This is a genomic window from Pseudomonas putida (assembly GCF_028682475.1).
GTDB lineage: Bacteria > Pseudomonadota > Gammaproteobacteria > Pseudomonadales > Pseudomonadaceae > Aquipseudomonas > Aquipseudomonas putida_AG.
In genome coordinates, this window is the sequence record NZ_JANHLE010000023.1 from 1 (window position 1) to 56409 (window position 56409).

General features: G+C 61.1%; 51 protein-coding genes and 2 pseudogenes (1 of these 53 only partly in view). 27 read left to right on the top strand and 26 right to left on the bottom strand.

Annotated elements, in window-relative coordinates:
- Positions 1 to 160: 160 nt before the first annotated feature.
- Positions 161 to 682, top strand: a complete 522-nt coding sequence (locus NPS47_RS18355) for a DUF6586 family protein (protein ID WP_274296224.1) — start codon at positions 161 to 163, stop codon at positions 680 to 682.
- Positions 683 to 732: 50 nt separating this feature from the next.
- Positions 733 to 966, top strand: coding sequence for a hypothetical protein (locus tag NPS47_RS18360; protein WP_045194907.1), 234 nt, complete (start codon positions 733 to 735; stop codon positions 964 to 966).
- Positions 967 to 1031: 65 nt separating this feature from the next.
- On the opposite strand, the gene sulA is transcribed toward NPS47_RS18360, so the two are convergent.
- Together sulA and lexA are read right to left on the bottom strand one after the other, a co-directional pair.
- Positions 1032 to 1526 (bottom strand): SOS-induced cell division inhibitor SulA, encoded by a 495-nt coding sequence (sulA, locus tag NPS47_RS18365; RefSeq protein WP_274296225.1) that lies wholly within the window; start codon positions 1524 to 1526, stop codon positions 1032 to 1034.
- A 10-nt stretch (positions 1527 to 1536) separates the two neighbouring features.
- On the bottom strand, positions 1537 to 2145 hold the full coding sequence (gene lexA, locus NPS47_RS18370; RefSeq protein ID WP_107022852.1) for a transcriptional repressor LexA: 609 nt from the start codon (positions 2143 to 2145) through the stop codon (positions 1537 to 1539).
- 231 nt (positions 2146 to 2376) lie between these two features.
- Here lexA and NPS47_RS18375 point away from each other — a divergent pair, with 231 nt between their 5' ends.
- Genes NPS47_RS18375 through nagZ form a run of 3 tightly spaced genes read left to right on the top strand, consistent with a single transcriptional unit; the run spans position 2377 to position 4681 of the window.
- Positions 2377 to 3090 (top strand): TetR/AcrR family transcriptional regulator, encoded by a 714-nt coding sequence (locus NPS47_RS18375; protein WP_274296226.1) that lies wholly within the window; start codon positions 2377 to 2379, stop codon positions 3088 to 3090.
- Between the two features lie 45 nt (positions 3091 to 3135).
- Complete coding sequence (locus NPS47_RS18380) at positions 3136 to 3660, top strand: L,D-transpeptidase (protein ID WP_274296227.1); 525 nt, start codon at positions 3136 to 3138, stop codon at positions 3658 to 3660.
- A 22-nt stretch (positions 3661 to 3682) separates the two neighbouring features.
- Positions 3683 to 4681 carry a beta-N-acetylhexosaminidase gene (gene nagZ, locus NPS47_RS18385; protein ID WP_274296298.1) on the top strand — a complete coding sequence of 333 codons (999 nt, stop codon included), beginning with the start codon at positions 3683 to 3685 and terminating at the stop codon, positions 4679 to 4681.
- A gap of 83 nt (positions 4682 to 4764) precedes the next feature.
- Here nagZ and NPS47_RS18390 read toward each other — a convergent pair whose 3' ends face one another.
- Genes NPS47_RS18390 through mfd form a run of 3 tightly spaced genes read right to left on the bottom strand, consistent with a single transcriptional unit; the run spans position 4765 to position 12125 of the window.
- Positions 4765 to 8100 (bottom strand): DEAD/DEAH box helicase, encoded by a 3336-nt coding sequence (locus NPS47_RS18390; protein ID WP_274296228.1) that lies wholly within the window; start codon positions 8098 to 8100, stop codon positions 4765 to 4767.
- 4 nt (positions 8101 to 8104) lie between these two features.
- A complete protein-coding gene (locus NPS47_RS18395) occupies positions 8105 to 8665 on the bottom strand; it encodes a CsiV family protein (RefSeq protein ID WP_274296229.1) in 561 nt (186 codons plus the stop codon).
- A 10-nt stretch (positions 8666 to 8675) separates the two neighbouring features.
- Positions 8676 to 12125, bottom strand: a complete 3450-nt coding sequence (gene mfd, locus NPS47_RS18400) for a transcription-repair coupling factor (RefSeq protein ID WP_274296230.1) — start codon at positions 12123 to 12125, stop codon at positions 8676 to 8678.
- 169 nt (positions 12126 to 12294) lie between these two features.
- Here mfd and NPS47_RS18405 point away from each other — a divergent pair, with 169 nt between their 5' ends.
- From NPS47_RS18405 to sthA, 3 genes are all read left to right on the top strand, one after another.
- On the top strand, positions 12295 to 13758 hold the full coding sequence (locus NPS47_RS18405; protein WP_038608904.1) for a glyceraldehyde-3-phosphate dehydrogenase: 1464 nt from the start codon (positions 12295 to 12297) through the stop codon (positions 13756 to 13758).
- A gap of 71 nt (positions 13759 to 13829) precedes the next feature.
- On the top strand, positions 13830 to 14825 hold the full coding sequence (locus NPS47_RS18410) for an FAD:protein FMN transferase (RefSeq protein WP_274296231.1): 996 nt from the start codon (positions 13830 to 13832) through the stop codon (positions 14823 to 14825).
- A gap of 266 nt (positions 14826 to 15091) precedes the next feature.
- Complete coding sequence (gene sthA, locus NPS47_RS18415) at positions 15092 to 16486, top strand: Si-specific NAD(P)(+) transhydrogenase (protein WP_038608908.1); 1395 nt, start codon at positions 15092 to 15094, stop codon at positions 16484 to 16486.
- A 42-nt stretch (positions 16487 to 16528) separates the two neighbouring features.
- Here the strand turns inward: sthA and NPS47_RS18420 are convergent, their stop codons facing one another.
- Together NPS47_RS18420 and NPS47_RS18425 are read right to left on the bottom strand one after the other, a co-directional pair.
- Positions 16529 to 17251, bottom strand: coding sequence for a glycerophosphodiester phosphodiesterase (locus NPS47_RS18420; protein WP_274296232.1), 723 nt, complete (start codon positions 17249 to 17251; stop codon positions 16529 to 16531).
- Positions 17252 to 17278: 27 nt separating this feature from the next.
- Complete coding sequence (locus NPS47_RS18425; RefSeq protein ID WP_274296233.1) at positions 17279 to 17866, bottom strand: PilZ domain-containing protein; 588 nt, start codon at positions 17864 to 17866, stop codon at positions 17279 to 17281.
- A gap of 94 nt (positions 17867 to 17960) precedes the next feature.
- Between NPS47_RS18425 and NPS47_RS18430 the strand changes: the two genes are divergently transcribed.
- The 3 genes from NPS47_RS18430 to NPS47_RS18440 all read left to right on the top strand — a co-directional run bounded on the left by NPS47_RS18430 (position 17961) and on the right by NPS47_RS18440 (position 21219).
- Positions 17961 to 19211 (top strand): lipoprotein-releasing ABC transporter permease subunit, encoded by a 1251-nt coding sequence (locus NPS47_RS18430; protein WP_274296234.1) that lies wholly within the window; start codon positions 17961 to 17963, stop codon positions 19209 to 19211.
- A gap of 7 nt (positions 19212 to 19218) precedes the next feature.
- Entirely contained in the window at positions 19219 to 19902 is a 684-nt protein-coding gene (gene lolD, locus NPS47_RS18435) for a lipoprotein-releasing ABC transporter ATP-binding protein LolD (protein WP_274296235.1), read from the top strand.
- A 72-nt stretch (positions 19903 to 19974) separates the two neighbouring features.
- Positions 19975 to 21219: a lipoprotein-releasing ABC transporter permease subunit gene (locus tag NPS47_RS18440; RefSeq protein WP_274296236.1), complete on the top strand. Its 1245-nt coding sequence runs from the start codon at positions 19975 to 19977 to the stop codon at positions 21217 to 21219.
- A gap of 69 nt (positions 21220 to 21288) precedes the next feature.
- Here the strand turns inward: NPS47_RS18440 and NPS47_RS18445 are convergent, their stop codons facing one another.
- Both NPS47_RS18445 and NPS47_RS18450 read right to left on the bottom strand, forming a co-directional pair.
- On the bottom strand, positions 21289 to 22647 hold the full coding sequence (locus tag NPS47_RS18445) for a heavy metal sensor histidine kinase (RefSeq protein WP_274296299.1): 1359 nt from the start codon (positions 22645 to 22647) through the stop codon (positions 21289 to 21291).
- Entirely contained in the window at positions 22644 to 23324 is a 681-nt protein-coding gene (locus NPS47_RS18450) for a heavy metal response regulator transcription factor (protein ID WP_274296237.1), read from the bottom strand. Before NPS47_RS18450 ends, NPS47_RS18445 begins: the two co-directional genes overlap by 4 nt.
- A gap of 157 nt (positions 23325 to 23481) precedes the next feature.
- On the opposite strand from NPS47_RS18450, the gene NPS47_RS18455 reads away from it, so the two are divergent.
- Entirely contained in the window at positions 23482 to 23976 is a 495-nt protein-coding gene (locus NPS47_RS18455) for a cupredoxin domain-containing protein (RefSeq protein ID WP_274296238.1), read from the top strand.
- Positions 23977 to 24043: 67 nt separating this feature from the next.
- Complete coding sequence (queF, locus tag NPS47_RS18460) at positions 24044 to 24874, top strand: NADPH-dependent 7-cyano-7-deazaguanine reductase QueF (RefSeq protein ID WP_274296239.1); 831 nt, start codon at positions 24044 to 24046, stop codon at positions 24872 to 24874.
- Between the two features lie 48 nt (positions 24875 to 24922).
- Here queF and NPS47_RS18465 read toward each other — a convergent pair whose 3' ends face one another.
- Together NPS47_RS18465 and NPS47_RS18470 are read right to left on the bottom strand one after the other, a co-directional pair.
- The gene (locus NPS47_RS18465) at positions 24923 to 25186 is read right to left on the bottom strand and encodes a DUF4404 family protein (protein WP_274296240.1); all 264 of its coding nucleotides are present in this window, start codon (positions 25184 to 25186) and stop codon (positions 24923 to 24925) included.
- 124 nt (positions 25187 to 25310) lie between these two features.
- Positions 25311 to 25877: a phosphonoacetaldehyde phosphonohydrolase-related protein gene (locus tag NPS47_RS18470; protein WP_274296241.1), complete on the bottom strand. Its 567-nt coding sequence runs from the start codon at positions 25875 to 25877 to the stop codon at positions 25311 to 25313.
- Positions 25878 to 26073: 196 nt separating this feature from the next.
- Between NPS47_RS18470 and NPS47_RS18475 the strand changes: the two genes are divergently transcribed.
- From NPS47_RS18475 to rssC, 3 genes are all read left to right on the top strand, one after another.
- Positions 26074 to 26781, top strand: coding sequence for an MlaA family lipoprotein (locus NPS47_RS18475; RefSeq protein ID WP_274296242.1), 708 nt, complete (start codon positions 26074 to 26076; stop codon positions 26779 to 26781).
- A gap of 340 nt (positions 26782 to 27121) precedes the next feature.
- The gene (gene rssB, locus NPS47_RS18480; RefSeq protein ID WP_274296300.1) at positions 27122 to 28306 is read left to right on the top strand and encodes a two-component system response regulator RssB; all 1185 of its coding nucleotides are present in this window, start codon (positions 27122 to 27124) and stop codon (positions 28304 to 28306) included.
- Positions 28303 to 28785 carry an anti-sigma factor antagonist RssC gene (gene rssC / locus NPS47_RS18485; protein ID WP_013971741.1) on the top strand — a complete coding sequence of 161 codons (483 nt, stop codon included), beginning with the start codon at positions 28303 to 28305 and terminating at the stop codon, positions 28783 to 28785. Before rssB ends, rssC begins: the two co-directional genes overlap by 4 nt.
- 39 nt (positions 28786 to 28824) lie before the next feature.
- Here the strand turns inward: rssC and NPS47_RS18490 are convergent, their stop codons facing one another.
- The 3 genes from NPS47_RS18490 to dusA all read right to left on the bottom strand — a co-directional run bounded on the left by NPS47_RS18490 (position 28825) and on the right by dusA (position 32952).
- Positions 28825 to 30729, bottom strand: a complete 1905-nt coding sequence (locus NPS47_RS18490; RefSeq protein ID WP_274296243.1) for an alkaline phosphatase D family protein — start codon at positions 30727 to 30729, stop codon at positions 28825 to 28827.
- 161 nt (positions 30730 to 30890) lie between these two features.
- Positions 30891 to 31817 carry a transaldolase gene (gene tal, locus NPS47_RS18495; RefSeq protein WP_274296244.1) on the bottom strand — a complete coding sequence of 309 codons (927 nt, stop codon included), beginning with the start codon at positions 31815 to 31817 and terminating at the stop codon, positions 30891 to 30893.
- Between the two features lie 124 nt (positions 31818 to 31941).
- A complete protein-coding gene (gene dusA, locus NPS47_RS18500; RefSeq protein ID WP_274296245.1) occupies positions 31942 to 32952 on the bottom strand; it encodes a tRNA dihydrouridine(20/20a) synthase DusA in 1011 nt (336 codons plus the stop codon).
- Between the two features lie 449 nt (positions 32953 to 33401).
- Between dusA and NPS47_RS18505 the strand changes: the two genes are divergently transcribed.
- Positions 33402 to 34292, top strand: coding sequence for a glycosyltransferase family 2 protein (locus NPS47_RS18505; protein WP_274296246.1), 891 nt, complete (start codon positions 33402 to 33404; stop codon positions 34290 to 34292).
- Here NPS47_RS18505 and NPS47_RS18510 read toward each other — a convergent pair.
- From NPS47_RS18510 to NPS47_RS18525, 4 genes are all read right to left on the bottom strand, one after another.
- A complete protein-coding gene (locus NPS47_RS18510; RefSeq protein ID WP_274296247.1) occupies positions 34282 to 35436 on the bottom strand; it encodes an O-antigen ligase family protein in 1155 nt (384 codons plus the stop codon). The two genes, NPS47_RS18505 and NPS47_RS18510, sit on opposite strands and share 11 nt — an antisense overlap.
- A gap of 290 nt (positions 35437 to 35726) precedes the next feature.
- Positions 35727 to 36512 (bottom strand): sulfite exporter TauE/SafE family protein, encoded by a 786-nt coding sequence (locus NPS47_RS18515; protein WP_274296248.1) that lies wholly within the window; start codon positions 36510 to 36512, stop codon positions 35727 to 35729.
- 167 nt (positions 36513 to 36679) lie between these two features.
- The gene (locus NPS47_RS18520; RefSeq protein WP_274296249.1) at positions 36680 to 37015 is read right to left on the bottom strand and encodes a DUF6124 family protein; all 336 of its coding nucleotides are present in this window, start codon (positions 37013 to 37015) and stop codon (positions 36680 to 36682) included.
- Positions 37016 to 37728: 713 nt separating this feature from the next.
- Positions 37729 to 38349, bottom strand: coding sequence for a helix-turn-helix domain-containing protein (locus NPS47_RS18525; protein WP_274296250.1), 621 nt, complete (start codon positions 38347 to 38349; stop codon positions 37729 to 37731).
- Positions 38350 to 38476: 127 nt separating this feature from the next.
- On the opposite strand from NPS47_RS18525, the gene NPS47_RS18530 reads away from it, so the two are divergent.
- From NPS47_RS18530 to NPS47_RS18540, 3 genes are all read left to right on the top strand, one after another.
- The gene (locus NPS47_RS18530; protein WP_274296251.1) at positions 38477 to 39607 is read left to right on the top strand and encodes an NAD(P)/FAD-dependent oxidoreductase; all 1131 of its coding nucleotides are present in this window, start codon (positions 38477 to 38479) and stop codon (positions 39605 to 39607) included.
- Between the two features lie 19 nt (positions 39608 to 39626).
- Positions 39627 to 40004: a RidA family protein gene (locus NPS47_RS18535; protein ID WP_274296252.1), complete on the top strand. Its 378-nt coding sequence runs from the start codon at positions 39627 to 39629 to the stop codon at positions 40002 to 40004.
- A gap of 76 nt (positions 40005 to 40080) precedes the next feature.
- On the top strand, positions 40081 to 41145 hold the full coding sequence (locus NPS47_RS18540; protein ID WP_274296253.1) for a YkvI family membrane protein: 1065 nt from the start codon (positions 40081 to 40083) through the stop codon (positions 41143 to 41145).
- A 46-nt stretch (positions 41146 to 41191) separates the two neighbouring features.
- Here NPS47_RS18540 and NPS47_RS25800 read toward each other — a convergent pair whose 3' ends face one another.
- The 3 genes and pseudogenes from NPS47_RS25800 to NPS47_RS18550 all read right to left on the bottom strand — a co-directional run bounded on the left by NPS47_RS25800 (position 41192) and on the right by NPS47_RS18550 (position 44127).
- Positions 41192 to 41977, bottom strand: a complete 786-nt coding sequence (locus tag NPS47_RS25800) for a methyl-accepting chemotaxis protein (RefSeq protein WP_425313528.1) — start codon at positions 41975 to 41977, stop codon at positions 41192 to 41194.
- 117 nt (positions 41978 to 42094) lie between these two features.
- Positions 42095 to 43078 (bottom strand): annotated as a pseudogene (locus tag NPS47_RS25805) (cache domain-containing protein); the annotation flags it as partial.
- A 167-nt stretch (positions 43079 to 43245) separates the two neighbouring features.
- The gene (locus tag NPS47_RS18550; RefSeq protein WP_274296255.1) at positions 43246 to 44127 is read right to left on the bottom strand and encodes a LysR family transcriptional regulator; all 882 of its coding nucleotides are present in this window, start codon (positions 44125 to 44127) and stop codon (positions 43246 to 43248) included.
- Positions 44128 to 44251: 124 nt separating this feature from the next.
- Between NPS47_RS18550 and NPS47_RS18555 the strand changes: the two genes are divergently transcribed.
- The gene (locus NPS47_RS18555) at positions 44252 to 44698 is read left to right on the top strand and encodes a PACE efflux transporter (RefSeq protein ID WP_274296256.1); all 447 of its coding nucleotides are present in this window, start codon (positions 44252 to 44254) and stop codon (positions 44696 to 44698) included.
- Positions 44699 to 44704: 6 nt separating this feature from the next.
- Here NPS47_RS18555 and NPS47_RS18560 read toward each other — a convergent pair whose 3' ends face one another.
- The 5 genes from NPS47_RS18560 to NPS47_RS18580 all read right to left on the bottom strand — a co-directional run bounded on the left by NPS47_RS18560 (position 44705) and on the right by NPS47_RS18580 (position 49334).
- Complete coding sequence (locus tag NPS47_RS18560) at positions 44705 to 45751, bottom strand: hypothetical protein (protein ID WP_274296257.1); 1047 nt, start codon at positions 45749 to 45751, stop codon at positions 44705 to 44707.
- Between the two features lie 244 nt (positions 45752 to 45995).
- On the bottom strand, positions 45996 to 46676 hold the full coding sequence (locus NPS47_RS18565) for a GntR family transcriptional regulator (protein ID WP_274296258.1): 681 nt from the start codon (positions 46674 to 46676) through the stop codon (positions 45996 to 45998).
- 16 nt (positions 46677 to 46692) lie between these two features.
- Positions 46693 to 47397, bottom strand: coding sequence for a FadR/GntR family transcriptional regulator (locus NPS47_RS18570; RefSeq protein WP_274296259.1), 705 nt, complete (start codon positions 47395 to 47397; stop codon positions 46693 to 46695).
- A 69-nt stretch (positions 47398 to 47466) separates the two neighbouring features.
- Entirely contained in the window at positions 47467 to 48777 is a 1311-nt protein-coding gene (locus tag NPS47_RS18575) for a C4-dicarboxylate transporter DctA (RefSeq protein WP_274296260.1), read from the bottom strand.
- 242 nt (positions 48778 to 49019) lie between these two features.
- Positions 49020 to 49334, bottom strand: a complete 315-nt coding sequence (locus NPS47_RS18580) for a helix-turn-helix domain-containing protein (protein WP_274296261.1) — start codon at positions 49332 to 49334, stop codon at positions 49020 to 49022.
- Between the two features lie 324 nt (positions 49335 to 49658).
- On the opposite strand from NPS47_RS18580, the pseudogene NPS47_RS25810 reads away from it, so the two are divergent.
- The 6 genes and pseudogenes from NPS47_RS25810 to kdpB all read left to right on the top strand — a co-directional run.
- Positions 49659 to 49820: pseudogene (locus tag NPS47_RS25810) on the top strand (PAS domain-containing protein); the annotation flags it as partial.
- Positions 49821 to 49997: 177 nt separating this feature from the next.
- Positions 49998 to 51107 (top strand): methyl-accepting chemotaxis protein, encoded by a 1110-nt coding sequence (locus tag NPS47_RS18585; protein ID WP_425313529.1) that lies wholly within the window; start codon positions 49998 to 50000, stop codon positions 51105 to 51107.
- Between the two features lie 22 nt (positions 51108 to 51129).
- Positions 51130 to 52827 (top strand): putative bifunctional diguanylate cyclase/phosphodiesterase, encoded by a 1698-nt coding sequence (locus NPS47_RS18590; protein WP_274296263.1) that lies wholly within the window; start codon positions 51130 to 51132, stop codon positions 52825 to 52827.
- Positions 52828 to 52941: 114 nt separating this feature from the next.
- On the top strand, positions 52942 to 53031 hold the full coding sequence (kdpF, locus tag NPS47_RS18595; protein WP_105642480.1) for a K(+)-transporting ATPase subunit F: 90 nt from the start codon (positions 52942 to 52944) through the stop codon (positions 53029 to 53031).
- Between the two features lie 8 nt (positions 53032 to 53039).
- Positions 53040 to 54734: a potassium-transporting ATPase subunit KdpA gene (gene kdpA, locus NPS47_RS18600; RefSeq protein ID WP_274296264.1), complete on the top strand. Its 1695-nt coding sequence runs from the start codon at positions 53040 to 53042 to the stop codon at positions 54732 to 54734.
- Positions 54735 to 54744: 10 nt separating this feature from the next.
- Positions 54745 to 56409 carry the 5' portion of a potassium-transporting ATPase subunit KdpB gene (gene kdpB / locus NPS47_RS18605; RefSeq protein WP_274296265.1) on the top strand. Its footprint extends 390 nt past the window's final position, so the window shows 1665 of its 2055 coding nt (coding positions 1-1665); its start codon is at positions 54745 to 54747; the stop codon falls past the right edge of the window.

The window sequence follows — 56409 nt, forward strand, 5'->3', positions numbered from 1 at the left end:
ATATCGCCCTTAAGAGGTGTCCGGGATCATTAGACCAGTTCAATCCCGCTCCCACAGGATTAAGGAATCCCTGTGGGAGCGGGATTGCCCCGCGATGCTTTTCAGGCCTGCAATGGTGTAAATTCACAGATCGCCTTGCAGCCTTTCGGAGGGCACCCAGATGGCCCAGGAACTCTACACCCGCACCAATCAGAAGATTTACTTCGCCGGCCTCGCTCTCGAAGCCATGGGCAAAGCCCAGGATAGCCGGGCGATGAATGCCCAGGCGTTGACTCAGGCTGAGCGTGAGTCGGCGCTGTTTCACCTGTACGGCGCACTGCTGGGGCTGTGTCACGAGATTGCCGGGTTTTACCGCTTACCACAGGCCGGTGCCCCGCGTGCAGAGCTGCTGCTGACTCGCGAAGTGCTGGAAGCTGTAGCGATTCCCGAGATGGCCGAGCTGGTTGAACTGGCTGAGCAGCGGGAAACCTGGCTGGCGCAACTGTTAGGCGCTTATGCCGATTTGTTCCGACCGCCGGTCGCGAAAAAAGCGCCGAAAACTGATGTCACCCAGCCGTTGATTCAGGCCGTGAGCCTTGATGAGCCCGAGATAGCGCCACTTTCGCGGGAAGAGCTGGAGAGCTGGCGGCAGAACCTGAAGGGGCTGACCGTTCGTTTTCGCGAGGGCTTGAGTGAGTGCTGATTGGGACGCTCGCTGGTACAATACTGGCCTTTCGTGGAGAACTGCCCCTTATGCCAACGTCCTTTCTAGAAATTGTCGAGTTGCCGGATGGCCGGATCGAGCTGCGCCGTGCCGAGGACGAAGGTTCCCTGGTGACCCTGGATTTCTCCGAGGACGCCAAGGCTTTCCTGCAAGGTCAGCACGTGGAAGTGGCCAAGGCCATGCTCAGTGTTGGCGTGCAGATGGCCGGCAAGCTGGTGGAAGGCGAAATCGAGCGAGACGACGGACCGCGCGTTCTGCATTGATCGCCCTGCAGGGCTTCCTCGTCCTGAGGAAGCCTGGCGAAACCCATCAATACTTGACCTGAATATCAGCCAAGGCGGATGTTCAGGCTCTGTGCGTCTCCGGCGCGTGCGGCGGTGCTCAGTTGCTGGCGGGCGCTGCTGCTGACCGTGCTCAGCCAGCTGACCACAGTATGGCTGCGGCCCAGGCGCAGGGCTTCGCAGGCCAGTTGCAGAGCGCTCTGGTTACCGCGTGGTTGCAGCAACAGGATGCGCTCACGGTTCAGGCCCGCTTCGCGCAGCCATGCCTGGGTCAGGCTTGGCGGCGGGGCGATCAGGGTCAGCCAGCGCTCGTCCTGTTCTTCGCTCAATTCGCTCAGATCGCGCAGCATGGGGGCCAGCAGGCTCTGGCAGTTGCCCAGCGCACCACGCAAAGACAGCTCGCTGAAAACCTGAGCTGCGCCAGGGTGCGGCGCAGGCTTGGCGGCTTTCAGTCCGGGCAGCACTGGCTGGGCCAGGAATGCTTCGAACAGGGGCAGTTGTGTTTGCTGCGGTACATTCTGTGATGCTGGGGGGAGCTGCATGACGCCTCCTTTACCGGCGAATGACGCCGACACTCAAGCCCTCGATCACCAGCTCCTGGTCTTTCAGGTTGACTTCGATGGGGGCGAATTCGGGGTTTTCAGCAATCAGCCAGACTTTGCTGCCTTCGCGCTTGAAGCGCTTGACCGTCACCTCGTCACCCAGGCGGGCGACCACGATCTGGCCATTGCGGGCTTCGCGGCAGGTGTGGACGGCGAGCAAGTCGCCATCAACGATGCCGACATCCTTCATGCTCATGCCATGGACGCGCAACAGGTAGTCGGCCCGGGGGTGGAAGAAGGCCGGGTTGATGTTGCAGGATTCCTCGATGTGTTGCTGGGCAAGAATCGGTGCACCGGCGGCGACACGGCCGATGATCGGCAGGCCGCTGTCTTCGGTCTTGGCTTCAAGGCCGGGGATGCGGATGCCGCGCGAGGCGCCCGGGGTCATCTCGATCGCGCCCTTGCGGGCCAGTGCCTTGAGGTGTTCCTCGGCGGCATTCGGTGACTTGAAACCCAGTTCCTGGGCGATTTCCGCGCGGGTGGGCGGGAAGCCGTTGTCTTCCAGGCAGCGCTTGATGAAAGCCAGAATCTCAGCTTGGCGTGGCGTCAGTTTTAGCATGTCGATCGCTCTGTCTTTTTATACAGTGACTGGGATTATATACAGTGGGTGGCAAGCTGCAAGCATCAGGCTGCAAGAAAACCCGGCGCCAGGTGCGAATGTCCTTGCAGCTTGCGGCCTGCAGCTGTGATTTAATACGTGACCGGGTAGGCACAAAACGGCTGTGCGGACTTGACAAAACACCGCTTTGAAACGTATGTTTCAAACAAGTGTTTGTCAGGCGGAGTAGTCATGGCCCAGTCGGAAACCGTTGAACGCATTCTCGATGCTGCCGAGCAGTTGTTCGCGGAAAAAGGTTTTGCCGAAACCTCATTACGGCTGATCACCAGCAAGGCCGGCGTCAATCTGGCGGCGGTGAACTACCATTTCGGTTCCAAGAAGGCCTTGATCCAGGCGGTCTTCTCGCGTTTCCTCGGTCCTTTCTGTGCCAGCCTCGAGCGTGAGCTGGAGCGTCGTCAGGCCCGCCCCGAGCAAAAGCCGAGCCTTGAAGAGCTGCTGGAAATGCTGGTCGAGCAGGCGCTGGTGGTACAGCCGCGCAGTGGCAACGACCTGTCGATCTTCATGCGCTTGCTGGGCCTGGCCTTCAGCCAGAGTCAGGGGCATTTGCGGCGTTACCTGGAGGACATGTACGGCAAGGTGTTCCGTCGTTACATGCTGCTGGTCAACGAGGCCGCGCCGCGTATTCCACCCATCGAACTGTTCTGGCGTGTGCATTTCATGCTCGGTGCCGCAGCGTTCAGCATGTCCGGGATCAAGGCACTGCGTGCTATTTCCGAAACTGATTTCGGCGTCAACACCTCGATCGAACAGGTCATGCGCCTGATGGTGCCGTTCCTCGCCGCCGGCATGCGTGCCGACAGCGGTGTCACTGACGAGGCCATGGCTGCCGCGCAGCTGCGTCCGCGCAGCAAATCCTCAAGCAGCACGGTCGCCGCCAAGGCCTGATGCCATGGCTGGGCGCGGCGAGCCGCATCGGCTAAGCTAGCGCCCATGCCCAGTCTCGATTTACTGCACATTTCCCTTGCCGATCAATGCCTCTACGGGTTCACCCGGGGGCAGTTGTGTCTGCGTCTGCCTGTGTCCACCGCGTTCAATGGAGCCGGTGAGCGCAATGGCTCCGGTTGTACGCCGCGTGGCCTGCATCAGGTCCGGGCGAAGATCGGTGCCGGGCTGCCGCAAGGTGCGGTGCTGCGCGGGCGACGCTGGACCGGCGAGACGTGGTCAGTTGAACTGCATGAACACTTTCCCGGTCGTGACTGGATCCTCAGCCGTATCCTCTGGCTCAGCGGTTGCGAGCCGGGAATCAATCGTCTGGGTTCGGTCGACACCTTCCGTCGCTACATTTATCTGCACGGCACGCCTGATTGCGAACCTATGGGCGTGCCGTTGTCCCATGGCTGTGTGCGCCTGCGCAATGCCGACCTGCTGCACCTGTTTGACCAGGTGCCCGTGCATTGCCCGGTGCGCATCGAAGAAGCCGCGTGCCCCGAATGGGCCTGCGCGCCCCTGAACTGAAGGATCAATTATGAGTGCCAGCCTGCAAGGCTCCTTGATGGTGGACATCGCCGGTACCTGGCTGACCGCCGAAGATCGCCAGCTGTTGCGCCAGCCCGAAGTGGCCGGCCTGATCATCTTTGCCCGTAACATCGAAAGTCCGCGTCAGGTACGTGAACTGACCGCTTCGATCCGTGCCATCCGCCCGGACCTGATTCTGGCAGTCGACCAGGAAGGTGGCCGGGTGCAGCGCCTGCGTCAGGGCTTTGTCCGCTTGCCGGCGATGCGTGCGATTGCCGATAACGACAACGCCGAATACCTGGCGGAGCAGTGCGGCTGGCTGATGGCTACCGAAGTGCTGGCGGTTGGTCTGGACCTGAGTTTCGCCCCGGTGCTGGACCTTGATCACCAGCGTAGCGCCGTGGTCGGCAGCCGCGCGTTCGAAGGGGATCCGCAGCGTGCCAGTGTCTTGGCTGGTGCTTTTATTCGCGGTATGAACGCCGCTGGCATGGCGGCATGCGGCAAGCACTTCCCAGGGCATGGCTGGGCTGAGGCCGACTCCCATGTCGCCATCCCGACTGACGAGCGCAGCCTTGAGCAGATTCGTGCAGTAGATCTGGTGCCGTTCGCACGGCTCAGCGGTCAGCTGGCGGCGGTGATGCCGGCGCATGTCATCTACCCGCAGGTCGATAACCAGCCGGCAGGCTTCTCGCGCCGCTGGTTGCAGGACATTCTGCGCGGCGAGCTGGGCTTTGACGGGGTGATCTTCAGTGATGACCTGTCGATGGCGGGTGCTCATGTGGTGGGTGATGCGGCCAGTCGTATCGAGGCGGCATTGAGTGCTGGGTGTGATATGGGCCTGGTGTGTAATGACCGGGCCGCTGCCGAGCTGGCATTGACGGCGGCGCAACGCCTGAAGGTCAAGCCGTCGCCACGCATTGCACAAATGCGCGGGCAGGGCTTTGCACGTACCGACTATCGCCAGCAGCCGCGTTGGCTGGAGGCGTTAGGGGCGCTCAAAGAGGCTCAACTGGTCGATTGATACCAGTAGCCAATCGCCGGCAAGGCCGGCTCCCACATGGCAATACCAGCACCCTGTGGGAGTTGGCATTGCCAGCGATGAATTCAACCCGCCTTCGACGTCTTGCGCTTGCCAGGCAGCGGCGCAAACAACGCATCGATATCCTCCGCCGCCAAGCGCCAGTCCCCCGCCTGACGCCCATCCAGCACGCCGGCCGCCAGCGCCGACTTCTCCTGCTGCAGCTGCTGGATTTTCTCCTCCACCGTGCCTCGGGTAATCAGCTTGTAGACGAACACCGGTTTTTCCTGGCCAATGCGATAGGCGCGGTCGGTAGCCTGGTTTTCCGCCGCCGGGTTCCACCAGGGATCGTAATGGATCACAGTGTCGGCAGCAGTCAGGTTCAGGCCAACACCGCCGGCCTTGAGGCTGATGAGAAATATCTGCAGGCGCCCGCTCTGGAAGTCCTGTACCGGTGCCCGGCGATCGCGGGTTTCACCCGTCAGCAGGGCGTAGGCGATGGACCGCTGCTGCAGTTCGGCCTCGATCAGCCGCAACATGCTGGTGAACTGTGAGAACAACAGCACGCGTCGCCCTTCGGCAAGCAGCTCCTCAAGCATTTCCATCAGGCTCGCCAGCTTGCCCGAGTGGGCGCCACGGGCGGTCGAGGCCTGGCTGTTGACCAGCCGCAGGTCGCAGCAGACCTGACGCAGTTTGAGCAAGGCTTCGAGGATGATGATCTGGCTGCGCGCCACACCCTTGCGTGTGATCTCCGCGCGCACCTTCTGGTCCATGGCCAGGCGCATGGCCTCGTAAACATCGCGCTGCGCATCGCTGAGCTCGACCCAATGGACCATGTCGGTCTTGGCTGGCAGCTCGGTGGCCACCTGTTCCTTGGTGCGCCGCAGCAGGAATGGCTTGATCCGTGCGTTGAGATGCTGCAGGCGCTCATCGTTGCCCTGGCGCTCGATCGGTACCCGGTAATCACGGTTGAATGCCTTGGCATCACCCAGCCAGCCGGGCAGCAGGAAGTGAAACAGCGACCACAGTTCACCCAGGTGGTTTTCCAGCGGCGTACCGCTCAGGCACAGGCGCTGGCGTGCTTCCAGCTGGCGCGCAGCCTGAGCGGCTTTGCTGCTCGGGCTTTTGATGTACTGCGCCTCGTCGAGGATCAGTACATGCAGCATCAGCTCCTTGAAGTGCTCCAGGTCCTTGGGCAGCAGAGCATAGGTGGTCAGCAGCAGGTCGTAGTCCTGCAGCTTGTCAAAGTGCTTGCGTCGGCCGATACCTTGCAGGGCCAGGACCCTAAGACCGGGGGCAAAGCGCGCCGCCTCATCCTGCCAGTTGGGAATCAGGCTGGTGGGCATGACTACCATGGCTGGGCGAGTCAGGCGTCCAGCATTCTTTTCGGTGAGCAGGTGGGCCAGGGTTTGTAAGGTTTTACCCAGGCCCATGTCATCGGCGAGGATACCGCCGACTTCCAGCTCGCGCAGGGCCTGCATCCAGCTCAGGCCTTCAAGCTGATAGGTGCGCAGCGTAGCGTTGAGGCCTTCCGGTGCCTGAACCGGTTGCCGACGGATATCACGCAGGCGTTCGCCCAGGTTGCGGACCCGATCGCCACCTTGCCAGTTCAGCGGAATGTCTTCCAGTGCGTTGAGGCGGGTGGCATCGAGCGTGGGCAGGCGCAGGCTGGCGTCGCCCGACTCACGCAGGTAGAAATCGCCCAGCGTTGCCAGTACGGGCTTCAGTCGTCCGTATGGAAGTGCTACTTGCAAGCTGCGACGTACTTCGCCCTGGTTGGCGGGAATCTGCACCAGCAGGCTTTCGTCGTCGCGGCGCTTGTTCAGCTGGGCAGGATTTAGCAGTTCCGGGTGAGTGCGTAATACAGTGAGCAGTATGGGCAGCAGGCTCAAACGTTGGCCATTGACCTCAATGCCCACTTCCAGGTCGAACCAGTCGCGCCCGCTGGCTTCGTCAATATGGGCGTACCAGTTATCGACCTCGGCAAGATTGAAGGCGAAATCGTCGGTGTATTCGATCTCCCAGCCTTGCTCGCGCAGGGGCGGTAGATCGTTGAGCATGAATCGTAACCAGGCGCCTTCGGTTGCCAACTCGAAAAGCTCGCCTGCGCTTTCTGGCAGTGCTTTGCTTTGTCGGGTGGCCACTTTGAAGCCCAGATCCAACAGTTTCTGACGTATCAGTTTCTCGGCATCGGTCTGGCGCTGGATGCGCTGGTTGGTGGTGCCGTCGAGGCGTGTGATTTCCGTGCCTTGCCTGCCGCTGGCGCGGATGCCGTCATATGCAAAGGAAAGTGCGGCGCGGTGCTGGTGCTGGCGTTGCATCCTGCCCGATTGCGGGACATAAGCGCTGAACTCATGGCTGCCCAGAATCAGGTGGGGCGTGGGGGCAATACCGTTGATGATCGTCTCGCTCAATGTTCTGGGGGTGGGGATCTGCCGGTTGAGGGTCTGGATCCTGTGGCTGAAATTCACCACCTGGCTTTCAGGCACCAGCGGTGCCAAGGCGAGGGAAGCAGCAGTCACTTCATCATAGTTGTGGTTGAGCAGGCCAATCTGATCCAGTTCGGCATCAACGTAGTACAGCGGTTTCAAGGCCAGTACCAGCTTGAGTAGCTTGCCCTGGTAGTACCAGCCGCCTCTGTAGTTTTCGCTGTTGAATTTTTCCCAGCGAAACTCACCTGTCCGGGCTGGGCCTGGTTTGAGTGGCTGTTCACCGGCCGTCAAAAACAGACGCTCGGTGGCAAGTGCATGTTCAAGCAGCTCGGTGCCCTCACTGTCTTCGAGGTTGACACCGCTCGAAAAAGCGCCGGTAGATGTACCGGCAACTACCATGCGTAAAAATTTCGCATCGTTTTCAGTCAGGTAGCCAGGGTTTTGTCGCAGTATTTCGTGCGGGTAATGGATCACCTTGAGGTCTGTGAGGCGGCCATCCTTGAGGCGCTTGCATTTGTACGGTGTGATAGTGGCTGTGCCGTTTGCCTCGAACTGAAGCTCGTACATCAGGGTGCGCGTGCTGTGCTCGGCACGTTTATCGGCGTCTGGGCCTGATTTTTCCAGGCGCCCCAGCCAGTGCTCCAGTGCAGGGCTTAACTGCTCGCCGTTATCCTTCTGCTTGTCCGTCTGTGGCACGGGAAGCGACATCAGGTGGTACAGGGCTGCTGCGCAGTGCTTGCAGTCGAAGCCGACCGGACAGGTGCAGTCGGCGTTCAACGAAGAGGAGTGCTTGCCTGGCCTTACGCTGATGGACTGGGTGTAGACGTTGGCACCTGAGCCGCGACAGACCGAGGTAAGGTTGTAATCCTTCAGGGATATCACCTTTACCCGGTTTTGTTCGGCATAGCGGAACCCCTTGTCCAGCGCATTGGGTGGGAAGGACATGGCCCAGTCGTTATCTTCGAGCACTTGTCGCAGCGTTTTCGGCATCCGATTACTGCTCCATCATCTCCGGCGCAGGCGCGGGGGGACTGGCTGGCCGGTTGGCCGTCACTTTGAGCAGCAGGGCCAGGTGGCCGCCGTCAAGGAAGGTCAGTTCTCCATTTTTTACCGTGCTGTTGCTCTGCTTGAGCTGTTCGCTCTGGATCACCGCGCCATTGCCATCGAACTGGTTGACCCAGAGGCTGGCCTCGACGCTGATAAAGCGCTCTTCCTTGAGGTTCAGGTTGCCCTCGATCGGGAAGTGCCCGAACTGTTCCTTGCCGTCACTGATGGCGACGGTGCCGGCGCCCTGTTTCCAGGCTTTGTGTAGCAGCACGGTGTACTGGCTGTCGGCGCTCAGCTTGGCCGCTTCGTCGGTCATGGCCGGTTGGCGCAGGTCGCCTTCGGCAATGGCCTGGGCGCCAGCGCTCCAGTCTTCCGGGGCGGACTGGCTGGTAATCGCCGGTACGGCGTTCTGCCGTACCAGGATCATTTCGACCTGATAAACGCCTTCAGCAAAAGCCGCTGGAGCGAACAATGCCAGCAGCAGGGTCAGGCAGCGAATGGCACGCATGGATCTTCCTTCACGCAGATTGTGGGGTCAGGCGCTCGAACAGCGCCTCGAGGTTGTTGAAACGTTCTTCCGGGCGTTCCATCGGCACCATGAACTTGAATTGGGTGGCGCCTTCGAATTTGTAGCGCTTGGGCTGGCCCTGGATCAGCTTGATCAATACCAGCGGATCGACCGGGGTCTCGGCTTCGAACTCGATCTTGCCGCCGTTGGGGCCGGCATCGACTTTTTTGATGCCGAGCTTCTCCGCCTGCAGTTTGAGCAAGGTCAGGCGCACCAGGTTCTTGGTCGGCTCGGGCAGCAGGCCGAAGCGGTCGATCATCTCGACTTGCAGGTCCTTGAGGCCGTCTTCGTCCAGCGCCGAGGCGATGCGTTTGTACAGGATAAGCCGTGCGTGCACATCCGGCAGGTAGTCTTCGGGAATCAGCGCTGGCAGACGCAGGTTGATTTCCGGGCCACCGCCCAGCGGCTGGTCGAGGTTCGGCTGGGTGCCCTTGCGGATGGCCTTGACCGCACGCTCGAGCATCTCCATGTACAGGGTGAAGCCGACCGCCTGGATCTGCCCGCTCTGGCCTTCGCCGAGCAGTTCGCCGGCGCCGCGGATCTCCAGGTCGTTGGTGGCCAGGACAAAACCGGCACCCAGGTCCTGGGTGTTGGCGATGGCCTCCAGACGCTTCTCGGCATCCGGGGTGATCTGCTGGCGCGGCGGCGTGAGCAGGTAGGCGTAGGCTTGGTGGTGGCTACGACCGACCCGGCCGCGCAACTGGTGCAGCTGGGCCAGGCCGAACTTGTCGGCGCGTTCGATGATGATGGTGTTGGCGCTGGGCACGTCGATGCCGGTTTCGATGATGGTCGAGGCGATCAGCACGTTGAAGCGCTTGTGGTAGAAGTCGCTCATTACTTGTTCGAGTTCACGCTCGCGCATCTGCCCGTGGCCGATGCCGATACGCGCTTCGGGGACCAGTTCGGCGAGATCGGCGGCGCATTTCTCGATGCTCTTCACATCGTTGTGCAGGTAATACACCTGGCCGCCACGCAGCAGCTCCCGCAGCAAGGCTTCCTTGACCGTGCTCTTGTTCTGCTCCATGACGAAGGTGCGCACCGACAACCGGCGTGCCGGTGGGGTGGCGATGATCGACAGGTCGCGCATGCCGGCCACCGCCATGTTCAGGGTGCGCGGGATCGGCGTGGCGGTCAGGGTGAGGATGTCCACCTCGCTGCGCAGGGCCTTGAGCTGTTCTTTCTGACGCACGCCAAAGCGGTGCTCTTCGTCGATGATCACCAGGCCCAGGTCTTTGATCTTGACGTCGTCCTGCAGCAGCTTGTGGGTGCCGATGACGATGTCGATCTTGCCTTCGGCCAGGTCCGCCACGGCGGCGGCGACTTCCTTGGGCGACTTGAAGCGGCTCATCACTTCCACGGTCACCGGCCAGTCGGCAAAGCGGTCGCGGAAGCTGTTGTAGTGCTGCTGGGCGAGCAGGGTAGTCGGCACCAGAATTGCCACCTGGCGGCCACCGTGCACGGCGATGAAGGCTGCACGCATGGCCACTTCGGTCTTGCCGAAGCCGACGTCGCCGCAGACCAGGCGGTCCATCGGCTTGGCCGCGAGCATGTCTTCGCGCACCGCTTCGATGGCGCTCTGTTGGTCCGGGGTTTCTTCGAACGGGAAGCCGGCACTGAAGGTGGCGTAATCCACCGACGGGTCGGCGAAGGCATAACCTTTTCGCGCCGCACGCCGGGCATAGATGTCGAGCAGTTCGGCGGCGACGTCGCGCACCTGTTCGGCAGCCTTGCGCTTGGCTTTCTGCCAGGCTTCGGAACCCAGCCGGTGCAGCGGCGCCAGGGCGTCGTCGCTGCCGGTGTAACGGGCGATCAGGTGCAAGTTGGCCACCGGGACGTAGAGCTTGGCGCCCTCGGCGTATTCGAGGGTGAGGAACTCGGCGGCCTGGTTGTCGATTTCCAGGGTCGCCAGGCCCAGGTAGCGGCCCACGCCGTGGTCGATATGCACTACCGGCGCGCCTTCGCGCAGCTCGGTAAGGTTCTTGATCACCGCGTCGTTGTTGGCGTCGCTGCGTTTGTCGCGGCGCCGGCGCTGCATCACCCGCTGACCGAACAGCGGGCTCTCGGCGACCAGGGCGATGGCCGGGTCGTCGAGCAGCAGGCCTTCGTCCAGCGGCGCGATGGTGATTGCCAGGCGCTCTTTGCCCGCGACGAAGGCGTTCCAGCTGTCGACGGTTTGCGGGCGCAGCTTCAGGCGTTCAAGCAGCTCCAGCAGCACTTCGCGACGGCCCGCCGACTCGGCGGTGAACAGCACGCGGCCAGGGAACTGGTCGAGAAAGCCCGACAGCGCCGCCAGTGGCTGGTTGGCCTTGGCTTCGATGGCCAGGTTCGGCAGGGGCTGGGCCGGGAAGCGCTCACGGCCGGCGCCGCTGTCGATCTCATCCTGGCTGACCACCACGCGCGGCCAGCTTTTCAGCCGGGCAAAGCAGTCTTCCACTGGCAGGAACAGCTCGGCCGGCGGCAACAAGGGGCGCGACGGGTCGATGCGGCGCTCTTCGTAGCGGTTGCGTACATCGCTCCAGAAGTGCTCGGCGGCCTGCTCGGCACCTGGCAGGGAGAACACCTGGGTGTCCTGCGGCAGGTAATCGAACAGGGTCGAGGTGTCTTCGAAGAACAACGGCAGGTAGTACTCGATACCGGCCGGGGTGATCCCGCTGGACAGGTCCTGGAAGATCGGGCAGCGGCGGAAATCGACGTCGAAGCGCTCGCGAAAGCGTGCCTTGAAGCGGGTCACCGCCTCTTTTTGCAGCGGGAACTCGCGGGCCGGCAACAGCCGTACCGACTCGACCTTATCGATCGAGCGCTGGGTTTCCGGGTCGAAAGTGCGCAGGGTCTCGATTTCGTCATCAAACAGATCGATGCGGTAGGGCAGTTTGCTGCCCATCGGGAACAGGTCGATCAGCGCGCCGCGCACGGCGAACTCGCCATGCTCGTACACCGTATCGACACAGCGGTAGCCGCTGGCTTCAAGGCGCGTGCGCATCTGTTCGACATCCAGCTTCTGGCCGATGTCCAGCACCAGGCTGCTACCGAGCAGGAAGCTGGTCGGCGCCAGGCGGTGCAGGGCAGTGGTGATCGGCACCACGAGAATGCCGTGATCAAGTTCCGGCAACCGGTACAGGCTGGCAATCCGCTGCGAGATGATGTCCTGGTGCGGCGAGAACAGGTCGTAGGGCAGGGTTTCCCAGTCGGGAAACGGCAGCACCGGCAGCTCGGGCGCGAAAAAGCGCAGCTCCTGTTCGAGCCGGTCAGCGCTCTGGCTGTCCGCGGTCAATAACAGGGTGAAGCGCTTGGCGGCGCTGGCAGCCTCGGCAATCGCCAGGCTCAGGGCGGCACCCGGCAGGTTGCCCCAGGTTTGTTTGCCGGCAGTGGCCGGCAGGTGCGGTAGACGCAGAACAGGCACGGGAGGTCGAGCTCCAAGCGTTGCGACAAAGACGCCAATTGTACCGGTCACAGGCCCGTGCTGTCAGGTTTGCGCAGGCTAAATACATGGAGTGACAGAGTGGCGACAGGCGCTCATTGCTCGATGGGCTGCGGGGCGTCATAATGTAGCCCCTTTTTTCTGTCCCTACATGTGGAAGGTTCCCGTGACTCAGAAGCCCGACCAGTGTCTTGGTGAGTGGATTGATCGTGAAGCACTTGCAGAAGCGATGATCCCGCTTATCGGTCAGCTCTACCGCAATAACAATGTGGTGAGCTCGATCTATGGCCGCAGCCTGATCAACCGTTCGGTGATCTCGATCCTCAAAGCGCACCGCTTTGCCCGTCATCGCCAAACCGACGAAACCGAACTCTCTGTCCACGAGACATTCCCGCTGCTCAAAGCCATGAGCGAGCTGAAACTGGGCGCCGCTTCGGTCGACCTGGGCAAGCTGGCCAATAAATTCAAGCAGGAAGGCAACGGCCGTAGCGCCGAGCAGTTCGTGCGTGAAGAAATGGCTGACGTGGTTGGTCAGCAGAACGCTTCGGCGCGCAAAGGCACCGACGTTGTGCTGTACGGCTTCGGTCGTATCGGCCGCCTGCTGGCGCGCATCCTGATCGAAAAAACCGGTGGTGGCGACGGCCTGCGTCTGCGTGCCATCGTCGTGCGCAAAGGCGCCGAGAACGATCTGGTCAAGCGTGCCAGCCTGCTGCGTCGTGACTCGGTTCACGGCCCGTTCGATGGCACCATCACCATCGACGAAGCCAACAACACCATCACCGCCAACGGCAACCTGATCCAGGTTATCTACGCCAAGAGCCCGAGCGAAGTCGACTACACCCAGTACGGCATCGAAAACGCGCTGATCGTCGATAACACCGGTGTATGGCGTGACGCCGACGGCCTGGGCCAGCACCTGGCCTGCCCGGGCGCCGCCCGCGTGATCCTCACCGCACCCGGCAAAGGCGCGCTGAAGAACATCGTCCACGGTATCAACCATGGCGATATCACTGCTGACGACAAGATCATCTCGGCCGCTTCGTGCACCACCAACGCCATCGTGCCGGTGCTCAAGGCTGTCAATGACAAGTACGGCATCGTCAACGGCCACGTCGAAACCGTTCACTCGTTCACCAACGACCAGAACCTGATCGACAACTTCCACAAGGGCAGCCGTCGTGGCCGTGCCGCGCCGCTGAACATGGTTATCACCGAGACCGGTGCCGCCACCGCAGCCGCCAAGGCGCTGCCAGTGCTCAAGGGCAAGCTGACCGGTAACGCGATTCGTGTTCCTACGCCGAACGTGTCGATGGCCATCCTCAACCTGAACCTGGAAAAGGCCACCAGCCGCGAAGAAATCAACGAGTACCTGCGCCAGATGGCCATGCACTCGGATCTGCACAAGCAGATCGATTACGTCAGCTCCCAGGAAGTGGTCTCCACTGACTTCGTCGGCTCGCGCCACGCTGGTGTGGTCGACGCTGAAGCCACCATCTGCAACGATAACCGTGTTGTCCTGTACGTCTGGTACGACAACGAATTCGGTTACAGCTGCCAGGTTGTGCGCGTGATGGAAGACATGGCCGGTGTAAACCCGCCAGCTTTCCCACGCTAAGCTTGGCTTGGTTGTGAAAGACGGGAACCTCAGGGTTCCCGTTTTTTTTGCCTGAATTTCCAGGAGGACGGATGCGCAACGCGTTGCTGGTGAGTGTGCTGGTGAGTCTGATGGGCTGTGGCCAGGGCGACACGCTTGAGCGTGTCAGCGGGCCGACCATGGGCAGTCGTTACACCGTGCAGTATGTACGCACGCCGCAGGGGCCGACGCCTGAGCAGATCAAGCGTGAGGTGGAAACGATCCTTGACGGCGTCGACAAGCGCTTCTCCACCTATCGCAGCGATTCGCTGACCGAAACCTTCAACCGCTTGCCCGCCAACAGCTGTCAGCCCATGCCGGCAGATGTGCTGGAACTGGTGCGCGTTGGTGAGCAGCTGTCGCAACAGAGCGGCGGCGCGTTTGACCTGACAGTGGAACCGTTGCTCGACCTGTGGGGCTTCGGGCCGCAGTCGCGGATGGAAAAAGTACCTGACGCCCAGGCGCTGGCGGCTGCTCGCGAGCGTGTCGGGCATGGGCATTTGCGCATAGTGGGCGAGCAGCTTTGCAAGGATGCGCCGGTGGAGGTGGACTTCAACAGCATCGCTGCGGGGCATGCGGTCGATCTGGTGGTTGCACGGCTCAATGCCTTGGATGTCGCGGATTTACTGGTCGAGATCACCGGTGAACTCAAAGCAGTGGGGCGAAAACCGGATGGCAGCAGCTGGAAAGTGGCTGTCGAATTGCCCCGCGAGGATCGCCAGATTGCCCAGCAAGTGTTGGCGGTGGATGGTTTTGGCGTATCGACCTCCGGTGACTATCGCAATTATTTCGAGGAGAATGGCCAGCGCTATTCGCACACCTTCGATGCGCGCCTGGGGCGGCCGGTGAAACATGAGCTGGCAGCGGTGACGGTGTTCGACCGTTCGGCGCTGATGGCGGACGGGTATTCCACCTTGTTGCTGATCCTCGGGCCGCAGCAAGGCTGGGACTTTGCCCTCAGCCATGAGATCGCTGCGGTGTTCGTGACCCGGGTTGGCGACGGTTTCGTCTCCCGTAGCACGCCGGCGTTCGAACAACTGGCGCTGTAGGAGCGGATTTATCCGCGATTGGGCACAACGTCGCCCCGGTTCCCTATTCCCGATCCGGGGCCGCTTCGCGGATAAATCCGCTCCTACAAGGTTTGTGTAAATGACATGTAGTGCAGAGAAAAATAGCCTACGACGCGACCAAGGGTTAATGTGCGCGGCGTTCAAGCTTGATTAGACTGCACCCGAATTTTTTCATGGCGCCGCTGGCGACATGATCTAGCCCCGCTCGCCAATGTGGCAAGCGGGCCTGTTCTGAAGGAGTACGCATGGCTGTCTACAACTACGACGTAGTGGTGCTGGGTTCCGGCCCCGCAGGAGAAGGGGCGGCAATGAATGCTGCCAAAGCAGGACGCAAGGTGGCGATGGTCGATAGCCGTCGCCAGGTCGGCGGTAACTGCACCCACCTGGGCACCATCCCGTCCAAGGCCCTGCGTCACTCGGTGCGCCAGATCATGCAGTTCAACACCAACCCGATGTTCCGGGCCATTGGTGAACCGCGCTGGTTCTCGTTCCCGGACGTGCTGAAAAGCGCCGAGAAAGTGATCGCCAAGCAGGTCGCTTCGCGTACCGGCTACTACGCCCGCAACCGTGTCGATGTGTTCTTCGGCACCGGCAGCTTCGCCGACGAGCAGACCATTGAAGTGGTCTGCGCCAACGGCGTGGTCGAGAAACTGGTGGCCAAGCACATCATCATCGCCACTGGCTCGCGTCCGTACCGTCCGGCCGACATCGATTTCCATCACCCACGGATCTACGATAGCGACACCATCCTCAGCCTCGGTCATACCCCGCGCAAACTGATCGTTTACGGCGCCGGGGTCATCGGTTGCGAATACGCTTCGATCTTCAGTGGTCTGGGTGTGTTGGTAGAGCTGGTGGACAACCGAGGCCAGTTGCTGAGTTTCCTCGACTCGGAAATCTCCCAGGCGCTGAGCTACCACTTCAGCAACAACAACATCACCGTTCGCCACAACGAAGAGTACGAGCGTGTCGAAGGCCTGGACAACGGTGTGATCCTGCACCTGAAGTCGGGCAAGAAGATCAAGGCCGACGCCTTGCTCTGGTGCAATGGCCGTACCGGCAACACCGACAAGCTGGGTCTGGAAAACATCGGGATCAAGGTCAACAGCCGTGGCCAGATCGAAGTCGATGAGAACTACCGCACTCACGTGCCGAACATCTACGGTGCTGGTGACGTGATTGGCTGGCCAAGCCTGGCCAGTGCTGCCCATGACCAAGGTCGCTCGGCGGCTGGCAGCATCGTCGACAATGGCAGCTGGCGCTTCGTCAACGACGTGCCGACCGGTATCTACACCATTCCGGAGATCAGCTCGATCGGCAAGAACGAACAGGAACTGACCCAGGCCAAAGTACCTTACGAAGTCGGCAAGGCCTTCTTCAAAGGCATGGCGCGGGCGCAGATTGCCGGTGAGCCGCAAGGCATGCTGAAGATCCTGTTCCACCGCGAGACCCTGGAAATCCTCGGCGTGCACTGCTTCGGTTACCAGGCTTCGGAGATTGTCCACATCGGCCAGGCGATCATGGATCAGCCGGGTGAACGCAATACCCTGAAGTACTTCGTCAACACCACCTTCAACTACCCGACCATGGCCGAAGCCTATCGGGTAGCGGCCTACGACGGTCTCAACCGGCTTTTTTGAGCGGCTCCGGCCGGTGGCCTGAGCCGGCCGGGGAGACCGATTTCAGCGATTCTCGAGGGTGGCGCTGGCCAAACCGGGAAAGTCTGTAATCAGGCTGTCTACGCCGAAGTCGGCGAGCCTGCGCATCAGCGCCGGCTCGTTGACTGTCCACACTGACACGTGCAAACCCTGGCGCTGAGCCTTGATCAGACGCTCGGGGGTGCACAGTGTCCAGTTCAATGCCAGCAAGTTGCACTCATAGTTCTGGGCGACCTTCAGCGGGTCGAGCCAGGCGTACTCGGCGACCAGACCGCGAGAAATATCCGGTGTCAGTTCCAGGGCCGCTCCCAGCACTTCCCGTGAGCTGGAAGTGATGGTGATCTTGTCGAGGAGGCCGAACTGCTGGGCCATTTCGCGAATAGCTAGCACCGTGATCACGGCACGGGTACGCGAGGCGCTCTTGACCTCCAGTTGCCAGTGCTCGAAATCGCATTTTTCGAACAGTTCTTCAAGTCGTGGAATGGGGCAGGGTGATACCCAGCCCGGGCCACCTTCGCGGGCATCGTACGTCACCAGGTTTGCCGCTTCGTGCTCGGCCACCTTGCCGCGTCGGCCGGTGGTGCGCTTGAGGCTCGGGTCGTGAATCACCATCAGCTCGTTGTCAGCCGACAGGTGCAGGTCCAGTTCGCAGCGGCGCACGCCGTGCTTGAGACACTGCTGGAAGCTGGTCAGGGTGTTTTCGGGGGCTTCGCCCTTGGCGCCACGGTGGCCGTAAATCTGGGTCACGTTTGTTCCTTCAAGAAAGGGTGAGACTCAAGAAGCGCTCGGGGCGTTCTGTTCCAGTGCCTGGCGTCGTTGTTGTGCCTGTCGTTGCAGGATGTAGCGAGCCAGCAACTGGCGCTGGGCGTCGGTCATGTCGACAAACTCGCTGCCGATTTCGTACTGACCGTCGGCCTGTTGATCGCAGTGGGTGACTCTGGCACGCAGCAGCAAGCCCAGGGCTTGCGGCATCAGCACCATCTTCACCGCGACCCGGCTGCCAGCAGCGAGCGGCTGGGCCTGGTTGAACTCGATCCCGCCTTCGGACAGCACCACCGGTTGTGGTGCGCTGAGCTGCCCGAGCAGGGTTTGCGCAACCACAGCGCTGAGCAAGTCGATACGTTTATTCTGCGCCTTGAGGAACGCGGCCAGGGTGCGATCCTTGTCGCTGAGCTGGCGCAACAGGTGCTGGGACTCGAATTCGCTCAGGTGCAACTCACTAAGCAGGTTGAAAAGTGGTGAATCATCTTGCAACAAGTCTGGGCCGAGGGCTTCAGTAGCACTCAGCGGGCTAATTTCCAGTGCGATCCTATCGTCGATACGGTAGTATTCGCGGCGATCTTCTTCATCTAATGTCGACATGGCGAACCCATGGTAGCGGCGGTGGTCTGAGTGTAAAGCTGCTATTCAAGCCCCGCCACAAGGACGTTCCTCTTTCATCCGAACAAGCCCCGACATGTTCAGACCTCTCTTCGTATTCATCGGTACGCGTTACACCCGTGCCAAGCGCCGTAACCACTTCGTCTCGTTCATTTCCCTGACCTCGATGATCGGCCTCGCCCTGGGCGTGGTGGTGATGATCGTGGTGTTGTCGGTCATGAACGGCTTCGATCACGAGATGCGCACCCGGGTATTGGGCATGGTGCCCCATGCCACCCTGGAAACTGGCCAGCCGCTCAACGACTGGCCTGCCCTTGCCAAGCAAGTAAAGCAGAACCCGCAGGTTGTGGCGGTTGCACCCTTTACCCAGATGCAGGGTTTGCTGACTCACGACGGCAAGGTGCAGAAGGTGCTGCTCAACGGCATCGACCCGGCCCAGGAACGGCAGGTCTCGATCATCGACAACTTCATTCGTGAAGGTAAGCTCGACGCCCTGGCGCCGGGTGAGTTCGGCATCATGATCGGTGACAAGGCGGCGGCCAAGCTGGGTGTCGGCATCGGCGACAAGCTCACCTTCGTCGCTCCGGAGGTCACCGTGACCCCCGCTGGCATGTTTCCACGCATGAAGCGCTTTACCGTGGTCGGCATCTTCCATGTCGGTGCCGGTGAAATCGACGGCTACCTGGGTCTTACCAACCTGTCGGACCTGTCGCGGCTGCACCGCTGGAAAGCCGATCAGGTCCAGGGCCTGCGCCTGAAGTTCGACGACCTGTTCCAGGCGCCGCGCGCCGCCTGGGACATCGCCCAGAACCTGGGTGACCGCGAGTTCTACGCCCGTGACTGGACCCGCACCCATGGCAACCTGTACCAGGCGATCCGCATGGAGAAGGCCATGATCGGCCTGCTGTTGCTGCTGATCGTGGCAGTGGCGGCGTTCAACATCATTTCCACCCTGGTGATGGTGGTCAACGACAAGAAGGGCGATATCGCCATCTTGCGTACTCTGGGTTCGACCCCGGGGCAGATCATGGCCATCTTCATGGTCCAGGGCACGGTGATCGGCGTGGTCGGCACCTTGATCGGCGGGGTAGTCGGGATTGCCGCGGCACTGAACGTCAGTGCGGCGATTGCCGGGCTCGAGCGCCTGATCGGGCACAAGTTCCTCAATGCCGACGTCTACTTCATCGACTACCTGCCGTCCCAGGTCATGGCCGAAGACGTGTGGATGGTCTGCGGTGCGGCATTGGTCCTGAGTTTCCTCGCCACCCTGTATCCGGCCTGGCGTGCGGCACGCACCCAGCCTGCGGAGGCGCTACGTTATGAGTGAGTTGGGCATGAGTAATAAAGCAGTGCTGAGTTGCCGCAACCTGGGCAAGTCCTACGAGGAAGGCCCGGAGAAGGTTCAGGTGTTGTCCGGTCTGCAGCTGGAGCTGCACCCCGGGGAGCGGGTGGCCATTGTCGGCAGTTCGGGTTCGGGCAAGAGTACCTTGCTCAACCTGCTGGGCGGTCTCGACACCCCGACCGAGGGCAGCGTCTGGCTTGCCGGTGAAGAGCTGTCGGCGCTCGGTGAGCGGGCCCGTGGCCTGCTGCGCAACCGCGCGCTGGGCTTCGTCTACCAGTTCCATCATCTGCTGCCGGAGTTCACCGCGCTGGAGAACGTGTGCATGCCGTTGCTGATTGGCCGCACCGCCATCCCCGAAGCGCGCGAGCGCGCCGAGGCGCTGCTCAAGCGCGTCGGTCTGGGTCATCGCCTGAGCCACAAGCCAGCCGAGCTGTCCGGCGGTGAGCGCCAGCGGGTGGCGATCGCCCGCGCCCTGGTCAATCGCCCGGGGCTGGTGATGCTCGATGAGCCCACCGGTAACCTCGACCACCACACCGCCCAAGGCATCCAGGACCTGATGCAGGAGCTGAGCAACTCGTCGCAGACAGCCTTCCTGGTGGTCACCCATGACCTCAACCTGGCGCGGCAGATGGACCGTGTGCTACGCCTGGACGATGGCCACCTGGTACCGATCTGACCTGGCCGTGCAGCGTGCCCGCGCGCTTTGGCGGGCACCGTGTTTCTTTTCTTTACCTGGGTGCTTCCGTTCATGTTCAGACCCTTGTCTATTTTCATCGGCGCGCGCTACACCCGCGCCAAGCGCCGCAACCATTTCATCTCGTTCATTTCCATGACCTCGATGATCGGCCTGTCCCTGGGTGTGCTGGCAATGATCGTGGTGTTGTCGGTGATGAACGGTTTTCAGCGCGAAATGAGTGCGCGGATTCTCGGCATGGTGCCGCATGCCAGTGTTCTCGGTGTGCAGCCATTGGCTGACTGGCGCCCGGTGGCCGAGGCTGCGCTGAAAGACCCGCAAGTACTCGCGGCCGCGCCATTGACCGAGATGGAAGGCATGCTCTCCTACAAGGGCGCGATGCAGCCGATCCAGGTCAGCGGTATCGATCCGGCCGAGGAGGGTAAGGTCTCGATCGTTGCCCAGCATATTGTCCAGGGCAGCTTGCAGGCGCTGGAACCGGGCGAATACGGAGTAGTGATCGGCGAGATCAGCGCCCGGCGTTTTCGCTTGAATGTCGGAGACAAGCTGACCCTGATCGTGCCGGAAGTAAGCAGCGCTCCAGGCGGTATCACGCCGCGCATGCAACGTCTGAATGTGGTCGGGGTGTTCAAGGTGGGGGCCGAGCTGGATGGCTCCATGGCCTACATCCATATGGCCGATGCAGCCCAAATGCAGCGCTGGCAGCCGGGTCAGGTGCAGGGCGTGCGCCTCAAGCTCAAGGACTTGTACGCCGCGCCGCAGGTGTCCAAGGCCATCGCTGCAAACCTGGGCGAGCAATACCGTGCCGATGACTGGTCGCATACCCAGGGCAGCCTGTTCAGTGCCATGAAGATGGAAAAGACCATGATTGGCCTGTTACTGCTGATGATCATCGCCGTGGCGGCGTTCAACATCATTGCCACGCTGATCATGGTGGTCAATGACAAGGGTGCGGACATCGCCATCCTGCGCACCATCGGTGCGACCCCGGCGCAGATCATGGGCACGTTCATGGTTCAGGGTACCTTGATCGGCATTGTCGGTACCTTGATCGGCGGTGTGCTCGGGGTGATTGCCGCGCTCAATGTCAGCCAGATTGTCGGCTGGCTGGAACGGGTCAGCGGGCAACACATATTTACCTCGGATGTTTACTTCATCAGCAGCCTGCCGTCGGAGCTGCAATGGGGCGATGTGGCGTTGATCTGCAGCGCGGGTCTGGTGATGAGTTTTCTGGCGACCTTGTACCCGGCGTATCGGGCTTCGCAGGTTGAACCGGCGTACGCTTTGCGTTACGAGTGATGGCTATCGCGGGGCAAGCCCGCTCCCACAGAAATCTCGGTGGGAGCGGGCTTGCCCCGCGATAATGCTTCACACCGCTGGCAAGTCGATCACAAACCGCGTCCAGCCCGCCGCCGACTCGGCACGAATACCCCCACCATGAGCCTGAACAATCGAACGGGTAATCGCCAGGCCCAGCCCCGCATGCTCGCTACTGCCTTCACGACGCGCCGGATCGGCCCGATAAAAACGGTCGAACAGGCGCGGTAGCAATGCCGGGTCTATGGGCTCGCCAGTATTGGCTACCTGCAAGCGCACCTGGTCATTCTCCACCTCGATACTCAAGCGAATCTCGCCCTGTGCCGGGGTAAAGCGCAAGGCGTTGTCCAGCAGGTTGGACAGGGCCCGGCGCAGCATGTGCCGGTCACCTTCCAGGCTGGCTTGGCCTTCGCGGTGCAACGTAATACCGGTTTCTTCGGCCAGTGGTGCGTAATACTCCAGCAAGGCATCAGCCTCATCGGACAGATCAAGTCGCTGGCGGCTGGGCATCAACAGGCCGTGGTCGGCCTTGGCCAGATAGAGCATGTCGTTGACCAGCTGGGCCATCCACTGCAGCTCTTCAAGGTTGCTGTGCAAGGCTTCGCGGTATTCGTCCAGGTCGCGTGGGCGGGTGAGGGTGACCTGGGTGTGCGTCAGCAGGTTCGACAGTGGCGTGCGCAATTCGTGGGCGATATCGGCAGAGAACGCCGACAAGCGCTGGAAGGCATTATCCAGGCGCTCCAGCATGGCATTGACGGTCTGCGCCAGTTCGGCCAGTTCAACCGGCATCTGGTTTTCAGGCAGGCGGGTGGTCAGCGAGCGCGCCGAGACTTGTGAGGCGACCTCGCCCATGCGCCGCAATGGCCGCAGGCCGCTGCGCGCCGCCCAGGCGCCGAGCAGGGCGGTGGCCAGGGCGGAGAGGCCGACGGTCAGCCAGATCAGTTGCTGCATGCGCTGCAGAAAGTGCTGGTGGTGAGTAATGTCGAGAAACAGTGTCAGTTGCGCCGACTGCGGTTCGCCAGGTTGTAGATTGACGCACAGGCTGCGGTAGTCGCTACTGCTGCTGTGCACGGTGCTGATTCCGGGCACCTGAGGCGATTCGGGCAGGTCGCTCTGGCTGTCGAACCACACCCGGCCATCGTTGCCCCGTACGCGTACAGCGAGGTCAGCCTGATGGCTCAGTTCGGTTTGCAGCGCGGGCAGGCGTGCAGCCAGACTGGCCGGGTCCTGGACGCCTTCAAGCATCTGGCGCAACACCGACAGCCGACTCTCGAGCAGTTGCTGGTCCAGTTCGATGAAATGGCGTTCACTGGCGCGGCTGAACAACAAGCCAGCAGTTAACGATACCGCCGCCGTGCAAGCGGCAAACAACAGTGCCAGGCGGCCGCCCAGGGACAAACGGCGCATCAGGCAATCCGCTCTTCGAGTACGTAGCCCATGCCGCGCACGGTGTGGATCAGTTTGTGCGCGTGGTTGTCATCGATTTTCAGGCGCAGGCGGCGGATCGCCACTTCGATGACGTTGGTATCGCTGTCGAAATTCATGTCCCAGACCTGGGAGGCAATCAGCGACTTGGGCAGCACCTCGCCTTGACGGCGCAGCAGCAGTTCGAGCAGGGCGAACTCCTTGGCGGTCAGGTCAATGCGCTGACCGTTGCGCTCGACCCGGCGGCGGATCAAGTCCAGGCGCAGGTCGGCAAGGCCCAGGCTGGTCTCCTGGGTCGGGCTGCTGCCGCGGCGCAGCAGGCTGCGCACCCGGGCCAGCAACTCGGAGAAGGCAAACGGCTTGACCAGGTAATCATCAGCGCCCAGCTCCAGGCCATGCACGCGGTCCTCTACGGCATCGCGGGCGGTGAGAAACAGCACCGGCACCTCACTGCCCGCTGCGCGCACGGCCTGGAGGATCTGCCAGCCATCGCGGCCAGGCAGCATCACATCCAGGATCAACAGGTCGTAGTCGCCGGTCAGGGCCAGGTGCTGGCCGGTGTTGCCGTCGGCGGCCAGTTCCGTGGCGAAACCTGCTTCACTGAGGCCCTGGCTCAAGTACTGGCCGGTCTTGGTCTGGTCTTCGACGATCAACAATTTCATCGGGGTTGCTCATGGACATGGATTGCCGGGTGGTTATACCGCGCCGGAGGGGATTGGTGGCCAAGCTGACAAAGTTGTAATGTTTTTGTCAGGTAGCTGCCAGCGCCGGTTTTCTACAGTGAAGCCAGATTCGTCGCAACCCTGGAGTGGGCCTGATATGAAACACCTTATTTTTACTGGCGCCCTGGCGCTGTTCAGTCTGCCTGCACTGGCTTCACCTGCGAATTCATTTGCCTTTGGCGCGCCGGCAGCGGCTGCCAAGGCTGACCGTACCGTGGAGATCGTCATGGGCGACATGTACTACGCGCCACGCAGCTTGCAGGTCAAGGCCGGAGAAACCGTCCGCTTCGTGTTGATCAACAAGGGTGCGGTGGCGCATGAGTTCAGTCTCGGCGACGCGCTCATGCATGCCAGGCATCAGAAGGAGATGATCGCCATGCAGGGCCAGATGGACCACGCGGCCATGGGCCACGGCAGCATGCAGCACGGTGCCATGATGAAGCATGACAACCCCAATACGGTGATGGTTGCTCCCGGCAAGCGGGGTGAGCTGACCTGGACCTTCACCCATACCACTCCTATCGAGTTTGCCTGCAATGTGCCGGGCCATTATCAGGCGGGCATGGTTGGTGAACTGACCATCGGACAGTAACAGCCGATTCCCCTTTGCATGGCACAAACCGATAAACTAGGCACATTTCGTCCTTCAGGTTTGAGTCATGCATCCCGCCGCCGAACATTCCCCGCTGGGCAAGTCCAGCGAATACATCGCCACTTACACGCCATCGCTGCTGTTTCCGATTCCCCGCGCAGCCAAATGGGCCGAACTGGGCGTCAGCGCCGAAACGCTGCCGTGGCAAGGTGTGGATTTCTGGAACTGCTTCGAACTGTCCTGGTTGCTGCCGTCGGGCAAACCGGTGGTGGCGATCGGCGAGTTCGCGATTCCCGCCGATTCGCCGAACATCATCGAGTCCAAGTCGTTCAAGCTGTACCTGAACTCCCTGAACCAGACCGTGTTCGAAACGCCGGCAGCGTTGCAGGCGTGCCTGGCTAAAGATCTCTCGGCCGCAGCCGGCAAGCCGGTGGTCGTGCAGATTCGTAGCCTGGCTGAAGTTGAAGGGCAGGGTGTGGTTGCCTTGCCGGGCGTGTGCATTGACGACCTGGACGTCAGCATCAGCAACTACGAGCAACCGCAACCGGAGTTGCTGAGCTGTGACAGCAGCCGTATTGTCGAAGAAACCTTGCACAGCCACCTGCTCAAATCCAACTGCCCGGTCACTGGTCAGCCGGATTGGGGGAGCGTTACTGTGCATTACCGAGGGGCCGCGCTGGATCACGCGAGCCTGCTGACCTACCTGATCAGCTTCCGCCAGCATGCCGATTTCCATGAGCAGTGCGTGGAGCGCATTTACCTGGATCTCAAGCGTTTGCTCAATCCTGAGTTCCTGACGGTGTATGCCCGTTATGTGCGTCGCGGCGGGCTGGATATCAACCCGTACCGCAGCACCGAAACCGTGACGTTGCCGAATCTGCGCCTGGTTCGACAGTAATGAAAAAAAGCCCCGGATGATGGGGCTTTCTTTATTGCAGTCGGCTATTCAGATGCCCATGCTTTGCAGGCTCTGAACGATATTGCGCAAGGTGGCGGTCAAGCCGGGGTGCTCGACTTCAAAACGCTCCACCGCCAGGTTGACCCCGTCCACCAGGTTGTTGTCTGGCGTCACGGCCTCCAGTTTGATCTGGGCCTCGATCTGCTGCATCAATTCCTGCAGGTGTTCGCGTTCTTCCAGCGACAGCGGCGGATTTTGCTCCAGTTGCTCGCGCAGGGCGTTGAGTTGCTCTTGCAGTTCGCGGGCAGGCATGGGTGATCTCCCTCTATGGATAGGCACAGTCATGGACCCCGGTAGTGGCTGAAAGGTCCATGCCTTGTCTTCTAGAGTAATCCACTGGGCGATGCTTTGCATGACCCGGATCAACGGCCCTGTGTCAGGGTTTTTCACCCTTGAGTCGGCGCTGGCTGATGTCGGCCAGGCAGTCGCTCAGCGCTTCGAGATGGTCGATCACCGAATGTACACCCAGGGCGAACAAGTGCAGCGTCGCCTTGCCGCGTTGGCGTTCCTGTTCCTCTGGGCTGAGTGCTTGCCATTGCTGGCTGTCGGCCCCGCAAAGCGAGCCGCAGGTGGCTAGGCCGATAGTCCATAGGCCGGCATTGAGCCCCGATTGCAGCAGGCGTGGCTCACCGCTGACCAGCACGCAGCCTTCAAGGGTGTGGGTCTTGAGCGTCATTAGCGCCTGCCAGCAGGCGTCCGGCGCAGGCCATGGCGCGGGCGCCTGATATTGCGCCTTGATCCAGGCGGGCAATGGCCTGCCAAAGTGTTCGGCGTCGGCGCTGCTCAGTTCGTCAACCCAGGCACAGGGCACACGTTGCTGATTCAACCAGTCGAGTGTCTGCAGGGCGCCGCGGGTGGGTTGCGGTTTCGGGTTGACGCCCACTTCGACGAGGCAGCCGCGCAGGCCAAACAGCAGAGCGGTGAAGGCGGGGGTGTCTGGCATGGCAACATCCCTGAAATAGCCTGCACATTACGCGTGTCGTATTACACCTTGGTTACGACGCCAGCGCACAGTTGTTCACAAAATCATGACCTTGTTTCTGTCAGGCTGTTTATCAGTGTAAGACCCTTTATACTTGTTTCCTTTTTGAGCGTAGGGCACGTCGTGTCTTACATAGTGACTGTCGAGGAGTAACTCTATGCGTAGGATCGGTACAGGCGTGATCAATCGGATGACCCGGGCCTGTGTCTGTGCCAGCCTGCTGCTGGCGCCAATGGGCGCAGCCCAGGCGGCGACCGAGGAAGATCCGTGGGAGAGCATCAACCGGCCGATCTTTACCTTCAACGACACCATTGACACCTACGCGCTCAAGCCGCTGGCCAAGGGATACCAGGCAATCACCCCGCAGTTTCTGGAAGATGGCATCCACAACATGTTCCTCAACCTGGGCGACGTGACCAACCTGGCCAACAACATCCTGCAGCTCAAGCCGCATGCCGCCGGTGTCGACACCGCACGCCTGATCGTCAACACCACCTTCGGTCTGGGCGGTTTCTTCGACGTCGGCACCAAAATGGGCCTGCAGCGTAACGATGAAGACTTCGGTCAGACCTTGGGTTACTGGGGTGTAGGCAGTGGTCCTTACGTGATGCTGCCATTGCTCGGCCCAAGCACTGTGCGTGACGCTGTCGGCAAATACCCGGACACTTACACCGAACCCTACCGCTACATCGACCACGTGCCGACCCGCAACAGCGCGATTGCCGTGGATGTCGTCGACACCCGCGCCAGCCTGCTGTCGGCGGAAAAGCTGATCCGTGGCGACAAATACGTGTTCATCCGCAACGCTTACCTGCAGAACCGTGAGTTCAAGGTCAAGGATGGCGAAGTCAAAGACGACTTCTAATCCGCACAGTAATGAAACTGGCGGCCCTGGGGGCCGCCTTTTTCATGCCTGCAATTCAGCACATGCTGACAATGCAATCCTTCCATTAGGTTGCAGCTGAAGGGGTTTTTATAACTCTTGGTGATTTACCCCGCAAAGAGCAGCCGCGAGCATCGGCGTACCCTTGAAACCCCCAGCGGATGGGAGTACCGTCTGCGCCTTACAGGGCACCTCTGCAAGTTGCCGGACAGCCTGTCTTGTCCTACAACTCATATAAGAGTGGCTAGAAGCGAATCCAGTACGTGTGCTCATGCCTTGTCGAGCCGCCTACGCCAACCTAATTCTGGCGCCGTTTGCCCACATGCAGAAAACCAGTGCCACGCTGCTGATAATCGATGACGACGACGTCGTACGTGCCAGTCTTGCCGCCTACCTTGAAGACAGTGGTTTCAGTGTCCTGCAAGCGAGTAATGGCCAGCAGGGCCTGCAGGTCTTCGAACAGGAACAGCCCGATCTCGTGATCTGCGATCTGCGCATGCCGCAAATGGGCGGCCTGGAGCTGATTCGCCAGGTGACCGAGCGTGCGCCTGAATTGCCGGTGATCGTGGTTTCCGGTGCCGGGGTCATGAACGATGCAGTAGAGGCGTTGCGCCTGGGCGCTGCCGACTACCTGATCAAGCCGCTGGAAGATCTGGCGGTGCTGGAGCATTCGGTGCGCCGTGCGCTGGATCGCGCTCGCCTGGTGCTGGAGAACCAGCGTTACCGGGAAAAGCTCGAAACCGCCAACCGCGAACTGGAGGCCAGCCTGCACCTGCTGCAGGAGGATCAGACCGCCGGGCGCCAGGTGCAGATGAACATGCTGCCGGAAAGTCCCTGGGTGACCGACGAGCTGTCGTTCGAGCATCAGATCATTCCATCGCTGTACCTGTCGGGCGATTTTGCCGACTATTTCCGGGTCGACGAGCGACGCATCGCCTTCTACCTGGCGGACGTCTCCGGCCATGGTGCTTCATCGGCGTTCGTCACGGTGTTGTTGAAGTTCATGACCACCCGGCTGCTGTTCGAATTCAAGCGCAATTCCAGATTGCGCGATTTCAAGCCCTCGGAAGTGCTCGGCCACATCAACCGCGGCCTGATCAACTGCAAGCTGGGCAAGCATGTGACCATGGTCGGCGGGGTGATTGATGAAGACACCGGGCTGATGACCTACAGCATTGGTGGTCACTTGCCGTTGCCGGTGCTGTACACCCCCGGCCAGAGCCGCTATCTGGAAGGCCGCGGATTGCCGGTCGGACTGTTTGAAGAGGCGACCTACCAGGATCATGTTCTGGAGTTGCCACCACAGTTCAGCCTGACCTTGCTCTCTGATGGCATTCTGGACCTTTTGCCCGGGGGAACACTCAAAGATAAAGAGGCGGCCTTGCCTGAAATCGTCAAGGCCGCGGGTGGTAGCCTGGATGGGCTGCGCCAACGATTCGGATTGGCTACGCTTGGGGAGATGCCGGATGATATCGCCCTATTGGTGTTGAGCAGGAACCTTCAATGAGTACGGGAAGAATCCAGTTCGCCGAACAGAGCGGCACCTTCGTTCTGAAGTTTGTCGGCGAAGTGCGTCTGACCTTGTGTTCGGCGCTGGATGCGACTATTGAAAAGATCTTTACGGCGCTGAATTTCTCGGCGATCGTCATCGATCTGACTGAAACCGAAAGCATCGACAGTACCACCTTGGGCTTGCTGGCCAAGCTCTCGATCCTGTCGCGCCAGAAGGTTGGGCTGTTGCCGACAGTGGTGACCACCAACCCGGACATCTCGCGGTTGTTGCAATCGATGGGCTTCGACCAGGTGTTCAACATCGTTGACCGGCCGATTCCATGTCCCGAGTGCCTGACCGATCTGCCTTCCCAGGACCAGAACGAAGACGTGGTGCGCTCGAAGGTGCTGGAGGCGCACAAGATCCTCATGGGCCTGAACGATTCCAATCGCGAAGCCTTCCACGACCTGGTCAACGCCCTCGAGCGTACCTGATCCGGCCCTCAGGCGCCTTGCGGCGCCTGCACTGACTGACTAATCCGTTGACCTGGGTGGAAACTCGGTCGGTGCCGCGCCGTTGGCGTTGAGCTGGAAAATTCGCTGGGGTTGCCCCTGCTCATTGAAAAACACCTGGCCCAGGCCTGCGCTGTTCCACAGTCGCTCGCCGGCCTTGCTGTGGCTCGGCGTGCGAGGAATCACCTCCATCTGGCGGCGCTTGGTGAACCAGTTGAGTGGTGAGCGGGGTGAATACAGCCAACGGTTAAGGCGGTCAAAGGTATCCAGCAGGCGCTGCGGGAATTCGTTCTTGATACCGCTGCTGGTGATCTGCCACAGGTGCGGACTGCGCTGGCGATGACGGATCAGTACCTCGTAGACGAACGAATAGTGCACGTCGCCGGAGAGAACCACGTAATGCCCTGGCGTACGCGAGTGCCGGAAGATGTTGAGGATCACCTGCGCCGCACCACGATGGGCCATCCAGTTTTCAGCATCGACCAGCAGGGGGTAGCCCAGCCAGCTGAACACCCGTTGCACGCTCTCGATCAGCTTGACGCCGAATATCGGTGCGGGTGACACGACGATTGCCGAGGGGTGATCAAGCAGGGCCTGTTGCAGCTCGCTCAAAGCCTCCCAGTCGAGCAGGCCGGAAGGCTTGTTGAAGTTGCTTTCGCTGCGCCAGCGACGCGTACGGGTGTCGAGCACCAGCAGCGGTGGGTTGCTCGGTAGTGTGAACTGCCAGCCCTGAAAGCGCAGCAGTTCATCGATCAGCTCATCCTGCAATGAGGGATTCAGGCTCTGGTCGGCCAGGGCACTATGGCTCAGTGCCTGGCATTTTTGCACCAGCTCGCGGCAGCTATCGGGATCATTGCCCCAACCCTGGCACAGCAGGTAGGCAAGTAAAGCGTTGCCAATGATGCGCCTGGAAAAGGGGTGGCCGTAGGCGGTTTCTTCCCACTGCGCTGACAGGTTCCAGTCGTCGGTAATGTCGTGATCATCGAAGATCATCAGGCTGGGTACATGGGCCAGCACCCGGGCGACGCCACCCAGGCCGGCGACAAAGCCGCAGATCAGCTGTTGTTCCTGCTGGTAGCGGTCCTGGCGCTGAAGGGTAAGCCCAGGTGGCATTTGCGGGTCGATCAGCGACCAAGGCACAGGCGACCAGACCAGCAGGTACATGGCCATGACCTCGGCGAAGGTCACCAGGTGATTGTCGGCATTGCTGCTGGTGAAGATCGGCTTGCGCGCGCCACCGAAGAAGCGCTCTCGCAAGGTTTCGTTGCTTTCCAGCGCCGGTAGCAGGTCGGCCCGGTGATAGTAGCTGGCAGGGTGTCGATAGAGCGCGGTGCCGTTATCGACCACCGCACCCTGCAACGCCTCGTCGAACAATCCCAGGCGTTCAATCAGCGCATGTATTGCGCGCAGCATCGGCCCGGCGACATCGTCGGCGTAGACCTGATCGCCGCTCATCATCAGCAGCGCGGGGCGCGACTTGGGGTCGGTGCATTCCATCAGCAGGCGATCAGCGCAGAGCAGGCCGTCGGCGGCCGGATGATGCGGCTTGCGGCAGGAGCCGTGAAGCAGCTGTTCAAGGCGCGAATGCAGGACAAAGCTGGGCTGCCGGGCGCCGTCATAGAGCAGGTGTGGGGCCCATTGGGCGATGCCTTGAGCATCGCTGCTGGTTTGCAGGGTCAAGTCATAGTCGATCTGCACATCACAGGGCAGCGGGCTGTCGAGGCGGATGTCGATCAGGTGCACGAACGCCTGGCGGCCGATGGCGATGACCTGGCAATCGAGGTCGGGGGTGATGCCCGGGCAGTTCAGTGACAGGGTCGGGTGCAGCACGTGTGAGCCGACCAGCCAGAATACCATTCGCGTAGGTTCCAGGCGGCGCAGCAAGGGGCCGGCCAATACTGCGGGCAATACGCAAGGTTCAGGCATCAACATCTCGGATAACACAGTCGAAAGCGTCGCGGGTCAAGCCCGCTCCCACATACAAATACTCAATGTGGGAGCGGGCTTGACCCGCGATGAGGCCTCGAGGCCGCAAAAAAACAAGGATACTCAGTATTTCCCGCTTCAGTAGCAAATGCGGTTTTGTATCAAACCTTTGCTGCGAGCAACGCCTCAAGCTTCTCCTGATCTCGAGCGAATTGGCGAATGCCCTCGGCCAGTTTCTCGGTGGCCATGGCATCTTCGTTCGACGCCCAGCGGAACTGTGCTTCGTTCAGGTGTTGACGGGCTTCACCGTTTTTGCCCGGTGTGAGGATGCGTGGCAGCTTGCCCTGGTCATCGCTCAGCTGCTGTAGCAACTCGGGGCTGATGGTCAGGCGGTCGCAGCCCGCCAGTTGTTCGATCTGACCGATATTACGGAAGCTTGCCCCCATGACCACGGTCTTGTAGTCATTGGTCTTGTAGTAATCGTAAATGCGCGTAACCGATTGCACGCCCGGGTCTTCAGCACCGACGTATTCCTTGCCGGTGGATTTCTTGTACCAGTCGTAGATCCGGCCCACGAACGGCGAAATCAGGAATACCCCCGCGTCGGCACAGGCCTGTGCCTGGGCAAAGGAGAACAGCAGGGTCAGGTTGGTCTGGATGCCTTCTTTCTCCAGCACTTCGGCAGCGCGGATGCCTTCCCAGGTCGAGGCCAGTTTGATCAGCACGCGGTCGCGACCGATATCGGCCTTATCGTATAGCTCGATCAGTTGCCGGGCCTTGGCCAGCAGCGCGGGTTGATCAAAAGACAGACGCGCATCGACTTCGGTGGAGATACGCCCCGGAATCACCTTGAGAATGCCGGCACCCACTGCCACGGCAAATGAGTCACAGGCCAGGCCGATATCGCCTTTGCTGCGTTCGACCGATTGCTTGAGCAACTCGGCATAACCGGGCATGGCTGCGGCTTTGAGCAGCAGGGACGGGTTGGTGGTGGCATCGACCGGTTTCAGGCGGCTGATGGCATCGATATCACCGGTGTCGGCAACTACAGTGGTGTACTGCTTGAGTTGTTCCAGCTTGGAGGTCATGGGCGTGCTCTGTCCTGTGCGATGGATCGACATTACCCGAGCGCCGCCAGCCGCTCAAGGGCTGGCTGGCAAGCGAGGCGAAGGGATAAGCCTTCGAGTCTCCAGGTGCGTACAGGTTCCGGAGCTAGCGCCCCTGCAACAGCTCGCCGGCCTGATCGAGCAGCGCCAGTGGGTCCTGGCTCTTGTGGATGTCTACCGAGAGCAACTGACGGAATTTGCGCGCCCCAGGGAAGCCCTGGCCGAGGCCGAGGATGTGACGGGTGATATGGTGCATGGCACCACCGGTTGCCAGGTGGGCGGCGATGTAAGGGCGCAGTTTGGCCAGTGCTTCACTGCGACTGATCACGGGTGCCTGGCTGCCGAACAGCTGCTGGTCGACCTCGGCCAGTACATAGGGGTTGTGGTACGCCTCGCGTCCGAGCATCACACCGTCAAACGTCTGCAGGTGTTCCTGGCACTCGGCCAGGGTCTTGATGCCACCGTTGAGAATGATCTCCAGCTCAGGGAAGTCCGCCTTCAACTGCGCTGCTACGTCGTAACGCAGGGGTGGAATTTCGCGGTTCTCCTTCGGTGACAAACCTTCAAGGATTGCAATGCGTGCGTGCACGGTAAAACTGCGGCAGCCGGCATCACGCACCTGGCCGACGAAATCGCACAGCTCGGCGTAACTGTCGCGGCCATTGATACCGATACGGTGCTTGACCGTCACCGGAATCTGCACCGTATCCTGCATCGCTTTGACACAATCGCCGACCAGTGCCGGATGGCCCATCAGGCAGGCGCCGATCATGTTGTTCTGCACCCGGTCGCTCGGGCAGCCAACGTTGAGATTGACCTCATCGTAGCCGGCGTCCTGGGCCAGCTTGGCGCAAGCGGCGAGATCTGCCGGCACACTGCCGCCCAGTTGCAAGGCAAGCGGATGCTCGGCTTCGTCATGACGCAGGAAGCGCTCGGCGTCGCCATGCAGGAGGGCGCCGGTGGTGACCATTTCGGTGTAGAGCAGGGCGTTGCTGGATAGTAGGCGTAGGAAGAATCGGCAATGGCGATCAGTCCAATCCATCATCGGCGCAACAGAAAACCTCCTAACTACCGGATTCTTTGGGTTTACCAGGTTTTCTGCGTGTGTCGTCTGCATCTAAACTCTTCTCATTTGCTACTGTTTGCCACCGTGTTTGCATTTTTCGAAGGCGGCGTATGCCGAACACATTCGCATCGTGCAAAAGGGCGTCACAGTTTATCAGGAAAGCCAGGCGTTCGACCGTCAGACAAGGGCCATGGTAGTTTTGTGCCTGGGGCAATCCGCTCTCGTGTGCGCTTCAGCGACAAGGGAGGCGATCAAGGACGTCCAATATGCCATGCCTCTGATCGCGAACAGCACGTGCCACGCAAGCCTGTATCGTTTGAGGCTGCCTTCATCTAGACTGGAGGTTCTATGCGGAGATTACCGATGCAACTAATGATAAGATAAGTAGCATTACACCTGCACCTTCGGCTATTAATCGAGGCTTGTGAGCTTGAGCGCGACATTCGCAAATGTAAGCTGAAAAATACTAATGCAGCACGGATTGAATTTAGGGTTTTTTTATGTCTGCTCAACGTCACGATGTTTCTGACACACCGTTGGTGACAGTCATCATCGCTTCTTATAATCACGCGCGTTATATAGAAAAAAGCGTAAGTAGTGTCATCAACCAAACTTATTCCAACATCGAGTTGCTGGTTATCGACGATGGTTCGACGGATGAGAGCCCGGCGATTTTGAAGCAGCTCCAGGAAAAGCATGGTTTCGATTTACGCTTTCAGGCCAACAAGGGCCTGGCGGCTACGCTTAATGATGCGATTGGGCGTGCAAGGGGCGAGTTAATTGTCCCGTTCGGCTCCGACGACATCATGGTTGCCCATCGTATCGCCACGCAAGTGGAGTACATGAAGGGTAAACCTGAAGTGGGTATTTGTTCGGCCAATATCGAAACCATTGACCAGGATGGTCGGGTTATGGGCCCGCGTGAGCAGCGTAAGCGAAATCTGCCCTTTCGCCGTCTGGATTTTGACGATCTTTTTCTAGACCGCAAGCCCGGGCCAATGGCTGCGACATTGATGCTGCGACGCGAAGCCCTGGATAAAGTCGGTGGCTTTAATGCGAATATTCGGCTGGAGGACGTCTATATCGAGTTGGCGATTGCGCGTGCCGGTTACTTTATCGACGTGCTTGGCGAGGTGCTGGCGCAATACCGTGATCACCCCACAAACACCTTCAAGAACGGCCGGTTCATGGTGGACAACGTACTGAAAACGTACGAGGTGTTCCGTGATCACCCGCAATACGAGAAGGTGTGCATGAACTTCCGCAACTCCATGGTGCTCAAGTACGCCAACCGTGACAAGGCGTTGACTCGGGAAATCCTGGCGGAAATCCCGGTCAAGTACTGGAACAAGAAAACCTTGCGCGGTATCTGGAGGCTGATCAGCTCTTGACTGCTCGGCTACGCGTCCAGTAGATCAGCGATTGGCCGTAGATCAGGGCCAGTGGTATCCAGATCAGGAACCAATGCTCTTTGGGGCGTGACATGAAGGCACTGCCTTCGGTCAGGCCCGCAGCAAAGCCGAAGATAAGCCAGGTCGCCGCGAGTGTGACAGCAGCTTGCTTGCGGTAGACCCAGCTGAAGTACATCGCAAGGCCATACAGCGTCATCCACAACACCAACCCCAGGATGCCGCCCGCGTACAACACGCCCAATTCAATGTTGTGTGGATCGGCGAGTGTTCTGCCCATGCCCGGAATGATCACCGTCATGGGGGAGTCGTAGCCATGGCCCAGCCATGGATATTCACTGATCTGGCGCAACGACTCCATCCAGATGGCGGGACGGTAAGACACCCCGCGTTGGGTGATGGCTTCGGGATGAATCAGCGCAAGACTGATAATGCCAAGCGCTACCACCCCTATGGCAATCAGGCTGCGCCGCCGGTCGCCGACGATCATCAGCCACCCCAGGGCCGCCGCCAATCCCACCAATGGCGTACGTGAGCCGGTTGCGATGATCGCTACGCCGAGGAGCGCCAGGCAGATAATCGGCAGCGGGCTCAACGCGCTACGGGCCTGGAACCATGATCCCAGCCAGAAAGCGGCGAAAGCACCGAATACATGGGCGGTGAGCAAGGGGTTGTAGAGCGCGCCGTAACCGGTCAAACGGTTATCAGGTTCGGGCAGTTTGAAGAACATGAAGTAGATCAGCGACAGGCCTGCCGCCAATGCGGCGAAGATGGCCGCCAGACGCGTGCACTGTTCCAGTTGCGCAGGGGTGCGCAGGGCGATGATGCCCGCAGATAACAGCAGCATTGCGATGTATAGCGGTCGTTTGACCAAACTGCCTGCTGAGTTTTCCGTGTCAGACCAGACAATGCTCAGGAGGGTGTATGCACTGAAGGCCAGGAAGGCCAGAAACAGTGGGTTGCTGGTCAGGGGTTTGAGTAATCGCGGCTGCAGGATCAAAGCCAGGAGGGTGGGGACGGCCAGGAAAATGTAAAAGAGCTTGTGGTACATCGCTCGTTCGCCAGCCCAGAACATCCCTGTGAGGATGACCAGCCAGCCTATCGGCAACAGGTAGCTATTGATCATGTTCCCCAGGCGTTGGGCCTTGGTCTCTATCGGTACATCAATTGACATCTCGCGTGCTCATCCTAATCAATGCCATATTTATATGCCCTGTGCGGTATTAATGCTGAAACCCTTTAGCCCCTCGAAAGATTGCCTCCTTGCTGAATAAGGGCTGCACAGCAGCCCGTGGCCACAGTTCAAACGGCTGAAGAATTAGGGACAAGGGCTGGCAGGAAAATAGCATCAATCCATCGCTGCTGCCACGCTGGCGTGGCAGCGGGCCTACAGCGTTGGCGGTTGGCTGCGAGGCTTCAGAACGCCAATTTATAACCGATCATCAGCAGCATGCCAGCCAGGCACGGGCGCAGGACGCTGTCGGAAATGCGTCCGGTCAGGTGGCTGCCCAGATAGATGCCTGGCAGCGAACCCAGCAGCAGGTAACCCAGCAGTGACCAGTCCATGTTGCCCATGCTGGCGTGGCCCAGGCCGGCGACTAGAGTCAGGGGCACCGCGTGGGCGATCTCGGTGCCGACCAGGCGGCGGGTGACCAGGTAGGGGTAGAGCAGGAACAGCGCCACCGTACCCAGGGCGCCAGCCCCGATGGAGGTCAGCGAGACCATGACGCCGAGGATGACGCCGGTGACCACGGTCAGCAGGTTGAGGCTGGTGCCGCTCAGGTGATAGCGGTCGCCCGCGTGTTTGCTGGCGAATGCTTGCAGTTTGCTTTTGAACAGAATGGCCAGGGCAGTGAGTACCAGCACTACGGCCAGGCCTTGCTTGATCACCGCGTTAGCGGCCTGGGTGTCTGCATTCAGGGTACTGAGGAACCACAGGGTTGCCGCGGCGGCAGGGACGCTGCCCAGGGTCAACCAGCCGGTGATTTTCCAGTCGATGTTTTTGTTTTTGCTGTGGACCCAGACGCCGCTGGCCTTGGTAATGGCGGCGTACAACAGATCGGTGCCCACTGCGGTGGCCGGGCTGATGCCGAACCAGAGCAGGATCGGGGTCATCAATGAACCGCCGCCGACGCCGGTCATGCCGACGATGAAACCTACGATGAGGCCTGCAATGGTGAAGCCGAATGAACCTACATCCATAATTTACCTGAACGCTCAACGTGCCCGTGATCGGATGGCAGCCAGCATAAAGGTTTTTTTATAGCGAAATAGACTAGTTCGTTATTAGGTTATAACTGGAGCCTCGAGGGCAAGCCCGATGGGCGCGAGCCTGCCCCGCGATGTTTCGCTGAGTTATCTGGATGGATTCACGCTTGTGGCGTTGCGCGTTCTGCACATTGTTTGGCGTCCAGTTGCCGTTCCTCCATCCCGTCGAGCAATGCGTCAATCAGTGCCTTGGCCATTTCGACCGAGTGCTGGGTGGACCAGGCAAAACCGCGGCCCGGCTCTTTGGTGTATTGCACGGCCTGGGGGATAGTTGAGCTGGCGCATTTGAGGTAGAGCGAGGCATGTACTAGGGCGTCTTCAGCGCTAACACCGGCACGGACGCTGAACAGGGGAGGATGCTCCGGGCAGCTGTCGACGCTGGTTTCGACAGTCTCGCCGAGGCGCATGTACGGTGGGTCGGGGACTAGTTTTTTCATGGACAACTCCGAGTGTTAAAGGGGCTGCCACGCTTTTGTCGCCAAACAAAATGGTGGCAGCTGTACGCAGGTTGGCGAACCGGAACACTCGGAAACCCGGCAGGGCCGAAACCCTCCCGCGCACAGCCGCCATAATACGCGACGACTAACAGGGTATTGCATGAGTGATTACCCGGGTCGCCAAACCCGATCACTGAAAATTCAATGACCGAACGAGCCTAGTGTGAAGACCTTCCCCGGGCAAGCAACTGAGGCCGACAGACTGCGTAGGATAGGTCCTAGGACCAAGCGCTGGCTAGTCAGTGTAATCTGATTTGCCCGGTGGGAGCGGGCTTGCCCCGCGATGAGGCCCTCGGATTTGTGGGCATATCCATTCGCGGCGGTGGCGCTGAATCACCTTTCCGCCCTTACGGCGGGTTACTTTGGCAAACGCCCCAAAGTAACGCAAAGGGCTCGCCCCACCAGGGGCCCTACGCTGCGCTTCGGGTCCCTTCGCTCCGGTGCCGCTACGGGGCATTGCGAGCTACGAGTTGCAAGCAACTCTACGCTTCGCAACTTCGGCTATCGCCGAAGGCGCTGCGCGCTAGCCCCTCCACGACACCTCCACTCAGCCCTACTGGTTAACGGGGCGGGTGGATCAAGATCAAAAGCAGATCAAAAGCAGATCAAGATCAAAGGCACAATTCGCTTCGCTCTTGCTTTGCGCGCGGCCTTCACCGATCTGTCATCACCACCATCACCTGTGCATCGCCCCCATCCTCACTCTCCGACAGGTAGATGTGCCCGACATTGCTGTTGAAGTAAGCGGTTTCCTGCGCGCCAATACTCACCGCTTCGCCCGTTTCAAACTCGATCCGCACCCGACCACTGAGCACCAGGGCAAACTCCTGCCCGGGGTGACGAATGAACTCATCGAACTGCTGTCGCTCACGGGCAATGATCCGCGCAAACATCGGTGTCATCAGGCGCTCGGGAAACTCGCCGGCAATCAGGTGATAGTCATAGGTTCCGGTGCTGTAACCCGGCACGGTAGGTAGTGAGTGGACGACCACGGTGGTAGATGCCGGTGCATCTTTCATTTCCGATGAGCGAAACAGCTGGGCGATGTCGACATTTAGCGCGCGCGCCGCGGCAGCCAGTTTTTCGTAGCTCACCGATACCTGTGCCAGCTCCATTTTCGACAAGGTCGAGACCGGTACCCCGGAACGTTCCGACAACTGCTTGAGGGTCAGTTGCTGACTCTTGCGCACACTGCGCAGTCGGGCGCCGACTTCGGTGCGGTCGATCGGGGACTGCACGCCAGGGCGGTCGGCAGCAGGGGAGCGGTCACTCATCAAGGATCTCGGTCAGGTAGTACGGACAGGCATCTTAACGTGGCTGCTTGCGTATTCCGAAATTCTCATATATTAGAATTCTCATAAGTGATAATTTCCGATTCCCCCATCAGGCAATGGCAAGGTTATGACGCAAATTTTCGACAGCGTGATCATTGGTGCCGGTATTGCGGGTGCTTCCCTGGGATACCGACTGGCCGGCCAGCAGCGTGTGCTGTTGCTGGAGCGTGAAGCGCAGCCCGGCTACCACGCAACCGGGCGCTCGGCGGCGATGTTCATGGAGGCTTATGGCACTCCGCAGATCCAGGCCTTGACCCGGGCTAGCCGGGCTTTCTACGAATCACCCCCGAGCGGATTCTGCGAGCATCGATTGCTTGAGCCGCGAGGCTGTCTGTATGTCGCCAGCCTCGAACAGCAGGAGCTGCTGGCCAGCAGTTATGCGCAGAACCTGGCCAATGGCACCGAAGTGCGCCTGCTCGACCCCGAGGCTGCTGTGGCGATGGTGCCGAGCCTGAGGGGCGATGCCATTGCTGGCGCGTTTCATGAGCCAGGTGCCATGGACCTCGATGTACACGCTTTGCACCAGGGCTTCCTGCGTGGCTTTCGGCAGGCGGGCGGCGAGCTGCGTTGCAATGCCGAGCTGATTGAGGGGGCCTTTGCCGAAGGTCTCTGGCACCTGCACCTGGCCGACGGCAGTGTGGTGCAGGCGCGTCAATTGGTTAATGCGGCGGGCGCCTGGGCAGATCGGGTTGCTGCAGTTTGTGGCGTGTCGCCCGTGGGCCTGCAACCCTGCCGGCGCAGCGCTTTTACCTTCGAAGGTCCGCAAGACCAGGCATTTGCGCAGTGGCCGGCAGTGATTGGGGTGGATGAGAGTTTTTATTTCAAACCCGACGCCGGGCAGTTGCTCGGCTCACCGGCCAATGCCGATCCGGTCGAACCTCAGGATGTGATGCCTGAAGAGCTGGACGTGGCGACCGGCATCTACAACATCGAAGCGCTGACCACGCTGACGATCCGTCGCCCCAGTCATACCTGGGCCGGGCTGCGTTCATTCGTCGCCGATGGCGATCTGGTCATTGGCCGTGAACCGAACAATCCCGCGTTTTTCTGGCTGGCTGCCCAGGGAGGCTATGGCATCCAGTCGGCGGCCGGTGTCTCGCAACTGGCCTGTGCATTGCTGCTGGACCAGGCACTTCCCGCTTCCTTGCACCGCGAAGGTGTCGAGCCGCAACGCTTGTCACCGGCGCGTTTTCGTTAATCCCTCAAAGGACATTGCCATGAGCTCGACTATCCAGCGTATTCCCAGCCACCTGCCGTTTCCGTTTTCCAAGGCGGTCAAGGTCGGGGGCTTTTTGTTTCTCTCCGGCCAAGTGCCAATGAGCACCACAGGCGAGGTGGTGCGTGGTGATATCCAGACCCAGACTCAGGCGACCCTGGAACGTATCGGCGAAACCCTGGCCGAGTGTGGCGCAGGGTTCGAACAGGTGGTCAAGGTCACGGTGTGGCTGTCTGACATGGCGCATTTCGCCGGTTTCAACGAGGTCTACAAAACCTTCTTCGCCCACGGCTATCCGGTGCGCTCGACCGTGAGCGCCGGGCTTGCGCTGGGTGTGGATGTGGAGATCGAAGTGCAGGCCTGGATCGGTCACGACTGAGGTCGCACACGCCTGCGCGCTACTGGGTAAAAACAACAAGGCCTGACCAGGGCCATAGATGCCAGAGGGTTGGAACATGAAAGAACAGCTGAAAATTGCAGGCGCCTTTATCGGCGTTATCGTGGGTGCAGGTTTCGCCTCAGGGCGGGAGTTACTGCTGTTCTTTGTCAACTTCGGCGTCTGGGGGCTGCTCGGTACCCTGGTCAGTGCGGCGCTGTTCACCTTTCTCGGCATGGCACTGGCCGGGCTGGGGAACCGTCTGCAGGCGGCCTCGCACAAGGATGTCGTGTATGCCATCTGCGGGCGTTACCTGGGCCTGTTCGTCGACCTGCTGATCACCTTCTTCATGTTCGGGGTGACGGTGGTGATGCTCGCCGGTGGCGGTGCTTTGCTCGAACAGCAGTTCGGCATTCCGGCACTCACCGGTAGCGTGCTGGTCACCCTGTTGGTGGTGGCCGTGGTCTGTCTGGATATTCATAAGGTCATTGTGCTGATCGGCGCGGTCACGCCGTTCCTGATCCTCGCGGCCACGGCCATTGCGTTGTACGCAGTGTTCACTCGCGACCTGAGTTTCACCGCCCTGGACCAGATCGCCAGCCGGCAGGAGGCGGGGGCGAGCCACTGGCTGCTGGGGGCTTTTCTCTATGTGTCGTACAACGTGGTCGCAGGAGCGCCGATGCTGGCGATTCTCGGCGGTTCTGCACGCCTGGAAAAAACGGCGATCTGGGGTGGCATTCTCGGTGGCGCGGGCCTGGGCGGTTTGATGCTGGTGATGAGCGCCGGGTTACTCTCGCGCCTGGATACGGTGGCCGATTTGCCGATGCCGATGCTGTCGATTGCCAGTGAAATTTCCCCGGCGCTGGGCGTGATCATGTGCGTGATCATCTTCGGCATGATCGTCAATACCGCAGTGGGCATGCTCTATTCGTTTCTGGCGCGGCTGTTGCCGGCGGGTACCCGCAGCTTTCGTCTGGGTGCAGTGGGGGCAGGGGTGGCAGCGTTTATCTGTAGCCTGATCGGCTTTATCAGCCTGGTCGGTCAGGTCTATCCGTTCTTCGGTTACCTGGGCTTTGTGGTGATGCTGGCGGTGCTGGTCGGCTGGGTGCGCATGGGCAGGGTCAAGCGCGCGGTGGTGGTGTAGTACCAGGCAGCTGGCGAGGGCATTGCGCCCTCGCCAGGGCTGCCGGTCAGATCTTGAAGCTGTCGACCAGTTGCTTCAAGCGGCCGGCCTGTTGCGCCAGGGCATCGCAATGACGCAGGGTGTCATTGAGGTTGGCCACGCCTTGCTGGTTCAGCACGTTGATCTGGGTGATGTCCAGGTTCAGGCTTTCGACCACGGCGGTCTGTTCCTCGGTCGCCGCCGCCACCGACTGGTTCATGCCGTCGATTTCACCGATACGCTGGGTCACGCTGCTCAGGCGTTCGCCGGCCTGGTTGGCAACGACCACGCTTTCTTCGCTCGACACCTGGCTGGCGTTCATGTTGTGCACCGCCTCGCGCGAGCCGACCTGCAGGGTGGTAATCATCTTGTGAATCTCTTCGGCCGACTCCTGGGTCCGGTGCGCCAGGTTGCGCACTTCGTCGGCGACCACGGCGAAACCGCGGCCGGCTTCCCCGGCACGGGCAGCTTCGATGGCGGCGTTCAGGGCCAGCAGGTTGGTCTGCTGGGAGATGCCCTTGATCACGTCGAGGATCTGCCCGATGTCGTCGGTGCTGGCGTTGAGGGTTTCGATCTGCTCGCAGGATTCGCTGATCTTCTGCGACAGTGCGGTCATTGCCGAGATGGTTTCTTCCACCACCTGGCGGCCGTCGTTGGCCTGTTCGCTGGCGCCGCTGGCGTGCTGCGAGGCGTCGGCGGCATTGCGGGCGATTTCCTGGGTGGCGGCGCCCAGTTCGTTGATCGCCGCAGCCACGCTGTTGGTGCGCATGCTCTGCTCTTCGGAGCCGATGATCGAGGCGTTGGACGCGCTCATTACTCGCTCGGACAAGTCATGCACCTGACGGGTGGCCGAGGACACTTCGGCAATCGAGGCATGAATACGCTCGACGAACTGGTTGAAGGCGCCGGCCAGTTCGCCGAATTCGTCCTTGTTCTCCACCGCCAGACGGCGAGTCAGATCGCCTTCGCCCTGGGCGATGTCCTGCATGGCGCGACCCATGGTGGTCAGCGGACGCATCAGCACCGGAATCAGCAAGCTGAGCAGGCCGGCAATGGCTGCCACCGCGATGAGCATGGCGATGATGGCCGACGTGCGGAACTGGCTGAGCGGGGCGTAGGCCTTGTCCTTGTCGATCGACAAGCCGATGTACCAGTCGGCCGATGGCAGGCCACTGACTGGAGCAAAGGAGATGATGCGCTCCTGACCGTCCAGGGTTGCTTCATGAATGCCCGGGGCCACCTGCAGATTGCTGCCTGGGTAGATGTCCTTGAGGTTCTTCATCACCTGGTCTTTGTCCGGGCTGACGATCACCTGGCCATTGCGGTCGACCAGGAAGGCATGGCCGATACCGCCGAAGTCCACGGCGTTGATGATGTCGACCAGCGATGCCAGGCTCAAGTCACCACCGACCACGCCGAGCAGCTCACCGTTGGTTTTGCTCTTGACCGGCATGCCGATGGTGACCACCAGGCCGCCGACCGCAGCCATGTACGGTGGGGTCAGCATGGTCTGGTTAGCGGTCACGGCGGCGGTGTACCAGGGACGCTGGCGTGGGTCGTAGCCGTCAGGCATCTTCGCATCCGGGCGCTGGGTGAATACGCCGTTGGCCTGTCCGACGTAGGTGAACTGGAAGTTGTTGGTGAACGAAGGCTGGTCGACCAGTCCCGGGAAATCGGCATTGGCACCTTGGTGGGCTACGTCCTGGGCGAGGTTTTCCAGCACCAGAATCCGCCCGCTCATCCAGTTCTGCACGCTACTGGCGGTCAACGCACCCGCTTGTTTGACCGACGACTCGATGTTCTGTCGGATGGTGTTGCGTTGCAGATAATCGTTGTAGAGGGTGAACAAAGCGAATGCCAGAACCACGACGCCGCAGGCGCACAGCAGGATCTTGTGGCGAAATTTCAGGTTCATGTTCCGATACCTTGTGCCAGTAAGGAGGAGTGCCGAGCGGTGCTTTTGGCCAATGCTCGTACCTATCCAGACGGCTATCGGCCGCGATACTGAAAAATTGAAAGGCAGATTGCCGCAGGGGCTGACAGGTTTTTCCTACCCAAGGCTTTGCGCTGCGGTTCGTGGTGTTAAACACCGAGGAGCCTGACCAGTTCCTGTGCCGCCTTTTGCAGCGGCTGGTTGTGGCGCCAGAAGGCATGGACCGGCAACTGCAGTTCGTTGCGGGTGTTCTTGAAGTCCAGGCGCAGCAGACGCCCGGCCTCAAGCAGCGGAGCCACCCGTGACAGGGGAAAGTCACCCCAGCCCAGGCCGGCTTCGACCATCTCCAACGCCATGCTCAGGCTGTCGGTGCGCCAGTGTGCCTTGCCGATCAGGGCGCGGGTGTCAGTGATTGGCAGGTCGCGACTGGCCACCAGAATCTGCCGGACATTGACCAGGTCTTCGAGGTAGGCGATCTGCCGGGGTTGGCGTTGCAGGGCAGGGTGCTGAGGCGAGATGGTCGCCACCAGCGACTCCATGCCGATGTTCTGGAAGCGTTGCTGCGGATCAACCGCCAATCCGGCAAAGGCCAGGCACAGGCTGACGCGGCCGCTGTGCAGCAATTGCAGGGCCTCTTCCTGCGGCGCGCTGAGCACCTCGATCTCCAGCAGCGGATAGCGTTCGCTGATGGTCTTGATCGCCGCCAGCAGCGGGCCATGGTCGATGTCCGGCACCACACTGATGGCCAGGGTGCTTTCCAGCCCTTGGGACAATTCCAGGGCATGTATCTGTAACTGCCCCAGTTGCGCCGCGATCATCCGCGCGTGGGGTTCCAGCGCCAGCGCCAGGGCGGTGGGCCGGGTTTCCCGGTGCGTGCGCTCGAACAAGGCATAGCCCAGCTCGGCCTCAAGGTTGCCGACCGCCATGCTCACGGCCGAAGGCACTCGGCCCAAGGCGCGGGCGGCGGCAGAGAAGGAGCCGCGGTCCAGCACGGCGAGGAACAGTTCGATGTTGTCGCTGGAAAAATTCAATTGGGTAATCTCCTGTCAGGCAATCTGATAGCTGCTGACTTTTTCTGTCAAGAAGATTGATGCATTCTTGCGCGCCTCTGCTGCCTGGATGGGCGGCGTCTGTTGATGCAATCGAGGTAATACGGTGCAAGGTGTAAAACGCAAACTGGTCTACGTGACCGCCTACGAAGTGATTGGCCTGTGCATGTCGACCCTGGGCCTGGCCTATCTGTCGGACACGGCGCCGAGCAATACCGGGCCGCTGGCGGTGATGATCACCACCATCGCCATGGCCTGGAACTTCATCTACAACACCCTGTTCGAGTACTGGGAAAGCCGTCAGGCCAAGCGCGGGCGCAGCGTTGCCCGGCGCGTTGTGCATGCCATCGGCTTTCAGTTGACCCTGGTGGTCTACCTGATTCCGTTGATTGCCTGGTGGCTGGACATGAGCCTGGTCGAAGCCTTCCTGGTGGATCTGGCCTTTATCATCCTGATCCCTTGCTACACCTTCCTTTACAACTGGCTGTTCGACCGCATTTTCGGCCTGCCGACTTCGGCCCAGGCGCTGGACGCCAACCGCGTCGCGGCCTGAGGCGGGCTATTGCGCTGGCAGAACGATGCGCAACGAACCGTTCTGGGTGTCATCCGGCAGACGCCGGGCACCAAGCAGGCCCTCCTCGATTTCGCCGGACAAGTAGTACACCCCGGCCATGACGCCGCTCTTGCGGTTGTCCATCAGCTCACGCCATTCCTCGTTGAGCGCGACATTGAGGATCACCCGCAGTTGTTCGATCATGGCCGGTTGTTCCTGGTTATGGCTGACAATGCCGTAACCGGCGGCAGCCACCGAGATCAGGGCGCCGGCGACGCGGCCTACGGCGCTGGCCACGGCACTTGCGATGCCGCGTGGTGCCAGGGTCGCGCCGAGCTTTTCACTGGCCTGTTGCGCCACCGATGACAGGCTGACATCCGAGCGCTGCGTGCCGGCGCGTACCGCGCTGTGCATCTGCCCAAGCAATGCCGCGTAACCTGGCTGCTCGGTCAGTGGCTTGCTGTAAAGCAGCTGGTAGAGCGAGGCATTGCGCGCCGCCGGGGGGCCCAGATTGATCGCCTGGATCCGTGTCAGGCGCAGGTTGAACTGCTCGGGCGACGCCCGGTAGCGTTGGGCAATTTGTTGCAGTTGTTGGCCGAGCAGCTGGATGTACAGCTCCATGGCGCGGCTGCGGATGCCTTCGGGGTCGATCTCCTTGGCCACCTGATCGAGCACCCGGCGGTGATACTGCTCCTGCAGGTAAAGCGCCAGGCGCTTCTCCGGCGGCTCCTTGCCCTCGCCACTGTTCATCTTGTACCAGGCCACTTTCATGGTCAGCCATTGCTGGGTCCAGTAGCCGGTGAACCAGGGGATGAAATCACTTTCGGTAAATTGCTGCACGCGGTCCTTCCACACCCGCATGGAGCGTCGGCTGTAGTCATTGACCGAGCTGGTGCTGGCCAGCGAGGCGTCGATGATTTCCCGGTCGATCTGCTCCCAGGTGGCGGGGCTCAGTTGCACGGGAGGGGGTTCGGGGGCCTTTTCTCGCGAGGCGCAGCCGCCCAGGGCGAGCAGGAGGATGAGCAGGAATATGAGAGATGAACGGGGGGTCACAAGCGCTACCCCCTTGCGACGGGATGTTTGGCGGGTTTGTTACCTTGGTGATTTCAGTATAGGTGGGAGGGCGTCGGGGGGCGCATCAGAAGTCAACAAGACCGACCAAGTACTCCTGTAGGATCGGGTCTTGCCCGCGATCGGCCGCGCAGCGGCCGTAAAACTTGAGGTTGCGGAACAACTGTCAAACCGCATTGGCTGACATTGCTGCCGCGTTGCGGCAGATCGCGGGCAAGACCCGCTCCTACAGGTCCAGCTTGGCCTCGATATGGTCCAGGTGCTGGTGCATCAAGGCCAGGGCCGCTTCGCCGTCACCCTGTTCCAGCGCGTCGATGATCGCGGCATGTTCCTGCCAGGCGCAATGGCTGCACGGGCGGGCTTCGTACTGGGCGATGATCAACGAAGTCTGCGGCACCAAACCATTGAGAAACCGCGTCAACGGGGCGTTGTTGGCGATCTCCGCCAGTTTCAAATGAAACTCGCCACCGAGGCGGATGGCCGTGCAGCGCTGACCCTGTTCATGGTGCTGGCGTTCACGTGCGACCAGCTCACGCAGCTGGCGGATTTTCGCCGGTCGCGAGCGTTGCGCGGCCAGGGTGATCAGGGTGGTTTCGGCCAGGCGCCGGGCGCTGAGGATCTGCCGCGCCTGTTGCGGATCGGGGGCTGCCAGGCGTGCGGTGTGACTTGGACGCTGGACGATGACCTGCTGGTCGCACAGGCGTCCCAGCACCCGCCGGATCACCGTGCGGCTGACGCCAAATGCCTCACCCAGCGCTTGCTCGGGCAGGGCGCTGCCCGGCGCCAGACGCTGTTCGAGAATGGCGTCGAACAGCCGCGGGTAGATCTGTTCGGCCGACAGGCGCACTTCGCCATGGGCAAGCAATGGAGGCAGGGCGGTGACAGGGGCTTGGGCGCTGGCGTTCATCAATGCTCTCCTGAGTTCAAGTGGCCGGATGTTCGTCCGGGATGTTCAGTTCGATACCCATGCGCCGGCCTTCTTGAAGGATGTGGTGACGCATTTGCGCACTGGCCTGGGCACTGTTCTTGTTGCGGATGGCCCGCACTACTGCTTCGTTCTCTTCCAGGCGCGCTGCCAGGTGTTCCGGGGAATTGCGCAGTACTGCGGCGCTTTGCTTGAGGGCATTGCTGGTTTGCTGCACCACGCTCTGGAAAATCGGGTTGGCGGTGAGGGTGAACAACTCTTCGTGGAAGGCGATGTAGGCGTTGACCCCGGCTTCGCTGTCCTCGGCCTCCAGGGCTTCGCGCATGTCCATCAGGGTCAGACGCAGCTGGCCGATTTCCTTGCTGCTGATCGACTGCGCCACCAGGCCGACGATGAACGGTTCCAAGGTGTAGCGCAGTTGCAGGACGTCTTCCAGGCTGGCCCCAGCCACCCCGGTCTGTGGCGGGGCGGCTTCAGCCAGATCGGCGTCGAGCACCAGCACCCCTTTGCCCGGCATCGAGCGGACCAGGCCGAGGGTTTCCAGTACCGTCACCGCTTCACGCAGGCTGGGGCGGCTGATACCCAGTTGTTCGGCCAGCTCGCGCTGCCCCGGGAGCATGTCACCGGAGCGCCACTGGCCACGGGCCAGGGCCTGGCGGAGTTTTTCCACCACGGAATTCACTACGGTCGATGAAGTAATCACAGGTCACTCCATGAGAACACTTGCATAGGTTGCTCCTGGGGCCGGCAGTGTCAGTACCGGCCCTTGCACTCAGAACTCTTGTTGATGGGCGTTGGCGGACTTGCGCTGGGCAAAGCCAAAGCCCTGTTTGCCGGCCAGCACATTATTGGCCCGCTCCATGTCGATATCACCTTCCCAGCGGCCGATGGCGACGGTCGCCACGCAGTTGCCGATCAGGTTGGTCAGTGCCCGGCCGATGCCCATGAACCAGTCCACTGCCAGTACCAGCACCAGGCCGACCACTGGAATTGCCGGTATCGCCGTCAGGGTCGCGGCCAGAATCACCAGGGCTGAACCTGGAATGCCGTGGGCACCCTTGGAGGTGATCAGCGACACCAGGAGGATGGTCAGCAGGTCGGTCATCGCCAGCGGTGTGCCGGTGGCGTTGGCGATGAACACGATCGCCAGGGTCAGGTAGATCGAGAAACCATCGAGGTTAAAGGAATAGCCAGTGGGGATCACCAGGCCCACAGTGGAATTACCGATGCCCAGGTGCTCGAGTTTGCGCATGATTTGCGGCAGCACAGCGTCGGAGGAAGCGGTGCCAAGGACGATGGTCAGCTCTTCGCGCAGGTACTTGATGAACGGCAGGATACGCAGGCCCGACAGGCGCATCACGGTCCCCAGGATCAACAGCACGAAACCGGTGCAGGTCAGGTAGAACAGGGCGACCAGACCCCCCAGGTGTTGCAGCGATTCCAGGCCATATTTGCTGGTGGTGAAGGCGATGGCGCCGAACACGCCGATCGGCGCCAGGCGCACGATCATGCCCATGATGCGGAAGATCACATGACTCAGTTCATTGATCAGTCGCGAGATGCCGGAAGCGGCTTCGCCGACCAGGTTCAGGGCGCTGCCGAACAGCACTGAAAACAGCAGCACTTGCAGGATGTTGTTGTCAGCGAAGGCGCCGATCACCGAGGTCGGGATCAGGTCCATAAGGAAGGCCGCGGTGCCGTGGATATGCTGGCCGCGCTCGGCGAGGTTGCCGGCCTCGGCGGTCGACAGCTGGTCCAGGTGAATGTTGGCGCCGCTGCCAATCCCCGAGGTAAAGGCAAACACCAGGCCGATGACCAGGGCGATGGTGGTCAGGATTTCGAAGTAGATCACTGATTTCAGGCCGATCCGTCCGACCTTTTTCAGGTCACCGGCACCGGAAATACCGCTGACCACAACACAGAACACGATCAGCCCGATGAGCATTTTGATCAGCTTGATAAAGCCGTCACCCAGAGGTTTGAGCTGCAGGGAAACTTCGGGAAAGCTGAGGCCACAGGCGACGCCAAGCACCAGGCCGAGCACTACTTGGAGGAAGATCGAACGCGAGCACCATTTGAGCATGGGAGGGATCTCTGATCGGTGTCCTTGCTTCGATGCCGGGGAGGGCGAAAGAGCGGAGGACTTAATTATTGTGGTCTTACCGGTATGTCCAGTGCGCGGCCAGTGTAGGCGCGAATTTTTCGGGTTTGCAAGGGGTTTGTGGCTGAATGGAAAGAAATTGGCTTTACCGGTCTGACCAGCTGGGGTTCGGTAAAACGAGCACGCCCTGCGACGGCCAGGTCTGCCGTAGAGCGAAGCCGGGACTAGCCCTTGGACAGGGCCCGATCGACAGCCGCGATCAAATCGCCCAAGGCGTTGGACGGGGCATTGTGGATGACGCCGAACAGGTAGGCGCGTTGTTCGTCTTCGTCGTCTTGATCGGTGAAAAAGGCTTTCAACTTGATGCCCAGGACTTCGGCAAAGACCAGCAGGGCGTCGACGCTAGGGGTGTAGGTGCCGGTTTCAAAGCGGCTGATGGTCTTGGGGTCGAAACCGGACCGCTCGCCGAGTTCAGCCTGAGTAAGCCCTGCGACCTTGCGGTAGCGCCTGATGGCCGAACCCAAACTTGAATATTTCATCACTTGATTCCCATTTAGAATCAAGAACTTAACGGCAATTGTCGGAATAGCACAACGCCATAATTCGTCACATTAGTTTGCAGAATGTGATGTAATTCATCCCATCAATGGGTTGGACAGGTCAAAAGCCATCAAGTTTCAACCCGGTTTCGTGGCTCGGACAGCTCCGTGGAGTACACGACAGATCGCTACAAAGGGAGTTTTCACGTGCGTCTCAACCTGCCGGTCACCTCTGTCGAACAGACGTTCGGAGATGACCAACGGCTCATTTCTGCTACCGATATCGCCAGCAACATTACCTATTGCAACGCTGAATTTGCCGCCATGAGTGGCTTCAGTCAGGCCGAACTGATCGGTAGCCCGCACAACCTGGTCCGTCACCCCGACATGCCCGCCGTGGTGTTCCAGCAAATGTGGCAGTACCTCAAGGCCGGCCAGAGCTGGATGGGCATCGTCAAGAACCGCTGCAAGAACGGCAATTTTTATTGGGTCAGTGCCTACGTCACGCCGATTCTTGAAGGCGGCCGCCTGGTCGGCTATGAGTCGGTACGGGTCAAGCCGAGCCGCGAGCAGGTGCGCCGCGCTGAAACACTGTATGCACGTTTGCGTGAGGGCAAGGCGGCAGTTCCTGCGGGGCGGCGTCTGGCGCTGCTGGCGCAGGTCATGGCTGTGCCGCTGCTGGCAGGCGCGGCGGCCATTGCTGCGCAGCAGTTGTTGCCAGGCTGGCCCGGCCACTGCATTACCCTCGGCTTGTTCGGCGGGGTCGGTCTGTGGGCGCATCAGCGTCTGGGGCATCAGTTGGCACAGATCGTTGAGGGTTCGGGCAACACCTTTGCCGACCCGGTCGTGGCGCTGACCTACAGCGATGCCCAGGGGCCGGCGGCGCAGTTGCAGATGATCCTTATCAGCGAGGAGGCGCGGCTGAAAACCGCGCTGACGCGCCTGAGCGACCTGGCGGTGCAAATGAGTGAGGCGGCGAGGGACTCCAGCAGCCTGTCGCGCCAGACCGAATCGGCTTTGCTCGAACAACGCGCAGAAACCGACATGACGGCCACTGCGATGACCGAGATGGCGGCCTCGATTGCCGAGGTTGCCCGTCATGTGCAGGACACTGCCGGTGAAGCGCACACTGCCAATCAACTGGCCGGGCAGGGCAGTGAAGTAGCGGGCAGCATGCGCGAGGCGATCCAGTTGCTGGCCGGCACCGTCAGCCAGATCAATCAGGCGGTAACTCACCTGGCCGGCCAGACCCAGGATATTTCCCTGGCCGCCGAAGTGATCCGCGCGATTGCTGAACAGACCAACCTGCTGGCCCTCAACGCGGCCATTGAAGCGGCCCGTGCCGGTGAGCAGGGCCGCGGTTTTGCCGTGGTGGCCGATGAAGTGCGGGCGCTGGCCGGCAAGACCCGGCAATCGACCGTACAGATCCAGGGCATCATCGAGAACTTGCGCGCCGGTGCCGACCAGGCGGTGAGCATTGCCAGTCTGGGCATCGATGAAGCGCAACACGGCGTGGCGCGGGTGCTGGAGGCACAGCAGGCGTTGCAGGGTATCCGCGTGGCGGTGGAACGTATCAGTGACATGAGCCAGCAAATGGCGGCGGCCTCCCAGGAGCAATCGTCGGTGGCCGAAGAGGTCTGTGCGCAGATCAACGGTGTCGCCTGTACCGTGCAGCACACCGCGCAGAACGCCAATGCTGCCGCCACCCGCGGAGCAGAGCTGCAACACATTTCTTCGGGCCTGCGTGCCCTGGTCGAGCGTTTCAATCGCTGAGCCTTCAGGGTACGAGATTTTCATGGACGACAATTACCGCACGGCCGTTGATGCGGCTGCGATCTTTTCCGAAACCGACTTGAGTGGTCGGATCACTTACGTCAACGAACAGTTCTGCAGTATCTCCGGCTATCGGCGCGACGAGCTGCTGGGGGCCAATCACCGGATTCTCAATTCCGGTCTGCACGATCCGGGGTTTTTCGATGGCATGTGGCGTGCCCTGGTCGCTGGCAAGGCGTGGAAGGGCGAAATCTGCAACCGCGCCAAGGACGGTTCGCTGTACTGGGTCGACAGCACCATGGTGCCGCTGATCGACCCGGCCACTGGCCTGGTGCGCAAGTATGTGTCGATCCGCTTCGACGTGACCGAGAAGCGCCAGCTCCTGCATACCCTGCAGTGGCGGGTGGGTCACGACGTGCTGACCGGGCTGCCCAACCGCGCCTATCTGTCTGACCTGCTCAATCAGGCTCTGGAGTTTTCGCGCCGGGAAGACATTGCCCTGGCCGTGTGCATGCTTGATCTGGATGGCTTCAAGGCGGTCAATGACGGCTATGGTCATGCCAGCGGCGACCTGTTGCTGGTGGAAGTGGCCAACCGCCTGAAAGGCATCCTGCGTGGCGGCGATGCAGTGGCGCGGCTCTCGGGCGATGAGTTCGTGTTGATCTTGCGTCATGTACAGGATCCCGGGCAGTTGCAGCTGGCACTGCAACGGGTGCTCAAAGCGATTGCCGCGCCCTATTCGATCCGTGATCGAGAGGTCAGTGTCAGCGCGAGCATCGGGGTGACCTTGTATCCCCTCGACAATGAAGATGCCGACACCCTGGTGCGGCATGCCGATCAGGCGTTGTACGTGGCCAAGCAGAGTGGGCGCAACCGCTATCACCTGTTCGATGTGTCGCTGGACCGCGAGGTCAAGGCCACCCACCAGACGGTGGCACGGGTGCGTCAGGCCCTGATCAAGGGCGAGCTGTGTCTGCACTACCAGCCCAAGGTCAATATGCGCAGTGGCCAGGTGCTCGGTTTCGAGGCGCTGCTGCGCTGGCAACACCCGCTCAAGGGCTTGGTGGCACCGGCCGATTTCCTGCCGCTGGTGGAGCAGACCGACCTGATTGTCGACATCGGCGAGTGGGTCATCGACCAGGCCATGGCGCAGATGCAGCGCTGGCAGCAGGCCGGACACGTATGGCCGGTGAGTGTGAACATTGCTGCCCGGCATGTTCAACGCAGTGACTTTGTCGAGCGCCTCACGCACCTGCTGGCGCGTCACCCGGCTGTGGCTCCGCAGAGGCTCGATCTGGAAATCGTCGAATCGGTAGCGATCGAGAACATCCAGCGCGTCAGCCAGTGCCTGGACGCCTGTCAGCAGTTGGGGGTGCAGTTCTCGCTGGATGACTTCGGCACCGGCTACTCGTCCTTGAGCTACCTCAAGCGCCTGCCGACCCGCACCATCAAGATCGATAAGTCCTTCGTGCGCGACATCCTCCATGACCATGACGACCTGGCGCTGACCCGGGCGGTGATCGGTCTGGCCAGGGCCTTTGGCCGCCAGGTGATTGCCGAAGGGCTGGAGAGCGTCGAGCACGGTCAGTTGCTGATGGGCCTGGGCTGTGATGTCGCCCAGGGCTATGGCATCGCCCGGCCGATGTCGCCTGAGGCGGTCGTAGATTGGGTCGCAAGCTATGTACAACCGCCGCAGTGGCGGGCGCTGGCAGGACGTTAAGCGCGTTCTTTACGTATTCTTTATGGCCTGGCCAAGGTCCTGATCTCGCACCTTTACAGCGGCTCTACCGACAATGACCGTCAACGGCAAGTGCCGTAAGGACGGAGAGTTTCGATGAGCATTCTGGACGGGGTGTCACTGCTGCTAGCAGTGGCGTTGATGATCTACCTGATGGTCGCGCTGCTGCGCGCTGACCGGGGTTAGGAGCGACCATGCACAGTTACGATTATGCGTTGCTGCTGGCGTTCTTTGCGCTGGTGTTGCTCCCGGCGCCCTGGCTCGGGCGCTTCTATTACAAGGTGATGGAAGGCCAGCGCACCTGGCTGTCGCCGCTGTTGGGGCCGCTGGAGCGTGGTTGCTACCGGCTCTCAGGCGTCGATGCCGGGGCCGAGCACAACTGGAAGCAATACACCCTGGCCTTGCTGGCCTTCAACCTGGCCGGTTTCGTGCTGGTGTTTGGCGTATTGCTCCTGCAGGGGTACCTGCCGCTCAACCCGCAGCACCTGCCAGGTCAGGAGTGGTCGCTGGCGTTCAATACGGCGGTGAGTTTCGTCACCAACACCAACTGGCAGGCCTACAGCGGTGAAGCGTCGGTCAGCTACCTGAGCCAGATGATCGGGCTGACGGTGCAGAACTTTGTCAGCGCTGCCACCGGTCTTGCCGTGCTGGTCGCGCTGTGCCGCGGTATTGCCCGGCGCTCTGCCAGCACCCTGGGCAATTTCTGGGTCGACATGACCCGCGCCACCCTCTACGGCTTGCTGCCGCTGTGCCTGCTGCTGGCCTTGTTGCTGGTCTGGCAGGGCGTGCCACAGACGTTCGGCCATTACGTCCAGGCCCTGACCCTGCAAGGGGCTGACCAGACCATTCCGCTGGGCCCGGCGGCCAGCCAGATCGCCATCAAGCAACTGGGCACCAATGGCGGCGGCTTCTTCGGGGTCAACTCGGCGCACCCGTTCGAGAACCCGACGGCCTGGAGCAATCTGTTCGAGGTGGCCTCGATCATTCTGATTCCGGCGGCCCTGGTGTTTACCTTCGGTCACTACGTCAAAGACCTGCGTCAGAGCCGGGCGATCATCGCCTGCATGCTGGCGCTGTTCCTGATCGGTGGCGGTACGGCGTTGTGGTCGGAATACCAGGCCAACCCAAGCCTGAACAACCCGCAGGTCGAACAGCGCGCCCCCCTGGAAGGCAAGGAGAACCGCTTCGGCACCACCGCCAGCGTACTCTGGACGGTGACCACCACCGCCGCCTCCAACGGCTCGGTCAACAACATGCACGACAGCCTCAACCCCATCAGCGGCATGGTCGCGCTGGTCAACATGATGGTTGGCGAGGTGATCTTCGGCGGCGTCGGTGCCGGGCTCTACGGGATGTTGCTCAACGTCCTGATTGCGGTGTTCCTGGCGGGCCTGATGATTGGCCGCACGCCGGAGTACCTGGGCAAGAAACTCCAGGCGCGGGAAGTGCAACTGTTGGTGGCGAGCCTGCTGGTGATGCCGGTCGGCGTGCTGATTCTCAGCGCTCTGGCGGCCAGCTTGCCCGGCCCGGCAGCCGCGGTCACCAACCCCGGTGCCCATGGCTTCAGCCAGGTGCTCTATGCCTACACTTCGGCCAGTGCCAACAACGGTTCCGCCTTTGCCGGTTTCGGCGCCAACACCACCTTCCACAACCTGATGCTCGGTTTGGGCATGTTGATCGGCCGCTTCGGCTACATTCTGCCGGTGTTGGCCCTGGCCGGCAGTCTGGCACTGAAGAAGGCTGCGCCGCTGGGCGAGAACAGCTTCCCGACCCATGGCCCGTTATTCGCCACCTTGCTGGTTGTCACCATTCTATTGATCGGTGGCTTGACCTTCCTGCCGGCCCTGGCCCTGGGCCCGATCACCGAACACCTGAGCCTGGGTTTCTGAGGAGCGAATCATGAATATGCCGATTCCTGAAGTGAAAGCGGCCCCGGCCCCGGCGGCACGCACCACCTTTGCCGCGCTGTGGCGCCCGGCGCTGCTGCAGGCGTTCGTCAAACTCGACCCGCGTCAGCTCAAACGCTCACCGGTGATGCTGGTGGTCGAGCTGACCGCAGTGTTCACCACCTTGTTGTGCCTGGTGCCCGACAGCGCTGTGCCGACTGCCGTGGCGGTGCAGATTGCCCTGTGGCTGTGGTTCACCGTGCTGTTCGCCAACTTTGCCGAGGCGCTCGCCGAAGGCCGTGGTAAAGCCCGCGCCGACAGCCTCAAGGCCGGTAGCCAGGGCCTCAGCGCGCGGCGTCGCAACGCTTCGGGCAGTTTTGAAACAGTGCCGGCGACCAGCCTGCGCAAGGACGATGTGGTCAAGGTGCTGGCGGGGGAGATGATCCCCGGTGACGGCGAAGTGCTCGAAGGCATTGCCGCGGTCAACGAAGCGGCGATTACCGGTGAATCCGCGCCGGTGATCCGAGAGTCCGGTGGCGATCGCTCGGCGGTGACCGGCAATACCCGGCTGGTCTCCGACTGGTTGCTGATCCGCATCACCAGCAACCCCGGCGAATCGACCCTGGACCGCATGATCGCCCTGGTTGAAGGCGCCAAGCGCCAGAAGACGCCCAACGAGATCGCCCTGGATATCCTGCTAATCGGCCTGAGCATGATCTTCCTGGTGGTCGTGGTGACCCTGCAGCCGTTCGCCCGCTTTGCTGGTGGCAGTATCCCGCTGGTGTTCCTGGTGGCGCTGTTGGTCACCCTGATCCCGACCACCATCGGTGGCCTGCTGTCGGCCATCGGTATCGCCGGCATGGATCGCCTGGTGCGCCTCAACGTAATTGCCCGCTCTGGCCGCGCGGTGGAGGCCGCTGGTGATGTGCATGTACTGATGCTCGACAAGACCGGCACCATCACCTTCGGCAACCGTCGCTGCAGCGCCCTGCATGCCGCTCCCGGTGTGACTTCCAAGGAGCTGGGCGAGGGCGCCTTGCTGGCGTCGCTGGCTGACGACACTGCCGAGGGCAAGTCGATTGTCGAGTACCTGCGCCAGCTGCACGACTTCGACGAGCCGGGCTCCGATCAGCTGACTCCCGTGGCCTTCAGTGCCGAGACGCGCCTGTCCGGCGTTGACTACCAGCAGCGTCGGTTCCGTAAGGGTGCGGTGGATTCCGTGCTGGCCTTCGTTGGTATCCAGCGCCTGGAAATGCCGGCGTCGCTGGCCCGCGAAGTGGACAAGATCGCCCAGAGCGGCGGTACCCCTTTGCTGGTCTGTGTCGACAAAAGACTGCTGGGCGTGATCCATCTCAAGGATGTGGTCAAACCGGGGATTCGCGAGCGCTTTGCCGAGCTGCGCAAGCTGGGCATCCGTACCGTGATGGTCACTGGCGACAATCCGCTGACTGCCGCGGCCATCGCCGCCGAAGCCGGTGTCGATGACGTGCTGGCCGAAGCCACGCCGGAGAAGAAGCTGGCGCGCATTCGCCAGGAGCAGAACGACGGCCGCCTGGTGGCCATGTGCGGCGACGGTGCCAACGACGCCCCGGCGCTGGCCCAGGCCGATGTCGGCATGGCCATGAACGACGGCACCCAGGCGGCGCGCGAGGCGGCCAACATGGTCGATCTGGACAGC

Excerpts from the sequence above, each read along its gene's own strand:
- NPS47_RS18475 (WP_274296242.1), top strand. The coding sequence starts at position 26,074 with ATGCGTAGGATCGGTACAGGCGTGATCAATCGGATGACCCGGGCCTGT.
- NPS47_RS18440 (WP_274296236.1), top strand. The coding sequence starts at position 19,975 with ATGTTCAGACCCTTGTCTATTTTCATCGGCGCGCGCTACACCCGCGCC.
- NPS47_RS18540 (WP_274296253.1), top strand. The coding sequence starts at position 40,081 with ATGAAAGAACAGCTGAAAATTGCAGGCGCCTTTATCGGCGTTATCGTG.
- lexA (WP_107022852.1), bottom strand. The coding sequence starts at position 2,145 with ATGCTAAAACTGACGCCACGCCAAGCTGAGATTCTGGCTTTCATCAAG.
- kdpA (WP_274296264.1), top strand. The coding sequence starts at position 53,040 with ATGCACAGTTACGATTATGCGTTGCTGCTGGCGTTCTTTGCGCTGGTG.
- NPS47_RS18470 (WP_274296241.1), bottom strand. The coding sequence starts at position 25,877 with ATGCCAGACACCCCCGCCTTCACCGCTCTGCTGTTTGGCCTGCGCGGC.
- NPS47_RS25800 (WP_425313528.1), bottom strand. The coding sequence starts at position 41,977 with ATGAGCGCGTCCAACGCCTCGATCATCGGCTCCGAAGAGCAGAGCATG.
- sulA (WP_274296225.1), bottom strand. The coding sequence starts at position 1,526 with ATGCAGCTCCCCCCAGCATCACAGAATGTACCGCAGCAAACACAACTG.
- NPS47_RS18430 (WP_274296234.1), top strand. The coding sequence starts at position 17,961 with ATGTTCAGACCTCTCTTCGTATTCATCGGTACGCGTTACACCCGTGCC.
- rssB (WP_274296300.1), top strand. The coding sequence starts at position 27,122 with ATGCAGAAAACCAGTGCCACGCTGCTGATAATCGATGACGACGACGTC.
- lolD (WP_274296235.1), top strand. The coding sequence starts at position 19,219 with ATGAGTAATAAAGCAGTGCTGAGTTGCCGCAACCTGGGCAAGTCCTAC.
- NPS47_RS18405 (WP_038608904.1), top strand. The coding sequence starts at position 12,295 with ATGTGGAAGGTTCCCGTGACTCAGAAGCCCGACCAGTGTCTTGGTGAG.
- tal (WP_274296244.1), bottom strand. The coding sequence starts at position 31,817 with ATGACCTCCAAGCTGGAACAACTCAAGCAGTACACCACTGTAGTTGCC.
- NPS47_RS18505 (WP_274296246.1), top strand. The coding sequence starts at position 33,402 with ATGTCTGCTCAACGTCACGATGTTTCTGACACACCGTTGGTGACAGTC.
- NPS47_RS18360 (WP_045194907.1), top strand. The coding sequence starts at position 733 with ATGCCAACGTCCTTTCTAGAAATTGTCGAGTTGCCGGATGGCCGGATC.
- NPS47_RS18425 (WP_274296233.1), bottom strand. The coding sequence starts at position 17,866 with ATGTCGACATTAGATGAAGAAGATCGCCGCGAATACTACCGTATCGAC.
- NPS47_RS18490 (WP_274296243.1), bottom strand. The coding sequence starts at position 30,729 with ATGCCTGAACCTTGCGTATTGCCCGCAGTATTGGCCGGCCCCTTGCTG.
- NPS47_RS18535 (WP_274296252.1), top strand. The coding sequence starts at position 39,627 with ATGAGCTCGACTATCCAGCGTATTCCCAGCCACCTGCCGTTTCCGTTT.
- NPS47_RS18380 (WP_274296227.1), top strand. The coding sequence starts at position 3,136 with ATGCCCAGTCTCGATTTACTGCACATTTCCCTTGCCGATCAATGCCTC.
- NPS47_RS18530 (WP_274296251.1), top strand. The coding sequence starts at position 38,477 with ATGACGCAAATTTTCGACAGCGTGATCATTGGTGCCGGTATTGCGGGT.
- dusA (WP_274296245.1), bottom strand. The coding sequence starts at position 32,952 with ATGCAGACGACACACGCAGAAAACCTGGTAAACCCAAAGAATCCGGTA.
- NPS47_RS18565 (WP_274296258.1), bottom strand. The coding sequence starts at position 46,676 with ATGAACGCCAGCGCCCAAGCCCCTGTCACCGCCCTGCCTCCATTGCTT.
- sthA (WP_038608908.1), top strand. The coding sequence starts at position 15,092 with ATGGCTGTCTACAACTACGACGTAGTGGTGCTGGGTTCCGGCCCCGCA.
- NPS47_RS18575 (WP_274296260.1), bottom strand. The coding sequence starts at position 48,777 with ATGCTCAAATGGTGCTCGCGTTCGATCTTCCTCCAAGTAGTGCTCGGC.
- NPS47_RS18410 (WP_274296231.1), top strand. The coding sequence starts at position 13,830 with ATGCGCAACGCGTTGCTGGTGAGTGTGCTGGTGAGTCTGATGGGCTGT.
- kdpF (WP_105642480.1), top strand. The coding sequence starts at position 52,942 with ATGAGCATTCTGGACGGGGTGTCACTGCTGCTAGCAGTGGCGTTGATG.
- NPS47_RS18510 (WP_274296247.1), bottom strand. The coding sequence starts at position 35,436 with ATGATCAATAGCTACCTGTTGCCGATAGGCTGGCTGGTCATCCTCACA.
- NPS47_RS18525 (WP_274296250.1), bottom strand. The coding sequence starts at position 38,349 with ATGAGTGACCGCTCCCCTGCTGCCGACCGCCCTGGCGTGCAGTCCCCG.
- NPS47_RS18395 (WP_274296229.1), bottom strand. The coding sequence starts at position 8,665 with ATGCGTGCCATTCGCTGCCTGACCCTGCTGCTGGCATTGTTCGCTCCA.
- NPS47_RS18455 (WP_274296238.1), top strand. The coding sequence starts at position 23,482 with ATGAAACACCTTATTTTTACTGGCGCCCTGGCGCTGTTCAGTCTGCCT.
- NPS47_RS18375 (WP_274296226.1), top strand. The coding sequence starts at position 2,377 with ATGGCCCAGTCGGAAACCGTTGAACGCATTCTCGATGCTGCCGAGCAG.
- NPS47_RS18465 (WP_274296240.1), bottom strand. The coding sequence starts at position 25,186 with ATGCCTGCCCGCGAACTGCAAGAGCAACTCAACGCCCTGCGCGAGCAA.
- rssC (WP_013971741.1), top strand. The coding sequence starts at position 28,303 with ATGAGTACGGGAAGAATCCAGTTCGCCGAACAGAGCGGCACCTTCGTT.
- NPS47_RS18585 (WP_425313529.1), top strand. The coding sequence starts at position 49,998 with ATGGCTGTGCCGCTGCTGGCAGGCGCGGCGGCCATTGCTGCGCAGCAG.
- NPS47_RS18590 (WP_274296263.1), top strand. The coding sequence starts at position 51,130 with ATGGACGACAATTACCGCACGGCCGTTGATGCGGCTGCGATCTTTTCC.
- NPS47_RS18520 (WP_274296249.1), bottom strand. The coding sequence starts at position 37,015 with ATGAAAAAACTAGTCCCCGACCCACCGTACATGCGCCTCGGCGAGACT.
- NPS47_RS18355 (WP_274296224.1), top strand. The coding sequence starts at position 161 with ATGGCCCAGGAACTCTACACCCGCACCAATCAGAAGATTTACTTCGCC.
- NPS47_RS18390 (WP_274296228.1), bottom strand. The coding sequence starts at position 8,100 with ATGCCGAAAACGCTGCGACAAGTGCTCGAAGATAACGACTGGGCCATG.
- NPS47_RS18450 (WP_274296237.1), bottom strand. The coding sequence starts at position 23,324 with ATGAAATTGTTGATCGTCGAAGACCAGACCAAGACCGGCCAGTACTTG.
- NPS47_RS18580 (WP_274296261.1), bottom strand. The coding sequence starts at position 49,334 with ATGAAATATTCAAGTTTGGGTTCGGCCATCAGGCGCTACCGCAAGGTC.
- NPS47_RS18515 (WP_274296248.1), bottom strand. The coding sequence starts at position 36,512 with ATGGATGTAGGTTCATTCGGCTTCACCATTGCAGGCCTCATCGTAGGT.
- queF (WP_274296239.1), top strand. The coding sequence starts at position 24,044 with ATGCATCCCGCCGCCGAACATTCCCCGCTGGGCAAGTCCAGCGAATAC.